The 57,671-nt window shown below is 55.3% G+C and carries 47 protein-coding genes and 3 tRNA genes (1 of these 50 cut by a window edge); 28 read left to right on the top strand and 22 right to left on the bottom strand.

Annotated features, from left to right (window positions below; genetic code table 11):
- A protein-coding gene (locus tag QLQ17_RS11920) for a hypothetical protein (protein ID WP_283209799.1) crosses the window boundary here: on the bottom strand, positions 1-549 show its 5' portion. The gene continues 348 nt to the left of window position 1, outside the view; the window shows 549 of its 897 coding nt (coding positions 1-549); its start codon is at positions 547-549; its stop codon lies off the left edge, out of view.
- Positions 550-736: 187 nt separating this feature from the next.
- On the opposite strand from QLQ17_RS11920, the gene QLQ17_RS11925 reads away from it, so the two are divergent.
- From QLQ17_RS11925 to QLQ17_RS11945, 5 genes are read left to right on the top strand one after another with little or no spacing between them, the layout of a single operon-like run.
- Positions 737-2,116, top strand: coding sequence for a 2Fe-2S iron-sulfur cluster-binding protein (locus QLQ17_RS11925; RefSeq protein ID WP_283209800.1), 1,380 nt, complete (start codon positions 737-739; stop codon positions 2,114-2,116).
- A 39-nt stretch (positions 2,117-2,155) separates the two neighbouring features.
- On the top strand, positions 2,156-3,856 hold the full coding sequence (locus QLQ17_RS11930) for a multiheme c-type cytochrome (protein WP_283209801.1): 1,701 nt from the start codon (positions 2,156-2,158) through the stop codon (positions 3,854-3,856).
- Positions 3,849-5,534 (top strand): cyclic nucleotide-binding domain-containing protein, encoded by a 1,686-nt coding sequence (locus tag QLQ17_RS11935; protein WP_283209802.1) that lies wholly within the window; start codon positions 3,849-3,851, stop codon positions 5,532-5,534. The genes QLQ17_RS11930 and QLQ17_RS11935 overlap by 8 nt, the downstream gene beginning before the upstream one ends.
- A gap of 3 nt (positions 5,535-5,537) precedes the next feature.
- Positions 5,538-6,347 (top strand): hypothetical protein, encoded by an 810-nt coding sequence (locus QLQ17_RS11940; RefSeq protein WP_283209803.1) that lies wholly within the window; start codon positions 5,538-5,540, stop codon positions 6,345-6,347.
- A 17-nt stretch (positions 6,348-6,364) separates the two neighbouring features.
- Positions 6,365-8,149: a cytochrome c3 family protein gene (locus tag QLQ17_RS11945; RefSeq protein WP_283209804.1), complete on the top strand. Its 1,785-nt coding sequence runs from the start codon at positions 6,365-6,367 to the stop codon at positions 8,147-8,149.
- Position 8,150: 1 nt separating this feature from the next.
- On the opposite strand, the gene QLQ17_RS11950 is transcribed toward QLQ17_RS11945, so the two are convergent.
- Entirely contained in the window at positions 8,151-8,981 is an 831-nt protein-coding gene (locus tag QLQ17_RS11950) for a hypothetical protein (protein ID WP_283209805.1), read from the bottom strand.
- Between the two features lie 131 nt (positions 8,982-9,112).
- Here QLQ17_RS11950 and QLQ17_RS11955 point away from each other — a divergent pair, with 131 nt between their 5' ends.
- Entirely contained in the window at positions 9,113-9,982 is an 870-nt protein-coding gene (locus tag QLQ17_RS11955) for an OmpA family protein (protein ID WP_283209806.1), read from the top strand.
- 24 nt (positions 9,983-10,006) lie between these two features.
- Here the strand turns inward: QLQ17_RS11955 and QLQ17_RS11960 are convergent, their stop codons facing one another.
- Positions 10,007-12,181: an adenylate/guanylate cyclase domain-containing protein gene (locus tag QLQ17_RS11960; protein ID WP_283209807.1), complete on the bottom strand. Its 2,175-nt coding sequence runs from the start codon at positions 12,179-12,181 to the stop codon at positions 10,007-10,009.
- 33 nt (positions 12,182-12,214) lie between these two features.
- A complete protein-coding gene (locus QLQ17_RS11965; protein WP_283209808.1) occupies positions 12,215-12,952 on the bottom strand; it encodes a hypothetical protein in 738 nt (245 codons plus the stop codon).
- Positions 12,953-13,044: 92 nt separating this feature from the next.
- Here QLQ17_RS11965 and QLQ17_RS11970 point away from each other — a divergent pair, with 92 nt between their 5' ends.
- From QLQ17_RS11970 to QLQ17_RS11980, 3 genes are read left to right on the top strand one after another with little or no spacing between them, the layout of a single operon-like run.
- A complete protein-coding gene (locus QLQ17_RS11970) occupies positions 13,045-13,398 on the top strand; it encodes a DUF3307 domain-containing protein (RefSeq protein ID WP_283209809.1) in 354 nt (117 codons plus the stop codon).
- A 34-nt stretch (positions 13,399-13,432) separates the two neighbouring features.
- Positions 13,433-14,878 carry a hypothetical protein gene (locus tag QLQ17_RS11975; protein WP_283209810.1) on the top strand — a complete coding sequence of 482 codons (1,446 nt, stop codon included), beginning with the start codon at positions 13,433-13,435 and terminating at the stop codon, positions 14,876-14,878.
- A gap of 60 nt (positions 14,879-14,938) precedes the next feature.
- On the top strand, positions 14,939-16,069 hold the full coding sequence (locus QLQ17_RS11980) for a hypothetical protein (protein WP_283209811.1): 1,131 nt from the start codon (positions 14,939-14,941) through the stop codon (positions 16,067-16,069).
- 82 nt (positions 16,070-16,151) lie between these two features.
- Here the strand turns inward: QLQ17_RS11980 and QLQ17_RS11985 are convergent, their stop codons facing one another.
- Complete coding sequence (locus tag QLQ17_RS11985; protein ID WP_283209812.1) at positions 16,152-16,646, bottom strand: outer membrane beta-barrel protein; 495 nt, start codon at positions 16,644-16,646, stop codon at positions 16,152-16,154.
- A gap of 144 nt (positions 16,647-16,790) precedes the next feature.
- A complete protein-coding gene (locus tag QLQ17_RS11990; protein ID WP_283209813.1) occupies positions 16,791-17,291 on the bottom strand; it encodes a hypothetical protein in 501 nt (166 codons plus the stop codon).
- A gap of 284 nt (positions 17,292-17,575) precedes the next feature.
- Here QLQ17_RS11990 and QLQ17_RS11995 point away from each other — a divergent pair, with 284 nt between their 5' ends.
- Complete coding sequence (locus QLQ17_RS11995) at positions 17,576-20,335, top strand: caspase family protein (RefSeq protein ID WP_283209814.1); 2,760 nt, start codon at positions 17,576-17,578, stop codon at positions 20,333-20,335.
- A gap of 103 nt (positions 20,336-20,438) precedes the next feature.
- On the opposite strand, the gene QLQ17_RS12000 is transcribed toward QLQ17_RS11995, so the two are convergent.
- From QLQ17_RS12000 to QLQ17_RS12010, 3 genes are all read right to left on the bottom strand, one after another.
- Complete coding sequence (locus QLQ17_RS12000) at positions 20,439-21,944, bottom strand: hypothetical protein (RefSeq protein WP_283209815.1); 1,506 nt, start codon at positions 21,942-21,944, stop codon at positions 20,439-20,441.
- Between the two features lie 17 nt (positions 21,945-21,961).
- A complete protein-coding gene (locus QLQ17_RS12005; RefSeq protein ID WP_283209816.1) occupies positions 21,962-23,674 on the bottom strand; it encodes a multiheme c-type cytochrome in 1,713 nt (570 codons plus the stop codon).
- A 246-nt stretch (positions 23,675-23,920) separates the two neighbouring features.
- On the bottom strand, positions 23,921-25,780 hold the full coding sequence (locus QLQ17_RS12010) for a caspase family protein (protein WP_283209817.1): 1,860 nt from the start codon (positions 25,778-25,780) through the stop codon (positions 23,921-23,923).
- A gap of 212 nt (positions 25,781-25,992) precedes the next feature.
- Between QLQ17_RS12010 and QLQ17_RS12015 the strand changes: the two genes are divergently transcribed.
- Both QLQ17_RS12015 and QLQ17_RS12020 read left to right on the top strand, forming a co-directional pair.
- The gene (locus QLQ17_RS12015; RefSeq protein WP_283209818.1) at positions 25,993-27,093 is read left to right on the top strand and encodes a sensor domain-containing diguanylate cyclase; all 1,101 of its coding nucleotides are present in this window, start codon (positions 25,993-25,995) and stop codon (positions 27,091-27,093) included.
- 121 nt (positions 27,094-27,214) lie between these two features.
- Positions 27,215-27,427, top strand: coding sequence for a hypothetical protein (locus QLQ17_RS12020; protein WP_283209819.1), 213 nt, complete (start codon positions 27,215-27,217; stop codon positions 27,425-27,427).
- On the opposite strand, the gene QLQ17_RS12025 is transcribed toward QLQ17_RS12020, so the two are convergent.
- A complete protein-coding gene (locus QLQ17_RS12025) occupies positions 27,424-27,636 on the bottom strand; it encodes a penicillin-binding protein (protein WP_283209820.1) in 213 nt (70 codons plus the stop codon). The genes QLQ17_RS12020 and QLQ17_RS12025 overlap by 4 nt on opposite strands.
- Before the next feature lie 228 nt (positions 27,637-27,864).
- Here QLQ17_RS12025 and QLQ17_RS12030 point away from each other — a divergent pair, with 228 nt between their 5' ends.
- Entirely contained in the window at positions 27,865-28,704 is an 840-nt protein-coding gene (locus QLQ17_RS12030; RefSeq protein WP_283209821.1) for a DNA glycosylase family protein, read from the top strand.
- A gap of 10 nt (positions 28,705-28,714) precedes the next feature.
- Here the strand turns inward: QLQ17_RS12030 and fdhF are convergent, their stop codons facing one another.
- Positions 28,715-31,573 (bottom strand): formate dehydrogenase subunit alpha, encoded by a 2,859-nt coding sequence (fdhF, locus tag QLQ17_RS12035; RefSeq protein ID WP_283209822.1) that lies wholly within the window; start codon positions 31,571-31,573, stop codon positions 28,715-28,717.
- A gap of 27 nt (positions 31,574-31,600) precedes the next feature.
- Positions 31,601-33,316, bottom strand: a complete 1,716-nt coding sequence (locus tag QLQ17_RS12040; RefSeq protein WP_283209823.1) for an NADH-ubiquinone oxidoreductase-F iron-sulfur binding region domain-containing protein — start codon at positions 33,314-33,316, stop codon at positions 31,601-31,603.
- Positions 33,317-33,356: 40 nt separating this feature from the next.
- Between QLQ17_RS12040 and QLQ17_RS12045 the strand changes: the two genes are divergently transcribed.
- The 4 genes from QLQ17_RS12045 to folD all read left to right on the top strand — a co-directional run bounded on the left by QLQ17_RS12045 (position 33,357) and on the right by folD (position 36,800).
- Positions 33,357-33,485 (top strand): hypothetical protein, encoded by a 129-nt coding sequence (locus QLQ17_RS12045; protein WP_283209824.1) that lies wholly within the window; start codon positions 33,357-33,359, stop codon positions 33,483-33,485.
- A 183-nt stretch (positions 33,486-33,668) separates the two neighbouring features.
- Positions 33,669-34,877 (top strand): glycine cleavage T C-terminal barrel domain-containing protein, encoded by a 1,209-nt coding sequence (locus tag QLQ17_RS12050; protein ID WP_283209825.1) that lies wholly within the window; start codon positions 33,669-33,671, stop codon positions 34,875-34,877.
- A 49-nt stretch (positions 34,878-34,926) separates the two neighbouring features.
- Positions 34,927-35,883 carry a hypothetical protein gene (locus QLQ17_RS12055; protein ID WP_283209826.1) on the top strand — a complete coding sequence of 319 codons (957 nt, stop codon included), beginning with the start codon at positions 34,927-34,929 and terminating at the stop codon, positions 35,881-35,883.
- 17 nt (positions 35,884-35,900) lie between these two features.
- Entirely contained in the window at positions 35,901-36,800 is a 900-nt protein-coding gene (gene folD / locus QLQ17_RS12060; protein ID WP_283209827.1) for a bifunctional methylenetetrahydrofolate dehydrogenase/methenyltetrahydrofolate cyclohydrolase FolD, read from the top strand.
- 29 nt (positions 36,801-36,829) lie between these two features.
- Here the strand turns inward: folD and QLQ17_RS12065 are convergent, their stop codons facing one another.
- On the bottom strand, positions 36,830-37,324 hold the full coding sequence (locus QLQ17_RS12065; protein WP_283209828.1) for an Lrp/AsnC family transcriptional regulator: 495 nt from the start codon (positions 37,322-37,324) through the stop codon (positions 36,830-36,832).
- A gap of 78 nt (positions 37,325-37,402) precedes the next feature.
- On the bottom strand, positions 37,403-37,801 hold the full coding sequence (locus tag QLQ17_RS12070) for a gamma-glutamylcyclotransferase family protein (protein ID WP_283209829.1): 399 nt from the start codon (positions 37,799-37,801) through the stop codon (positions 37,403-37,405).
- Positions 37,802-37,934: 133 nt separating this feature from the next.
- On the opposite strand from QLQ17_RS12070, the gene QLQ17_RS12075 reads away from it, so the two are divergent.
- From QLQ17_RS12075 to QLQ17_RS12090, 4 genes are all read left to right on the top strand, one after another.
- Complete coding sequence (locus QLQ17_RS12075) at positions 37,935-38,981, top strand: Gfo/Idh/MocA family protein (RefSeq protein WP_283209830.1); 1,047 nt, start codon at positions 37,935-37,937, stop codon at positions 38,979-38,981.
- Positions 38,978-39,796, top strand: coding sequence for an SDR family NAD(P)-dependent oxidoreductase (locus tag QLQ17_RS12080; RefSeq protein WP_283209831.1), 819 nt, complete (start codon positions 38,978-38,980; stop codon positions 39,794-39,796). Before QLQ17_RS12075 ends, QLQ17_RS12080 begins: the two co-directional genes overlap by 4 nt.
- Before the next feature lie 230 nt (positions 39,797-40,026).
- Positions 40,027-40,674: a DUF642 domain-containing protein gene (locus QLQ17_RS12085; protein WP_283209832.1), complete on the top strand. Its 648-nt coding sequence runs from the start codon at positions 40,027-40,029 to the stop codon at positions 40,672-40,674.
- 191 nt (positions 40,675-40,865) lie between these two features.
- On the top strand, positions 40,866-41,585 hold the full coding sequence (locus tag QLQ17_RS12090; RefSeq protein ID WP_283209833.1) for a DUF2799 domain-containing protein: 720 nt from the start codon (positions 40,866-40,868) through the stop codon (positions 41,583-41,585).
- Here QLQ17_RS12090 and QLQ17_RS12095 read toward each other — a convergent pair.
- Positions 41,559-41,891, bottom strand: coding sequence for a class I SAM-dependent methyltransferase (locus QLQ17_RS12095; protein ID WP_283209834.1), 333 nt, complete (start codon positions 41,889-41,891; stop codon positions 41,559-41,561). The genes QLQ17_RS12090 and QLQ17_RS12095 overlap by 27 nt on opposite strands.
- A gap of 397 nt (positions 41,892-42,288) precedes the next feature.
- Here QLQ17_RS12095 and dcm point away from each other — a divergent pair, with 397 nt between their 5' ends.
- The 6 genes from dcm to QLQ17_RS12125 all read left to right on the top strand — a co-directional run bounded on the left by dcm (position 42,289) and on the right by QLQ17_RS12125 (position 50,923).
- On the top strand, positions 42,289-43,644 hold the full coding sequence (gene dcm / locus QLQ17_RS12100) for a DNA (cytosine-5-)-methyltransferase (RefSeq protein ID WP_283209835.1): 1,356 nt from the start codon (positions 42,289-42,291) through the stop codon (positions 43,642-43,644).
- 3 nt (positions 43,645-43,647) lie between these two features.
- Positions 43,648-44,130 carry a very short patch repair endonuclease gene (locus tag QLQ17_RS12105; protein WP_283209836.1) on the top strand — a complete coding sequence of 161 codons (483 nt, stop codon included), beginning with the start codon at positions 43,648-43,650 and terminating at the stop codon, positions 44,128-44,130.
- Between the two features lie 194 nt (positions 44,131-44,324).
- Positions 44,325-45,734 (top strand): MvaI/BcnI family restriction endonuclease, encoded by a 1,410-nt coding sequence (locus QLQ17_RS12110; RefSeq protein ID WP_283209837.1) that lies wholly within the window; start codon positions 44,325-44,327, stop codon positions 45,732-45,734.
- 13 nt (positions 45,735-45,747) lie between these two features.
- The gene (locus QLQ17_RS12115) at positions 45,748-46,818 is read left to right on the top strand and encodes a hypothetical protein (protein WP_283209838.1); all 1,071 of its coding nucleotides are present in this window, start codon (positions 45,748-45,750) and stop codon (positions 46,816-46,818) included.
- 408 nt (positions 46,819-47,226) lie between these two features.
- Positions 47,227-49,014 carry an ATP-dependent nuclease gene (locus QLQ17_RS12120; protein WP_283209839.1) on the top strand — a complete coding sequence of 596 codons (1,788 nt, stop codon included), beginning with the start codon at positions 47,227-47,229 and terminating at the stop codon, positions 49,012-49,014.
- Positions 49,015-49,045: 31 nt separating this feature from the next.
- On the top strand, positions 49,046-50,923 hold the full coding sequence (locus QLQ17_RS12125; protein WP_283209840.1) for a DUF262 domain-containing protein: 1,878 nt from the start codon (positions 49,046-49,048) through the stop codon (positions 50,921-50,923).
- 330 nt (positions 50,924-51,253) lie between these two features.
- Here QLQ17_RS12125 and QLQ17_RS12130 read toward each other — a convergent pair whose 3' ends face one another.
- The 5 genes from QLQ17_RS12130 to QLQ17_RS12150 all read right to left on the bottom strand — a co-directional run bounded on the left by QLQ17_RS12130 (position 51,254) and on the right by QLQ17_RS12150 (position 55,767).
- Positions 51,254-52,513, bottom strand: coding sequence for a TRAP transporter large permease (locus tag QLQ17_RS12130; protein WP_283209841.1), 1,260 nt, complete (start codon positions 52,511-52,513; stop codon positions 51,254-51,256).
- A complete protein-coding gene (locus tag QLQ17_RS12135; RefSeq protein ID WP_283209842.1) occupies positions 52,510-53,055 on the bottom strand; it encodes a TRAP transporter small permease in 546 nt (181 codons plus the stop codon). Before QLQ17_RS12135 ends, QLQ17_RS12130 begins: the two co-directional genes overlap by 4 nt.
- A gap of 15 nt (positions 53,056-53,070) precedes the next feature.
- Positions 53,071-54,054 carry a TRAP transporter substrate-binding protein gene (locus tag QLQ17_RS12140; RefSeq protein WP_283209843.1) on the bottom strand — a complete coding sequence of 328 codons (984 nt, stop codon included), beginning with the start codon at positions 54,052-54,054 and terminating at the stop codon, positions 53,071-53,073.
- A gap of 150 nt (positions 54,055-54,204) precedes the next feature.
- Positions 54,205-54,281: transfer RNA gene (locus tag QLQ17_RS12145), tRNA-Met, on the bottom strand.
- Between the two features lie 118 nt (positions 54,282-54,399).
- Positions 54,400-55,767: an acetyl-CoA C-acetyltransferase gene (locus QLQ17_RS12150; RefSeq protein WP_283209844.1), complete on the bottom strand. Its 1,368-nt coding sequence runs from the start codon at positions 55,765-55,767 to the stop codon at positions 54,400-54,402.
- Positions 55,768-55,931: 164 nt separating this feature from the next.
- Here QLQ17_RS12150 and QLQ17_RS12155 point away from each other — a divergent pair, with 164 nt between their 5' ends.
- Complete coding sequence (locus QLQ17_RS12155) at positions 55,932-57,338, top strand: 3-oxoacyl-ACP reductase (RefSeq protein WP_283209845.1); 1,407 nt, start codon at positions 55,932-55,934, stop codon at positions 57,336-57,338.
- A gap of 104 nt (positions 57,339-57,442) precedes the next feature.
- Here QLQ17_RS12155 and QLQ17_RS12160 read toward each other — a convergent pair.
- Together QLQ17_RS12160 and QLQ17_RS12165 are read right to left on the bottom strand one after the other, a co-directional pair.
- Positions 57,443-57,518, bottom strand: a tRNA-Val gene (locus QLQ17_RS12160).
- Between the two features lie 23 nt (positions 57,519-57,541).
- Positions 57,542-57,618 (bottom strand) — tRNA-Asp (locus QLQ17_RS12165).
- Positions 57,619-57,671: the final 53 nt, after the last annotated feature.

Consider the following 57,671-nt stretch of genomic DNA (forward strand, 5'->3'; position numbering starts at 1 on the left):
TGTACCGGCCGGGATATCACGGGAAACAAGACCTGTCGCATCGCTCCAGGACTGGATATCGTCCGTCGCACACTCACCAGCACCGCCCTGGCCGCAGGTCGGAATACGCGCTTTGATCACACGGATCGACTGCTTCACCGTCTCAACGGTGCGCTGCCCGCTCAGCGTCAGCCGATCTACAACAGTGGGAACCGGTTGGCGCTCCAGGCACACCATCTTCCACAACCTGACCCAGAGTTCCCCCTGCGCCTTGAGCCATACCGGCGGGCGGGGACGCCCGAAACGCTTGCGGGAAAATTCCTCGATGAGATTACTGGCCAGCGAAACCAGAAAGGTTTTCACCTGGGACTGCCCACGGTATTGGCGACAACGCTGCCAATTCTCCTCGCTGAGTTCTTCCAGCACGTAATTGGTGGCCTCTTCAGCAAGCACGTCCTGACCGAATCGGCGGCGGGCCATTTTTTCGACATAGCCCGTAAACGTCGGATCAAGCACTCTTTCCGCCCAGTATTCCCCACTGTCTGGCTTCCTTTCCTGCTCGCTTGTCAAATCAAACTCCTGATTTTCCCTTGAGATTGAGTCGCGCCCAAACCCTGTCACGACCCCGGATTCCGGTTCGGAAATCTGTTTCTAAATTTCGTGGAGGATTTGTAATGCCGTTAGACATGGATACACTGTTAGCAATAAGTAATGCAAGAATTGCGGAAGTACTGTCATCCTAAAAAAGAGAACCACTATGGACTTGGTTCGGATAAATCTCATCATTGTCGTGGCCTTGCATGCCGGGCTGGCTGTTCTGGCGACAACGGTTCCAATGCTGGCTCAGTGGTTAAACACCACGGGCATTGCTGTTTCAGGCATTCTCTGGAGCGGAGTCTTAGCCCTTTCATGGTGGCGTTCGGCTAACAGAAGCAACGCAGAAGCCACCACGGAGCCCAAACGCGCACCAACCCGTAAAACGCCGCCCCCAGCTGCATCACCTGCCACAGAAGCGCCCGACTGGAAGCAACGCCTGGCGCAAGTGGCGGATGAAGTCGCCAACGACAGCGAACTGGAGAAATGGTCCGGTTGGCGTGAATTTGTCATTGCCAAGAAGCGAATCGACAGCGAAGACGGCAGCATCTGCTCTTTTTACCTCGAGCCTTATGACAAAAAGCCCCTTCCAAAGCAGAAACCAGGTCAGTTTCTTACTTTTAAACTGACCAACGTGGATGGCGCAAAAACCATCACGCGCTGCTACTCGCTCTCTGACGCCTACAATCAGGATTATTACCGCGTCTCTATCAAGAAGCTGCCGCCACCACCAAAGCAGCCAGACCTGCCACCAGGTATCTCGTCAAACTATTTCCATAAGAACCTTCACGAAGGCGACATACTGCAACTGAAAGCGCCCGCCGGGCATTTTTATCTGAATGAAGACAGCCCCCGGGGCGTATTGCTGATTGCCGGTGGCATTGGCGTGACGCCGATGGTGTCTATGGTTCGACAACTGGCGGCCAAGGGCAGTGATCGAGAAGTCCATTTTTTCTACGGTGTCGCCAACATCGACCAGCTTGCGCTGCTGGACGACATAAGAAGCGCCGTGGACGCTCTGCCGAATGCCACCCTGCACGTGTGTGTCAGCCAGCACGACGGAAGACCGCTTGAAGGCCTGAATATTCATGAAACCCGGGTGTCCGTCGATTTATTTAAGGAACTTTTACCGTCCAATAACTTTGAGTATTACCTGTGTGGCCCGGGACCTTTCATGGAGTCCATTGTTTCAGGGCTTGAAGACTGGGGTGTTCCTGAAAAGGACATCCACTTTGAAGCATTCGGGCCCGCCAGTATCAAAAAAGCCAAAGTAAATACGGGCACCTTCAAGATCAATTATAAAGAGAGCGATGAGACCCATACCTGGGATGGCAGCAAAGATTCTTTGCTTGAATTCACCGAAGAGCAGCAAATCGACCTGTCGAGCGGGTGCAGAATGGGCAACTGTGGCGCCTGCATGACCCGTCTGCTTTCGGGCGAAGTGTCCTACCCTAATGGGGAACCCGGCTGTGAAAGCCTGGAAAAAGGTTACTGCCTGCCTTGTGTGGCTGTACCCGCTTCGGATGTCACCCTGGAGGCATAGGGTCCGGGGTCAGAAAAAATATTATTGGGATGAGAGGCTATGACGATCGCAAAAGGATTTCTGCTGTTCTGTTTCCTGGCACTTTTCACCGGCGGCGCAGCCCACGGCAACGAGTGGAACCCGGAAGACGTCATGGGTTACAAAGAGTGCGCAAAGTGCCACAAGCCTCAAATCCGGAAATGGCAGGAAACCGCTCACCACGAGACGTTCCGCGAATTTCATCGCCAGGATAAAGCCAAGCAGATCGCAGAAACCATGGGCGTAGACCGCGTCCGCGATACCGACGCCATCTGCGCAGATTGCCACTACACCGTGGGGATGGACCGGGGCCGGGAGAGGGTGATTTCCGGCATTAGCTGCGAAAGCTGCCACGGACCCGCCACAGACTGGATAGCGATTCACCAGCCCGAGGGCAATGGCGTCAAACGGGAGTACGAAGCCCCTCACGACCGTCAGGAACGTCACGCCAAGGTCCGCGCAGCCGGTATGATCATCCCCAGCGACACCTACGGCTTCGCCAACAACTGCATGGGCTGCCACCTGACCCCCAACGAGAAACTGGTCAACACCGCAGAGCACCCTGCAGGCAGCAGCTTTGATCTCATGGAAAGGCTGGAAAAGGTCCGCCATGGTCCAGAGCCCGATGCCAACGAAAAGAACATGATCAAAGTGATCGGCTACGCCGTCGAGCTGGAACACAGCCTCCGAGGCCTGGCCCAGTCCAAAGAGGCGGGTCGCTACCGCGATAAAATGCAGGAGCGGCTCTATGTCGCGCTGGCAAACCTCAACGGGCTGGCAAAATTGACCGGCGCCGCCCCGCTTAAAGGTTTGTTGTCTGAAATTCCGAAGGCCTATAACCCGACGGACTCGGCCTCACTGCTGAAAACGGCAGACCAGATCCAGAAAAAAGCCCAGAAGTGGTCCGATGATAAGATCGGTGACCAATTCACCAATGCAGTCAATCACAAACACATCGCCAGCGCCCCGGTTCCCTCGGCACCGTCAAGTCAGCCGAAAGCGCCTGAGCCTCAACCAGCGCCAGAGCCCGCCCCTAAACCGGCAGAGCCTGAACCCGCGCCGCAGCCTGCACCCCAGCCAGAGCCCGAACCTGCTCCGCAGCAGCCCGAGCCAGCAGCATCTCCGGCGGTCCAGCCTGACCCAGCGCCGACGCCTGCACCGACGGTGCCAGCAACTCCAAAGGTTGAACCCAAGCCGGCGCCCTCCAAGCCTCAGCCCCTGGTCAGCGAATTCGGCGTCTATACCCCGCAATCACGCCAGCTATGTGATACCGATAATCCCTGGTTGCTGGGCAAAGTGCCCGCGTCACAGACACGACTGGCTTCGGAGAGCTGCTTCGGTGTGGACATTCAGGCACGGCCCGGCGCCAACGTATATCTGATTTCTCAGAGCAGCGGTGCCGCGCCCTTGATGCTGTTACCGGATCCCTGTAACGCCTTCGGTGGGCCAATTGCGAAGGGACGCTATCATGTTCCAAACGCGTCAGGACAACCCACAGCGCTCAGGCTTGATCCGGGCGCCGGAGAAGAGTCTTTCCACCTGGTCGTGATCGACAACGCGGATGCCAACGAAGCATTCCAGAGCATTACATCGGCACTTCCAGACGCCTGTGGCAATTATCCCAGCCAGCAATTAACGCAATCGCTGGAGGACAGCCTGCGGGCGTTCGAAGGGAATCACTCTGACGTTGATTGGTCCGTCATCAGGTTCAGTCATGACTGAGGACAATACCCCGACTCAGATCAAGCGCCCGAAAAAATGGGATCATGCGTTCTCTGCCGAGATGGCGCCGGATCAGGTGGCCTCTCTGCTCGAGAGAGAGCCTTTCGTTTCGATGGTTCCACCGTCGGGTGATTCCGGCACAGACGCCAAGGCAGAGAAAGTACGCGGCAAGATTCAGGACATTCTTCTGAACGAATCTCGCCTGCTGAACTTTGAAAAGGACGAAGTGATCGTTCGCCAGGGCGACTACGGGGCCACGGCCTATTTTATTGTTTCGGGTAATGTCAGTGTTCTGTTCAATGTCGACAAATCCGCGCTGGGTCGCGGCCAGGCGCCCCAGAAAAGCTTATGGGCGCATGTAAAACGAGTACTGAGCAACCCGTCGACACCCGAAGCAAGAGACCCTGAGCAATACGACCCCGCCGGCGCGACCGAAGAACGCCTGCAGCAAGGCGTCTTCCTTCAGGACGTTCCCAGGGTGATTGCCGCCCAAAAGTATGATCCGGACGAAATGGGCCCGGGAGAAATCTTTGGCGAAATCGGTGCGTTGTCGCGATCCATTCGAAGCGCGACGATTATCGCAACCTGTAAAACCCAGTTACTTGAAATCAAATGGCAGGGCTTGCGGGATTTGCTTCAGGTCAGCAAACCCTTCCGGGAATCGGTGGATCGGGTTTATCGCGAACGTAGCCTTCGAAGCCACTTGCTCTCCCTGGACCTGTTCCAGAAACTTCCCGAATCCGCCTTGCAGGCCCTGGTGGATGGCGCCGAATTTGTATCGGTCGGCAAGCGGGATTGGAACACCAACGCCGGCGATACGACTCCCATCGTCAATGAGGGGGACTACGCGTCTGCCCTTCTGATCCTGCGGTCCGGTTTTGCCAAAAAAACCAAGGCCTACGGCCACTCGGAATACACCATCAGTTATCTCTCCAAAGGGGACGTATTCGGGCTCGACGAGATGCTGGGGGCCTATCAGGGGGCCAATACCGGCAACAGCTACCAGAACGGCATCGCCGCGCTTGGCTACACCGATATGATCTCCCTGCCCGGCTCACTGTGTGACAAACACCTGTTTCCACACCTGGAAGCCGAAGCATTGGGTGTGCACATAAACAAGCCCACCTCCGGTGACCCACTGGAAGACACCAAGAAAAACCAATTGATGGATTTTTTCGTCGACGAGCGCTTTATCAATGGCACCGAGACGATGTTGATCAACCTGGACCGCTGCACCGGTTGCGACGACTGCGTGCGAGCCTGCGCCACCAACCACGACAACAACCCGCGCTTTATCCGCCACGGCAAGCAGTTCGAGAACATCATGGTGGCCAACGCCTGTATGCACTGTGCTGACCCGGTGTGCATGATCGGTTGTCCGACCGGCGCTATTCACCGCAGCGAGAATGGTGAAGTGGTGATCAACGATACCACCTGCATCGGGTGCCAGACCTGCGCCAACAGCTGCCCCTACGACAATATCCGCATGGTGGAAATCCGGGATCAGAAAGGGCATTACATCCTGGACGAGCAGATGCGCCCCATCAACAAAGCCACCAAGTGTGACCTCTGCTACGACAACCCGGTATCGCCAGCTTGCCAGAATGCCTGCCCACACGACGCACTCCGGCGAGTAAACCTGGCGGATGAAGAGGCCATCAAGGACTGGTTGAAATAATTCATGACCCGGACAGTGAAACGCACATTAAAACTGCTTTTGACGGCTGCCGGTCTGGTGGTGGTGTACTTTTTGTTCGACCGGTTAACCCACACGGGGTTTCAGTTTCACTACGCCCTCGGGTGGCTGTTATTTGCCTGCCTGCTATTCCTCGTTTGCTTTAACTGGCGCAAAAAGCTCAACTTCCTGCCGATCGGCAAAGCCGCTGTCTGGGCACAGATTCACTATTACCTGGGCTTGTTCGCCCTGGGCCTGTTGCTGCTCCATATTGATACCGTCTGGCCGAACGGATGGTTCGAGCGCTTACTGTTTGTCTCATTGATGATTTCGTTGTTCAGCGGTGTCATCGGGCTGCTGGCGAGCAGGATCTACCCACCGGTACTGGTAAAACGAGGGCCACAGGTCATCTATGAGCGAATCCCCCGTTATCGAAGGGAAGTCAGGCAACAGGTTGAAAACCTGCTGACCGATACCGTGCGGGAAACCAAGCGCACGTCTCTGGCGGACTTCTACGAAGCCAAACTCGAGCCCTTTTTACTCAGCCAACAGAACTTTCTTCACCATGCCATTGACTCTCCCCGCCCCGCCCACTTCTGGCGCAGGGAGTTTCAGGCCATCCGGAATTACCTGAGCGAGGGAGAGCAGGAAGCGCTGGATCAGATCGAACAATTAGTTCAGCGCAAGATCAACCTGGATCTCAACGCCGCTCTGTACCAGATCATGCGCTACTGGCTGTTAATCCACATTCCATTCAGCTATCTGACGCTGGTACTGGCCATGACCCATGGCATTCAAATTGAGCAATACAGTTAAAGGTTGGGGCCGATAGCATGAGGCATGAAGACGATTTTGGTTTCCGCAACAGCCAATACGAACGTCCCAACCAGAAATGGGTGTGCGGAAGACAAGCGGATGGCCAGGGATGCAACATAGGCCCTGACGGAAAAGGGCAATGCCAGGCGCTGTCTGAATGCGAACCCTTCAAGGAAGGCGATCGCTGGCACTGTAACCGACCCTTCACATCCGGAGGGAAATGCGAACAGGGGCCGCTGGCAAACGGCCAATGCTGCCTCAGCCGTCCGCCCTGCAAGCCCAAACTGAGCAAGCGCGTGATAAGAGGTCGAATCGTCATGTCGGCCAGCGTTCTGGGGCTACTGATCTTCGCGTCACTGTTCCTGATGGGTAGCGACAACGTCTTCTTTTCACCCGGGCAGCTGACCTCTTCCCACGCCAATATCGATTCCTGTCAGGACTGCCACGGGGAAGCGACAGTTTTCAGCAGCGGTCATTCCAATGAGCTGACACAGCAATGCGCCGACTGTCACGAATTCTCTGAAGCGCCTCTGCAGGCGCACAATATGCGCTTTACCGACACCCTGGATGAAACGGTTTCACTTCAGTCGCAGCACCAATGCCAGACCTGTCACCAGGAACACGAAGGCGAAGCTGCCCTCAATATGACGACCGCCGGCAAAAGCTGTGCAAGCTGTCATACCGACGTACTTGAATTCCCGGGCAGCCATCCCGGGCTTGGTGACGTAGCCGCCCGGCCAGTCAGTGAACGCGCACTGGCCTTCAACCATTCGACCCACGCAAACAAATATTTCCCGGATCAGAATCAATCCGAGTTCGAATGCGCCCAGTGCCACAAGCCAGAAGCGCAAGCCATGGGTAATGATTTTGCGGTGCAGCCATTCGACCAGAGCTGCGGCGACTGTCACCAGAGCGATGTTACCGGGGAATTCTTTGATGGTGGCCTGGTGCTCTGGTCTGTGCCCGCCATCGACGAGGCAAGGCTGGGCGCTGGCCAGGAGCTACCAGAAGCCGTCTACGACGAGCAGGCTTTTGTGAGCCCGGCCCAGGCCTGGCTGTTGAACAAATTGGGCGACCCGCCGGAAAACCTGAAGGCCATGGTCAACTTCGACCTCGATCCGCTCGACACCAGTGAGTTCACTGCGATCCAGAATCAGCAGGTGGAATACTTTGTGAGGGAAAGCCGGCAATTGTTGAACGCGCTTCAGGCACCGAACAGCCGTCCGCAGGCCACAGACCCGGCGGTAGAAGCGATGCTGGCGCAGTTGAATCCGAAGCAGATGCAAACGGCCGACGCCTACTGGTTTGACGATCAACCGCTTCCGGACGACGCGCCCTACTACAGCCAGCTGAACGAAGGCGGTACCTACCTCCGTGGATTCACGCTGCGCTATCGTCCCTCGGGCCATTCAGACCCGCTGTTCAAAGCCCTGATCGAAGACCTGGTGACCGGCGAAAAGAACGCGGTAAATGAGCTGCTATTGAAAGATCTGCTGTCCGAGGAGATGGCGGGACAGTGCGGGCGCTGCCACCAGGTGAATCGGGATATGGCCGATAACAGCAATATCTGGCAACCCGCCTCACATCAAAAGCCGCTGACCAGGTTCGAGCATCGCCCACACATGCAGCCCCTGTCGGATCAGCAATGCGTTGATTGCCACCAGGCCGAACTGGATGATGCCGAACATGATTTCCAGCAGATAGAAGTTCAGGAGTGCGGAACCTGTCATCAGCCAGAAAAGGTGGGCAATGACTGCCTGCAATGCCACCAGTACCACGCCCACCCAAAGACGGAAAGCTGAATTACAACTTCGCCTGAACTTCCTCGACGGAGACGCCTTCCAGCTGCGCAAGTGCATCGAGTTGCTCCTGCACCTGCGCATTGCTGAGGGAAGCACTCTGGCCACAGAGATTAGCCACGCCGCCAGCGAGACTGTTCATTTGCTCCTTGGGCTCTTTGGCCGCCACAAGGATGAATCGAGTTTGGGCGGGCTCAGCACCGACCTGGAAAACCCCCGGCTGGGAATCAACGCCTCGTGGAAGACGCTGAACCTTTTCCGGCTCAAATTGAGCACTGTTAAAACCGAAAGGTCGACAGTTTTCAGCCAGCATAGATCGAGGATCACTGCTGTCACCCAATTTGAGCAAAAGCACCGTGGCCTGACTGGATAGCTTGAAGCGCAAACCATAACAGCCCGGCGAACCGGAGGATTCAGAGATTGACTGCTCGCCTTCCATCCAGGGCGACTGGCCATTGCAGAGGGAGTCATTGGCAGGGACCAGAACCGACAGATCACTGATCAACGAAACGTCAGCCTGTTCTTCTGACGCTGCGGCGCCATCGACTTCCCCGGCTTGCTGTGGATCTTCATCGGCGGACGCGACCTCTTCATCCGAGGTTTCTGTCTCTGGCTCGCTGACAGAAACAGACTCGTCCAAAGGCTCGGAACCTTCATCTTCGCTGGCTGAGGAGACCGGTTCGGTAGAGGAATCCCCTTGATCGGCGACCTGGGGCGCTGAGTCGGCTCCATCCTGCTGGAACACCTGACTGAGCAGAACACTGGTAATCAGCGATAGCACAATCAGGGCAACAGGAATAAGATAATTAGAAGATTTGGCCTGTTTATTGGACACAGCATTGATCCCTTAACTGTCTTGAATTCGGTTCCATTCTCTGCTTTTGTCCATCTTATAATGCCAAGCGCCTTTTTGCATTGTTGTCGCCAGGCATTTAGGCAGAGCCGAATATGAAATGACATTTGGGGATGAAAGCCATGATCAAGGAAATCATTAAAATCGGTGTTCTGTGCACTGTCGCATTCACAAGTGTGTCTGTCGCAGCCAAAGACTGCACCGAGGCACAAAACTACTTTAATGAGGGCATGGAAGCTGGCAAAGCCGGAAACTGGGCGGAAGCCAAATCACTGCTTCAATCGTCCATCGATGTGTGCGAACGATTCGATAACTGGTATCTGCTGGGTCAGGCCAACTTCTATTCCGAGTCCTATCAGGAAGCAGAAAGTGCTTACATAGAAGCCCGCAAATACGCCAAGCATGACGACCAGATTGCATTGGCGATCGCTCGCTATGCCGAGGCGCGCAATGCCATGGGCTACCACACTGAAGCCGTCAACCTGCTGCACGATGCCCGCGCACTTCATAACGACGCGCCACAGTGGATTGCCAAACTGGCACTGGATATCGATTCAGAGCTCGCCAATCAGCCGGTTTCCGGCGAATCCGTGACCCGTGCGCTGACAACCTTGCCCCCGAAGAGTTTCCACAAGTACCAGCCCAAGTACTCGCTTCGTCTGAATTTTGAGTACGACAGCGAAAAACTGGTCAACCCGGAAGCGTTTGATCCGAAAGTGATTGTGGAAGCACTTAAAAACAAAGAATTGGAAGACAAAGTATTCACGCTGATGGGGCACTCCGACGTTCGCGGCGACGAGAACTACAATGAAACCCTGTCAGAGCGACGTGCCCGCGCCATCCGTCAGGCCATCGTAGACGCAGCCCCGGATCTGGCGCCTCGCATCAAGACGCTGGGCAAGGGTGAGACAGCACCTCTGTACGAGGGCAACTCTGAGAAAGAGCACTTGCTCAACCGCCGCGTCGAAATCGCAGTGGAATAAGAACGGGGCTCTGGTACTGGCCGCTTACTTCTCGTCCAGATACCAGACGCCCTCTTCTGGCCGGAGCAGCCCCCGCTCCAGCCAGCTCTGGATTGTTTCCACATCAGCCTCGTAGCCCATCCCCGGCTCGGGGCTGACCCACTCTCCGGACTGCTCAATGGCCGCCAACCAGGCTTCCCATTTGGCCACCCTTTCAGGATTGAAGCGCTCGTCCTGACGCTCGCCCAAAGCATAGATGGTTTCCGCCTCCGAACGACCCTTTACCTTGACGCAAGCCAGTCGCCGTGTAGCAATATCCAGCTTTGCGGCCGCATTGATAAACTGATGGCTGGCAATGATGTCGCTGGAAAACTTGCGGGTCAGCCCCTCCAGACGGGAGCTCAGGTTCAATGGGTCACCCAGTATGCCGAACTTCTTGATGCCCTTTTCCGGTCCGATGTTGCCCATGGTCAGGTCGCCAAAGGCCAGGCCAATGCCAGCGCGCATACCGCTTTTTATATGAGCCTGAACCTGTTCATCCTCCAGTGCATACTCCCGGTCCCCCATGGACTGGAAGTACTCCTTCTGTAGACGGTTGAGCACCAGGGCCGCTCGCAAGGCGTTATAGCGGGCATCAGCATCGTACTTTTCAGGCCAGTAGAAGCAGACTTCATCGCCGGTGTAGCCCTCCAGCCAGGCTTCACAGTCACTTTGCACCTGCTGGGTTACCGCATCCAGATAGCGATTGATTTCCCGAAACACAATCTCGGGGTTCTGAACCAGGCTGGTGAAGCGGGTATAGCCTGCAATATCACTGATCAATACCGCGCAGGCGGTCTTCTGGCTGAAAGACATGTTGCTGACACCTTCACGCAGCACCACGTCTCGAACCTTTGATGGCAGATAGCCAGATACAATCCGCGCCTCTCGCATACTCCGATTTCGCTGAAATACCACGACCAGCCCCACCAGCAAAGCGGCAGCTAACGTTGGCCCCACGATCGGGAGCAACAAGGCAGGGAACGAGAAATACCCGATGGCGAACAACACACCCGCAATCAAAGGCGGCACCAGGAAGGCCAGCCGGATGGAGAAGCGGTAAAGCACCAGAAGCGCCAACAGAAGGCCAATCAGGTAGACACCCATAGCCGCCCAGTCCTGGAGCAGTCTGGGATGATCCTGATAGAGACGGGTCTCAATGGCGTCCGCAAGAAACTGGGGCCCAGCCGTTAACTTTGCGTCGCCATTGAACGCGGTGGTCATGGGCGTGTTATGGAAATCAATGGGCTCAAGCGGTGACGACGCCTGAAGAATAAAGACTTTGCCCTCAATCCGTGACCGCTGTGATGGGGATAACCCTGTATCACACTGGGCCAATGTGCTCAGAGGAATCAACGAACGGTCATCGCCTGTCAGAAAACTAAAATCAGCCACAAACGGGCCCTGCCGCACGCGGCTGCAGGCAACCTTGCCCTGTCCGGACACTTCACATGGCTCCGAGGCCTGGGTCAGCGCTTCCTCCTCGCTCTGGCGCCCCACATCCGGATCAATGGCGGCGACCAGCCGGTTGATCGCGTGATCGGGATCGTGGCTCAACCACCGGGATACACCGTCTCGCAAACCGGGGTCATCGGGCACGACCAGTTCATCCCTGCCCACGTGATCGGCGGCGCGATCCGCGGAAACCGAACGCCCGAATAACGCCCAGTATCTTGGGGGATCTGTATCTATGTGAGGGGGCGCGTAATAAAAGCGTTCAAATGCCTCGCTGTCCATGGATAACGGCCCGCGGCGGCCTGCGCGGCTGCTCATCAGGCCGCAGGTTCCGGAATTGGCTGTGCAGCGGGGCTGCGACCACCTGACGCGGCCAGAGGACTCGATACACTCGGCAAAGGGCAAACGGCTGTCGACGGTCAGCGGCACCCGGGCGTCCAGGAAAACCCCACTGGCGCCGGCAGCAACCAGCGTTTCGGTGGCGCGGGAGAACAGAGGAAGCATCTGGGTGCGGCCGACTTGAAGGGGAACACCGTCGTCTACCGCCACAACCCCGGCGTGCTGCCAGGCCAGCCGGGGTTTTGCGACCGATATGGCATCGTGTAAAGGCCTGTCCAGACGGTAGCCAAGGGTAAAATGCCAGACCAGCGCGGCAACCACGCTGGTCAAGAAAAGAATCAGCAACGGTCGGGGGCTGATCCAGTCAAACCTGTTATCGTTATCCATTCGATTACTGGTCCTGTTCCCGAACGACCGCTCTTAGAGATTAAATGTCTGCTCCCAATACTGCATTGCAAAGCGATGCTCATTGAAACGAAAGTCTTTCAGATTTTCTGTCAGGCATTGGGACAATGCTTCCGGGTGGTCATGCTCGCTTCTCAATTCGAGTTGCTCAATCTCGCCGGATTGGCTGATCAGCCAGGATAGCTCAACCGCAGTTTCCGATTCCTGGAGATTGGAACGGCAATCAGCGACTTTCGGCTTCATCTGTTTCACGCCGAAAGCAATGTCTTCCTTGTAGTTGAACGGGAACATGCCAGACGCTTCGCGGGTCGACACCGAGGTGGTTGCAGTGGGCGTTGCGCCATCATTCATCGCAACCGCGACGCTGGTGGAACAGAACATTTGGGGGGCGCCATCCCCTTCACAGCGATACAGATTGCCATCCCAGGCACAGGTCGTATCCGCAGCAGCATGCCCAATATCTGCTTTTTCTGGTGCAACCGTCAGACGAACCGGCTGCTCACCGTTGTTGTCACACACCAGCTCCTGCCCTCCAGCGTCAGGGCGTGAATACACAATCCTGCCCCAGGGCGACAGTTCCACGACCTGTTTACCCGGTGATGCTTCAGCGCAGCCTTCAACTTGATAGCCCTCGCTCTGCTGTGCCATCAATTCCCAGCCCGTATCGCAGCTGTCAGCGGCGTGAGCCGACGCGACACCAAACAGGCTGAACGCGAATATTGCTACTATGCTGAAAAGGCGTTTGGTTTCCATAGACAACCCCGGTAGTCAGTTTTGAAATGGCGATTCAAAAGTCGGCGATAGACCGTCTAAACTATAAACAAAAGACGGACAAAGGTTAGAACATGGACTGGATATTGGCTCATTTCATCGGAGATTATCTGCTACAAAACGATTGGATGGCAAAGGGAAAAAAGAACAATCCGGGCATCTGTCTGGTCCACGTCGTGTGTTACATGTTGCCCTTTCTGTTTACCGCGTTCGCCTGGTGGCAGCTCCTGCTGATTGCCGTTCAACACTTCTGGCAGGATAGATCAAACTTCGTTGCCTGGTATATGAAAACCATGGGCAAGACCGATTTCATGAAGGCGCCGTTCACCCCCTGGTCCTACATACTCATGGACAACCTGTTTCACATTGTCTTTATTGCCCTGGTCGCCGCCCTGCCAGGTTGGTGGTTGGCCGTGATCCAAGCCTGATTTCATTCGATCTTTCGTTCAGGGAACCCATAACATGCAATGGAACCATCTCAACCGAATTCTGGCCGCGTCTCTTCTGGTCTTCAGCGCACAGGTCGCCGCCGACTGCGACTACCTTGATGCAACACCGCAACCTGACTGGGTGACCCAGCCTAAGGCGCCCGAGGGGTTCTATACCGGCATCGGTTCGGTTCGCATCGAGGACGATGATTTTGCAGGCAGCGTCCCGATCGCGAAACAGCAGGCCATTTCAGATCTTGCCGCGTCTATCAAGGTCAGAGTCCAAAATCAGTTAACCATTACCGAAGCGATGAACAGCAGCGGGGAAAGTACCCGCGACATGGAATCACTCTCCACCCTCACCGTTGATAACACGCTCGAATTTGTTGAAGTGGACGAAATCTGGCTGGACCGGGAGGAGTGCATTCTCTGGGCTCGCGTGAAAGTAACGGAAGAGTCTGTGACCAAGCAGAAAGAAGCCACCTACGCCCAGCAGCTCTACACCGAATTTGATACAGCCCTGGACAACACGGACAATCCAAATCTTTCCTTTTCCGACCGCCAGGACTCGCTGAATACAGCCACAGACCTGCTAAAGCAAATCGCTTTCGACGCATTGCCAAAGGTTCAGGCCAGCACCGCACAGTCCCAGCTTCAGGCGGCTCAGGACCGCATGAATCAACTTGCGCAGACGTTCAGTGAAGGCAAAGCGCTGCTTGAAAACCTGCGCCAGGCCAAGCTCAACTACAACAACGCAAAAAGTTCGGATGCCCGTGCAGAAGCGGCCATGAATGCCAAGCAGATCGGCATGCGCATACAGCAAATCGCCCCCATCAATCAGCAACTAGGCCTTGCGGAGCAAGCACTGTTCGAACTTGCCGACATTGACCTGGCAAGCAACAACAATTGCGCCGCCCTCACCCGCCTGCAGACCATTACCAATAGCAGCCAGAACGATGCTTATCGGTCGCAGGCAGAGGAGCAGCTGTCATCGCTTGAATGCTCGGCGGAAGGACGCAGACAGGCGGCCGTCAGGAATACCATCGAAGCCCAGAATATCCGGCTGTGGTGTGGCAGCCAGACCGGTGGACAACTGCAATACTGGGCCAAAGCCTGCGACAAGATGCGGGAGTGGGTAAACGAATTCGGCGGCGTTGTGGTGTCCAGCAAGAAAGTCACGCCAGAGCAGCTTGATAGCCTGGACAGCTTCGAAGGTAAGGACGGAGCGCTCGACTTTATCGTCTACGCTGGCGGCGAAGTTCAGTCACGGGATAACCCGTCCAACCCCAACGGCAAAGACTATCGTTTTTCCGGCGATGTGACCCAGAGCGCCCACAACCCGAACACAACATTGATGATTGATCGCTTCAATGGCATGACAGGCTGGAACCCGGTTGGCGAAGCCTTTGCTCTGGACCTGCTGGCGATCAACCTGGTGAAACGGTTTGAAGTGAAACTTGGCGGTGCTCTGACGCCCTAGCCCAAGTCGCGATGTTTCGATCATTGAAAGGAAGCCTCTGGAATGTATAGAACTGACAAGATGAACAGAACGTTTAAAGGACTCAGCGCTGCGCTGCTGTTCACCATTACCTCACTGCTCAGCGCCAATGCCCTGGCTGCCAACTTTGAAAAAGTTGCCGTCATGGTGTTTCCGCAAAACGAGGCCGCCGAGCGCTTTGCCAATAACGCGCAGAGCCATCTCGAAATGATCCTATTGGACAATGGCATTACCGTGCTGGACAAGGACGAAGCGGAGGCCCTGAAGAACGGCTGGACCCAACTCGAAGACCCGGGTGCACTGATCACCGCAGAAGACTTTGTCGAAAATGCAGACAAATATGCCATCGACGGCATACTCAGGATCTACCTCAACCTGGATGTGCTGCCATCCATCGCCAACAGCTACAGCGCCACAGCCCAGGCAGACATCCGGTTTGTGGATGAGCAGGCCAACGTCGAAGCGGCCGTTACCAACCCCATGGGAACACGAGGCAACCCGCCATCCGACGGTTTATCCCCGAGTTCCGCCAGTATCAACGCAATTTACCGGGCACTGGAAGAAGCGGCACAAGCCGTCAACCTGGACGTATTTGGCAAAACACAGCCGCGAGCGTTCAAATACAAACTCACCGAAACCACTGACACGCCAAAGATGGCCATGAAAGCGCTAAACCGCCCAACCGACAAGCATGAGGGCAAGGTAGAGCTGTTTGATTCAACCTGGAAATGGGAAGACGCCTCCTGCGCCAGCGAGTCCCCCAATGGAAACATGATCGCCGTGGCGGGCTATGTCACTGAAACCGGCAGTGGCATGAGCCGCAGCTGGTACTCAAGGCTGCACATCTATGATGTCGTCAACGAAGAAACCCCTTACGTATTCGACGCCTGGCCAAAAGGCACAAAACCCAAGCGTTTGGGTGGCACCTCGCAGTTCCTGGATTGTGGCTTCATGGGCAGCTGGCGTTTTGCCGTTGCGATGAGCGGCAACTATGTCTTCCTGTGGGATACCGAGCGCGGTATCGAAATGTCCAAGCACCCGCATAACTTCGAATTCGATCGAGGCGATGAGCCAAGGCTTAAAATGGGCGGCGGCGACAAAGAGACGTATTTGAGTGTCGAGGATGAGGACGGCGAAGAAGCACGTTACTACAAGGTCGAAGTGGCTGAGTGATCCGTTGAATGGCGGGATTCTGGAAAACCCAAGGCCCATGTGCGGCATTCGCGCATGGGCCTCGGAAATGTAGTGGCGGGTCTCAGAATTTGACGCTAAGACCAACAGCCAGCGTAGAGATAGTGATATCGAAGTCGGAATCCACTGCCTCCAGGCGACGATATTCACCGAAAACAGACGTTGTTTCAGAAATGAAGGTTTTCACACCTCCCTTTAACTGAAGGAAATCGGTGTCGTCCTGATCACCGAATGACAGAGCGTAAGAACCGCCGACGTAGGGAATCAATTCCGAACGCGGTGAGAACAGATAGTCAGCACCGAACGTAAACTGGCCTGAGGTAAAACCTTCACTCTCAAACATGCTAATGCCAAGAATGCCCTGCAGATTGTCAGTTAACATCTGACCACCGGTAAACAGCAGAAAGGTGGTTTCGGAATCGGAGAAGTCTGTTTCCGTTTCCTGGATAGACAGTGAACCTGAAATTTCTGTATCACCCTTCAAAAGCTCGGCGTTTGCATTCATCGCGCCCAAAAGAGCAACACTCGCTAGCCCAATCGTAATCTTTCGTGAAAACATACATCTTCCTCTATTTTTTCTCTCTCGTCTGTCCCTGAAATGAGTATCCCTGGCGTCCTTGCACGAATGGCGCATCCGTTTGAATGCGTCTGGGGATCGGGTTCAAACGTCTGGTTCTTCAGCCAATGCTGCGAAACCCAACGTTCAGAATTCTGCAAACTCCGAGTACAGTTCCTGCTCTTCCTGCTGGCTCAGTTTCAGCTGTGTGCCCTTGGCGATCGACCGGAAGGTACTCTTCATTTGCGTCTGATTCAGTACCATCATGGCGCACAGGTTATCCTTGCCATCCAGCTCCACCACTTCTATCCGCTCGGGCTGGGTGTTGGACAGCACCTGATCCGTCACCAATTCCGCTGACTGTGAAAAGTGCTGGCTGCTTCCGGTGGCCGTTTTTTCACTGTAGAGCTTGTCGACGGCATTCACTCGGGTCTCCAGCTTCTGGGCCAGATCACGGCGCGCCAGGGCCGTCGCCATATTCCGGGACATGGCCATATCGTTGGCCATTGGGGCACAGCCCGTCGCTGCCAGACCGGCGCTGCTTTTCGGGTTCATGACCCAATCCGGAATGGAAGAGCTGGAGGGGCTGGAGGCGCAGGCGGTTAAGCCCAGGATAGAAATCATCGTCAACGGCAGAATAACTTTCATGTTGCTTGGCTCCTTGTACACAGATCCTTCAAAACTTTGTACATCAGGTCTCGTTATTCTTTATAGATGGACAACGCAAACATTTGAAACCGTTTATATCTGCAATTCGGTCAGACTTTCTCACCGATCACACCGCATCCATGCCTGACTGTCTGCGCCTATATGACAATCTTCCGGTCATGAGTTATTACTGTTTGTAGGTTCTCAACTGTCCGTCCAATGTAATCAACGGGACAGGTCAGCCGTCTGATCTGGATTACAAAGTGTTAAGGGAAGAATAGCACATGCTTGAACTATTAAAACGCACCGTCCTGATCGCCATCGTGTTTCTGGCAGCGGGTGCTCAGGCACAAGGCCAGATGGCGTTGAAGTACCATGGTGACAACCATCTGGGGGCTATTCACGACATTGCTGTCGACCTTGAGCGCGCTTTCATCTACAGCGCCGGGAACGATGGCGTTATCAAGCAGTGGTCACTGGACACGGGCAGTCAACTGACCAATCTGTATCCGCCAGACATCAGTGGCAAGGGTGGCCGGCTCAATGCCATTGCGGTTCGGCCACAGGACGGCCTGGTGGCCGCTGGGGGCAATCTTCGTAACAAACGGGGTGACGCTCTTGTTTTCCTGCTTTCCAGCCGGCAGAAGTTGCTGGGCGCGCCCCTGACAACCAGCGATACCGTTACCCGACTGGCAATCTCCGAACAGTCTCCGGATCAGCTTGTCGCGGGAACCACCACCGGACTGGAAATCATCAACCTGGGCAACCGGAAAACGATCAAACGAATCGATCTGGGGGCTCAGGTTACCAGCATCCTGGCCCTTGAATCCGGCCAATGGGCCGTTGCAGACAGCAGCGGCGTTATCCAGCTCTTCAACAAGAACTGGTCTCCGGTACAAAAGGCAAAACTGCCCTTTGGCAACGGCATTGCCAGTGTGGCGGCCGATCCCACGGGGCAATATCTGGCACTCAGTGCCATCGGTAAGCCGGATATACGCATCATCAATGCCCGCACCCTGGACGATGCATTCTCCATCAAGCTCGACAAGATCAACCATGGGGATCTGGCGCAGCTGTCCTGGACCGATGACGGCACTTTGCTCGCCTCTGGCAGCTTTGGGCCAGGCAACAGCATCGGGTTGGTCAAATGGTCCGGCGATCAGCTTGGCAAGCGGCAACTGGGCACTCTGGACCGGAGACGAACCAGCCGCTTGATTGCCCTGCCCGATGGCGATGTGCTGTTCGCCACCCATCGCCCGTCCATCGGCCGCATTGGCCCTCAAGGGCAGAGCCGCTATTTGAGCCATTCCCGTCTCACTGACGCTCCCTACAGCCGCATTGAGCTGGATCGCAATGCGGATCTCGCGCTCAACCTTTACGGCGACGACGGGTCGATACAGATCAATCTGGACAGAATGGCGTTACAGGCCAGTCGCAATCTGACCGAACCAGGTGCCCGTGAAACGCTGCCACGGGTGGTAAACCAGACCTTTTCACTGAAGGGCGCCTCGTTTTCACTGGCAGACGGAGAGCGGCTGAGAGCCCTCACATCCGGGCCAGACAAAGCGTTTGTTTCCAGTGATTTCGGCCTGCGCGGGGTTTCCTCGGGGGGCCAGCAACTCTTCTCAAGGCCGACCCAGGCAACCGCGTGGGACCTGGCTTACGACCGCTCAAGGGACTATCTGTTCACCCTGGAAGCGGACGGCGTGGTACGCCTTTATAACGCCAGCAATGGCAAGCACCTGCTCGATCTGATCGTTAACCGCAAAAACCAACAGTGGGTCGCCTACACACCCAGCGGCTATTTCTTCAGCTCAGGCGCGCCGCGCCAGATGCTGGCCTGGGTGGAAACTCAGAGCAAAGACAAGCTTGCCGCGGCCTTCGACATTACGCTGTTTCAGCAGCAGTACTACGATTCGAACCTGATGCAGAAACTGGGCAAGCAAGCGCCTGAAGTACAAAAGCAAAAAGACTCGGTGCCCTCCAAGCTGCCACCGCAGGTAGAGATCGTTTCCCACGACGCCACCGCGCTTTTCTCTGAACCCGAAGTTGAGCTGACCTATCGCCTGACTTCGAAAACAGCGGTCAGCGACGTAAAGATTCTGGTCGATGGCCGCCCACTGCCTGACACCAGGGGGCTATCGCGCAGCAAAGACACCAAACGTGAAATCGAGCGCACGGTAAAAGTTACTTTGCCCAGCAAAGACAGCGTCCTTAGCGTGGTTGCGATAGCCGACGGCCTGAGCTCCTCCCCGGCGACGGTCAAGTTCGTGTGGACCGGCGTACAGGAGCAGAACGTCATCAAGCCCCGGCTGTACATGCTGGCCGTGGGTGTGTCTGACTACGACAACGACGAATACGACCTCGCTTACGCCGCCAAAGACGCCAAGGACCTGGCCAACACCATCCGCAAACAGGAAGGCCAGCTGTATCGCAGTGTTGAGATCAAGGAACTAGCCAATGCCTCCAGAGACGAAGTTTTGGCCGGGCTGGAGTGGCTGAACAAAGAAGTTACCGCCAGAGACGTCGCGATGATCTTCATTGCCGGACACGGCATTAACGACAACACAGGCGACTACTATTTTGTGCCCTCAAACGGTGATATCGAAAGCCTGACCCGAACCAGCGTCTCCTACTACGAGATCCGTAAAACCCTGAGCAACCTACCGGGCAAAACCGTTCTTTTTGCCGATACCTGCTTCTCCGGCAATATTCTGGGTGGCATGCAGCGCCGTTCGATTGGTGACGTCAACCGCGTCGTCATGGACCTGACCGGTGCCGACAATGGCGTGGTGGTGTTTGCCTCTTCCTCTGGCCGGCAGTATTCGCTGGAAAACCCGTCCTGGGGCAACGGCGCATTTACCAAGGCGCTGATTGAGGGCCTGAATGGCAAAGCGGACTTCTTCTCCAAGGGCGTGATTACCGTGAACACTCTGGACGCCTACATTGCGGAACGGGTCAAAGGCCTGACCGGCAATCAGCAGACACCCACCACCAGCAAGCCCGACACCGTGAGCGACTTCCCGCTGGCGATACTGCAATAACAGAAGGCCCACTCGGCAGCCCCAAAAAAAAGCGCCCATCCAAGTGGGCGCTTTTTTATTTCGGCTTCAGGGCCAATGCCCGATGCCGTTCTGATCGCACAATCTAGAATTTACGCTTCAGTTCAATCTTCGCGCTGACAATGTTTCTGTCCTGCGTGCTGTCCTGATCGTTTTCCAGCGTGGCGCCGGTCACGTCAAACCGGGCCAGCCAGGCGCGGCTCAGGTTGCGCTGGTAACGCACACCCACGCCATACTGATTGCCCTGGTTGATCGTATCGGTGGCGTCTGAATCCTGACGGATCGATGCGCCCACTTCCACGACCAGCTGCTGGCTCAGATCAAACAGATAGGAAACGCCAATGGCACCGCCGTAAACGTCGTTGGCGTTGGCATTGAGAGACTGAAAACCCGTCAGCGCATCGCCCTCGAACACAATACCGGTGTTTTTCAGAATGCCACCAGCACCGGCACCGCGTGCCAGCGACTGCGGGTTGTCCACGCCAACAAAGAAGTTGAAGTAGGGAACCAGCGTGGACGGCAATTCGGTGATCAGGGAGTTCTCCAGCAGCAACACGGCGCCTGTAGCGGAGTCGTTGGCTTCTTCATCCTGTCCGAAGTTACCGATCACCCGAATGCTATTGGACAACCAGCCGAAATAACGCTTGGTAAACGCCACAGTCACGTTGTGGTAGTCGTGGACGTCCTGATTGCTCTGGTCATCCACGAAGCCGTAGCCGATTTCCCAGTAGCCCTGATTGGCTTCAAGGAAGGCAGTCGTACCGAAGACGGCGGTATCGTCTTTATCAACGACACCGTTCAACGCATTTACATCGTCGAAGCCGGCAAAGAAGGTCACGTCGTAGTTCGAGATATTCAACGCCTTGCTGTTCTGCGCGGGAATGGTGACTGCCAGCCCGGTGAACGCATCGTCTACCCAGATGCCGTTCTGGAAAAACAGGGGCATCAGACCAAACGCGAACGGCAAGTCCCAGGACTGGTATTCCCCCGTCGCGCCCGTCACCAGGTAACCGAGGTCACCCTCGAAAAACAGAGAATCGAACCGGAAGTCGCTCTCGAACTCCTCTTCGTCCTTTGTTTCATCGTCATCGTTGCGCACGATTCGCGTAAAACGGTTGCGTTCTTCCAAGGGCGTCAGCTTAGCGTGAATACGCTCGGTGCCGGTCAGGCGCCAGTCGAGTTCCAGGTTCAGCGTAGTCGCAAGGCGCTGCTCGCTTTCAACGTCGTTGTCATTATAAGCAGCGGCCGTGCGCCAGTCCCCATAGATGGCGAACTCGTGGTTGACCGGGTTTTTCTTGCCCAACCAGTATGAGGATTCATTGATCATCCCCACCCCGTAGATGGGATTACCCAGCTCTAACAGCGCTCGCGGATTTTCATTCTCGGATTTGTCACCGTAGATTTTCAGCTGCGCTTCGTAGGAATAGTTCTGCTCCGGGTAGACCGGACCAGAACGGAACACGTCACTGGAGTGCTCAACTGTCTTGGCCTTGTCATCCATGTCGACGCCTTCCGCAGACACCGCCACGCCCGAATAGCTGGCCAGAAGCAAGGTTGCCGCCAGCACGTTCGTTTGCTTGTAAATAGTCATCAAACCGGCTCCCTGGCTCATTTCACTTCAAATTCAACGGTGTAGGGATGAATGTCGATCATGTTCTCATTCATCGCCTGCTCCATTTCGGAAGTCGCGCCGACAAAGCGCATGAAATAAATCGGCTCTGCCCTGCTTCGCGTACGAACGGCCAATTTGTAGGTACCCGGCTTGGTCATCAGGTCACCCGGTACAGAATAACTCGCTTTCTTGTTGCCCAGCGGAGGAATACTGCGGCTTTCCATCCGTACCAGCGGCGGATGGTTCATGACCGTTACCGGTTGAGCGGGCGGTCTCAGGAACGGCAACTGGTCGATATCAAAGTTCACCGGCAGATACATCTCACGGTCGGTGCCCTTCACATTCGTGGTCAGGAACTTGGTCTGCAGATTGAACAGCTGGTCATCGTGTTCAATCTTGCCAGCACGCACATCCAGCGAATGCAGATCCGCCATGTCGCCATTGCTGTCGACGTAGCCAGACTCCCAGATGTTGTTGCCGTCCGGATCGATCAATGCAACGTTCACCCAGATTTCCGGCTGGGCACCCAGGGAGCCAGACGGCACGTTGTGGCCAGAGTTGGTGTTGTACATCACGTAGTGGAAATCGAGATCGTCACCCACGCTGGGGTCGTCGTCGAAGAAAGGCCCATCCATGTGGGTACCGTTTTCCATGACCTGCTTGCGGGTCTTGTCGCGATAGGCCAGCTTTCTCTGGTTGTCTTCGATGATCCAGCGTGCATCTTCACGGTCGATCGGGTCCGCCCAGACGTCGGGGAACTCGTAATCATCCGGCACTTCGTCCTCGAATTCCGGGGTACCCCAACCGGCACGGTAGTCAAAGGCCAGCCATTCTTTGATGGTCCAGCGTTTGGCGTCCGGGTGATGGGGGAATATTCCCGGGTGGGCGATGGAGTAGCCGGGGCCATAGAACGAATGGTTTTTATGATCCCGCTCTTCCCCAACCGGCCCGGTAATCAGCTCGGCTGCATGCGCACGCTCGTAGCCGGAAGGAACGCCCGGCACCCTGCCCATGTGGCACTGCTGGCAGGAAACGCCCTGTTCATGGGCGGGGGACGCGCGATACTGGTCCCAGACCACCTCAAGCTTGATGCCGAGGTTTACCGCCACCTGGTGGCAGGAGACACAGAATTCGGATTTTTCCAACTGTTCAAACTCGATGGCGTCCTGATGAATTTTCATCCCCATGGTGTTCGGGTCACTGGACGTGGTCACCGAGTGTTTGCCTGGGTTAGCCAGGATTTCCTGCAAAGGCTCTGACTTGTTAGCTCCGTAAACCGGCTCTGTGATGCCGCCCGGTACCATGCGGCGGGAACCATTCACCTTGCCGTATTCCACGTTCACCCGGTGGCAGCTGACGCAGGTCACACCCTCGCGGGAAACCGGGTTACGATCCCAGGCGTCTGTGGCGCGAGACTCACCGATGGTGGTACCAACGCCCTGGTGACAGCGTACGCAGAAGTTGCCGATGGTGGGTGCAAGGGAGTTAATCGCCTGCTCGAACTTGTGGAACATGGGAGAAAGGCCGGCGTAGGCATGGGCCGAGGCGCTCCACTCGTCGTAAATTCTCTGGTGACATCCCGCACATTGATCAGCGCTGGGGTACATGGTTTCAGAGAAAACCTCGGCGTGAGGATCCTCTTCCTGCGCCGATACGGCGCCTGCCCCGAATGTCAAAACCGCCAGCAACAGAGCCCCGAGCACTGTCATGCTCCAATTCTCGTTTCTGACAGAAGACACGCGGCGGCGGGAACTACTGGGGCGATCGACCTTCTTCCCTAAGCAAAACATGATTTCTTCCCTCTCACACATCTCATCTTTATCTTCTGAGCATTGCGCCCAAAGTCGTATGATTAATTCTTGTTAACCTATAGTACAGAAAAACCGCTTTTGCCTAGCGAACCGGCAAGTCGATTTAAAAAAATTGGCCTGGTTCTGCCGCACACTTGCCGGGTTTCAGGGCTGGCGAGCCGTCAACAGAGTCAGGTCAGTCACGCCTTTTGACATGGTCGACCCGGCCAGCAACTCCCGCAGCCGGGTGCCCATTGAGCTGTCATAAGCGAACTGGGCATTTCCCACCAGGGATTGATAGGTCTCGTGCGGGTCGTTCAACACCACAAAATGCACCACATCGCGGCCGTAGGGCTCGGTAACCTGCATCAGGTCGGTGAACGAAATCTTTGACTGACTGGCAACGCGCTTGGCCTCAGCGTCAGTGAAGGGGTATATCACGTTGACCGTGCCATCCGACGTGTAATTCAGAATCATCAGATACCCGCCGTCAGGCAAGCGGACATCAAGCCCGATGAGTTCGCCAGCCACCGCAGCACTGCCACGGGCCAGATCGCTGAACCCGGCCTCGATGCCCATGCCACGGGCACTGTCGCGGGTTTCTGACAAAAGTTTTTGCAGCCACCGTTCGTAAACAATCTGCTGCTCAATCGCCCCGGCATCCACCTGGCTCAGGCTCCTGACCAGCTCGCCGCCGCGGTCGACCACGTGAAGACCGCCACTGGCGCCTGTTTGCGCGTTGCCTGCCATAAAGCCAACGTCGTACCTGTCGGAAACGAACTGCACGCCGGACAGGCCCGCCAGATCGCTCTCGTCGATGTTCAATGCCGGATCAACGTAAACCTTGAACCCGGATGCCTGTGGCGCGGGTTTTTCAACGGCAGGCTCGGGCGCGGCAGCCGAAGACGCCTGAGTTGGCGCCTCAGTTGGCGCTGGAGTGGGTTCAGGTTGCGCCACTGCAACCTGCTGTGTGGTCGTGTCTTCAGCTGATTGCGGCGCGGGTTCCTGTTGCGCTGGTTCTTCCTGCGCGGGTTGTGCGGGGTTATCAAACAAGAACACGCTGCGCTGAGCCAGGCGATCGTCATCCTGCTTGACGGCAGGAAGCCCCTGGGGCGTGTGATTGAATCCCCGGCGCTGCATCAGCGATTGCAGCGATTGACGCAGCTCGGCGTAATTGACGCTGCCGTCTTTGTTCACATCCGCCGCTTCCGGCGAACTCATAAACCTGAGCAGCGTGTCCGTGAAAGCACCGTGAGGGTTATTATCGAAGGTGTCGTACTCTTCGATCATGCGCTCTGGAATGTCCTGAGCTTTCTCATGCTCGCCGGACGCCCCCAGATAAAAGACATTTTTATAGGGATAGACAACCTCGTCCCCGCCCTCGTCTTCCCAGGTGGTTTCTTCAGAGGTATCCAGATCCGCTCCGAAGCTGCGGGGCACCAGCTGGTTCAGGCTGAGATGGCGGGTGGGCAAAGGCTCTTTGCGAAACGCGCCACGAACCGTATTCCCCGAATAGCAGGCATCAATCGCTACAAACAGGTGCCGGCCGTTGGAATCAAACTGTTCGAAGCGGGGCCGCAGATCGTCACGGCCCACCACCAGCTTCTCCACCAGCTCCTGGCGGCTGGTTACCCCGGCAATATCATAGGGAATAAAGGCGCCACTGGTGGTGGGCAACGGTGCGCGGATCTCGTAATCCTGGGCGCTGGTGCCGTGACCACTGAAGTAAATGAAGACGTTATCGCCCGGCTCTGTGCGGGCGTACAAAGCGTCTATCGAGGAGAGAATCCGGTTCTTGGAGGCCTCTTCATCAAGCAACACCTGGACTTCGGATTCGGCGAAATTCCATTTATCCATCAAGACGGTTTTTAAAGCAGCCACATCGTATTTAGGGCCTTCCAGTGGCTGAGCCGGATAATCCCCCACGCCAATCAGCAAGGCATGGTTTTTTGCCGCTGCAACCGATGTGAACCCCATCGCCAATCCGACAAAAAACAGAGTTCTGTACTTTTTTAGAGTGTCCATCTTCAAAATATCCATCGAATGCCATCCCTTGTATTGCAGCAGATATTGCGGCTGATAACGCATCAGAGCCCCGCCCTGTCTGATCCCGTTCGCCCGTCTACTATCAACTGTCTAATAAGGGTATAGATGGACAAAGAACCGAATTCAATCAACATCCGGTATCCACGCGTTCAATGCGACCACTTGCGATTTCCCCACGTTCAGGTTATCAAGTGGCGACAACAGACAATTACGACGGTGTCACGGAACACAACCATCTTATGCCACTTTCGCCAGAAGGCTCACTCGACCTGCAGGATCTGATTGAGCACGCCCGCCGCAATGAAAAGATTGCCCGGACGCTTTTCGAGATTGAAGTCGAGGTCATGAACCTCAGCGATAGCGCCAGTTTTCTGGACCGGCTGACCGCCCTGGTGCGCACCCGATATGCCCTCGACGAGGTTTGGCTGGTGTTGACCGAGATCGACACCAACAACCAGCTGTGCGCAGCGTTGGCAGAACAGGGCGCACTGACGACACCCCTGAAAGTCCCCGCCGTCGATTTCATAAGGCACATCGGCGATACACGCCTGCCAGTTTTGCTGGACCAGCCCAAGCGCTATCGCCAGTTGATTCCCCCGGAAATCCGGCAAACGATAGGTTCGATGGCGATTCTGCCACTGATCATGGAAGACCGGATTGTCGGCGGCCTGTGCCTGGGAACCCAGGATGCAAGCCGCTACCAGCCAGACATGGAATCGTTTTTTCTGGAACAACTGGGGGTGAAAGTGTCGATCGGGCTGACCAGCGTCTGGGCCCGTGAACAACTGCGGGAACTGGCCACGCGAGACCCTTTGACCGGGCTACGCAACCGCCGTGACCTGGACGACGCCATCGGCCAGGGGCTGAGCCGCTCCCGCCGCTACGGCCAGTTGCTATCGCTGCTGTTCATCGACCTGGACGACTTCAAGAAAGTAAACGACACCTACGGCCACGATTGCGGCGACGCTTACCTGTGCTTCATTGCCAACGAATGCCAATGGCTGTTGCGGGAGGATGATTCGGTTTACCGATTCGCCGGGGACGAATTTGTTGTGCTGCTGCCAAACCAGAACCTGGAGTCTGCCCGCCTGATCGGCCAACGCCTGACCGAACACTTTCAACAGACCGAATTCCACTGGCAAAACCACCAGTTTAAGGCACGATTCAGTTGGGGCGCCGCCAGCTCGGAAGAGCCCGGTTTGAATGCACCTTCCAGCTTGCTTCGCATGGCGGATCAACGGCTCTACGAGCAGAAACGAATGCAGAAGGCACAAGCCCAAAGCAACATCTGATACAAGGTTACACAACGCAGCACAGGTAAACCGAAATTTACCAATTTCCTTATTGCCTGCCGGCCTTACAGCCCCTATTATTCGCGCTTTAGAGGCAATCTACCCGGCACAGGCTCATCCCATGGAACACACCAGCAAAATCTCCCCAGCCGTGCCGGAAATCAAACCGGTTAAATTCGATTCCGTCGAAATCGCCGGCCTGATTGTGCCCCTGCTTTTTGCCATTCTCACCATCGTTCTGGTGGCCATGAACCCGAATCCATCCGGTACGGCAGCCGCAGCCAAAGACGCCAAAGCGCCCCAGGAAAGACTCGAGCGAATCCAGCAGCGCTAATAGCAGGAATTCGGCTCTGAATCCGGGTTAATATCGCCGCTGACCTCTTCGGGATCGATGCCATGGCTGGTCAGCACTTCCCGAACAAAATTCACCTGGGCCAGCACCCGGTCGGCATCGTCGCCGTACTCGAACCGATTCACTTCCATTGGGTGCGGCATAAACGTGTAGGCGATTTTCAGAGCTTGAAGGGTATCTTCGTCGGCCATTCATCGGTCTCCTGTTTGCAAACGTTAAAAACGAGCCTGTTAGCGAGTTCCTCGCTCTCATCTGGTTGAGCAAAGAGTACGACTCGTACGGGAACACAAGATTTGCATCCTACCAGTTTAACGAAAGCCTGTTTCAGGGCCATGCAAGGATGGCCCTGTTTCGGTGACGTGGACGATATGATTTGATGGCGGCAGCACCATTCGTTTTCCCATGGAGCAGCACGAAGTATGACCACCACTTTCCCCTTGCATCTACAGCAACCGTTCAATCTGCGCATGACCGTGGAGAGCCACGGCTGGTGCCAGCTTGCGCCCTGGTGCTGGGATGGAAAGCATCTTGAACGGACGGTGAGGCTTGGCCCTGGCGCGGAGTGGGTGCAGGTGCAACAACCGGTCGCAGAACAGCTGTTGATCGAAACATCCTCATCCGACACCGCCGCTGTTGAAGAACGCGTGTCCCGCTGGCTGCATCTTGACTGGGACCCGTCAGAGTTTCTCTCGCTTTGCGATCATAACGACACCGACATTGCCCGCTTTATCCGTTCCGGAGGCGGGCGATTCCTGCGCGGCGACACCTTTTACGAGGATCTCATTAAAACCGTTTGCACCATCAATACCACCTGGAAACAGACCAGATCCATGGTCGCCTCACTGGTGAATCTGGCTGAGGGCCTGTTCCCTGAACCAGAGCAACTCCAGGCTATTGGCCCGACCAGGATGGCCGAGGAATGCAAGCTGGGTTTCAGAGCCAAAACCGTGGATACGGTGACCCATCAATTGCTGCAAGACGACGTCATCCACATCGATGGTTCTGCCCGCGAAGGCATCGTTGACTACGAGTATTTGAAATCGCTGAAGGGTATCGGGCCCTATGCCGCCGCGCACACCATGATGCTTCTCAGAGATTTTCAGACCCTGCCGGTCGACTCGGAAGTCAGTGCGTACCTGCGTCAGCAAAGCCTCGATCCCAAAGACGCCCAGAATGCCTTTCAGCATTGGGGCGAGTATCGGTTTCTCGGCTATAAACTCAAACGAATCGTCGACCAGGAAAACTGGATCGGCGATTGATGCGTCAGAGTTAAGCCGGGCTCAACTGACACGCGGCGTACTTGAATTCCGGAATCTTCCCAAACGGGTCCAGCGCCGGGTTGGTGAGCACATTGGCGGCTGCCTCCACAAACGCGAAGGGTATGAACACCATCCCTTCGGGCATGGCCTGGTCGACCCTGGCTGTCAGAGTAATGCTGCCTCGCCGGGTAGCAACCTGGATGGCATTGCCCGGCGCAACACCCAGGCGATCCAGTTCCGCCGGCGCCAGATAGGCCGCCGCTTCCGGTTCGCGCTCATCCAGCACCCGGCTTCGACGGGTCATGGCGCCGGTGTGCCAGTGCTCCAGCAACCGCCCGGTGGTCAGAACAATGGGATAGGCCTCGTCCACCGGCTCGTCGGGCGGCAGCGGCCGTGTGGGCGACAGTTTGGCCCGGCCCCCGGCGCGTGGAAACGCATCGGAGAAGACAACGTCCTGCCCCGGCGCATCGTCCGCAGGACAGGGATAAGTCACAGAGCCTTCACGTTCCAGGCGCGACCAGGAGATATGGTCGAGCGAGTGCATGCCCTGCTTCATTTCGGCAAACACCTGCTCTGGGCCGGCATAGTTCCAGCCCAACCCGAAACGCCGGGCCATTTCCTGAATAATCCACCAATCGGCCTTTGCCTCCCCCGGTGGCGACAGCGCGGCACGGCCCATTTGCACCTGACGGTTGGTGTTGGTGACGGTACCTGATTTTTCCGACCAGGCGGCAGCGGGCAGGATGACATCGGCAAACTGGGCGGTCTCCGTCACGAACAGGTCCTGCACCACCAGGTGCTCAAGGGACGCAAGCGCTTCCCGGGCGTGGGTCAGGTCCGGGTCGGACATCGCCGGATTTTCGCCGAGAATGTACATGCCCTTGATGGTACCCGCCTTGATAGCGTCCATGATTTCGACAACCGTGAGTCCCGGTTCAGGATCAAGTTTGGTTTGCCAGAGTTCTTCGAAAGCGGCGCGCAGCTGGGTATCCCCGACCGGTTGGTAATCCGGCAGTACCATGGGAATCATGCCCGCATCGGAGGCGCCCTGGACGTTGTTCTGGCCGCGCAGCGGATGCAATCCTGTGCCGGGCCGCCCCGTGTGTCCACAGGTCAGTGCCAGGGAGATGAGGCAGCGGGCGTTGTCGGTGCCATGCACATGCTGGGAAATGCCCATGCCCCAGAAAATCATGGCCTTGTCAGCCTGCGCGTAAGCACGAGCCACTTCGCGAATCGCCTCGGGTTCCACACCGCAGAGCGGGCTCATTTCCTCTGGCGACATTTCCGCAACGCTGGCCGCCAGTGCCTCGAAGCCCTCGGTATGGGCATCAATGTAAGCCCGGTCAAAGAGTGCCTCATCAATGATCACATGAAGCATGGCGTTGAACAGCGCCACGTCGCCTCCCGGCGAAAAACGCAGGCTGCGCCAGGCATAGGCATCCAGTGACTGCCCCCTGGGGTCGATAATGATCAGTTTGGTGCCGTTGCGTGCCGCCTGCTTGAAGTAGGTAGCGGCCACCGGGTGATTGACCGCCGGGTTGCAGCCGGTAAGGATCACCACATCCGCCTGAAGTGCCTGCATGAACGAGGCCGTCACGGCGCCCGAGCCCAGGCATTCCATCAACGCCGCCACCGAGCTGGCATGGCAAAGCCGGGTGCAGTGATCCACGTGGTTGGAGCCGAAGCCGGTGCGCACCAGCTTCTGGAACAGCCAGGCCTCTTCATTGGAACATTTGGCACTGCCAAAGCCCGCAAGCGCACTTGGCCCGTGCTGCTCTTTAAGCTGGGTCAGCCCGGTTGCTGCAAGTTCCAGTGCCTCTTCCCAGCTTGCTTCGCGGAAGTGAGTCAGCGGCTTGGCCGGATCAAAATCCGGGTCCATACCTTTGGGCACGCCTTCCCGTCGGATCAGAGGCCGCGTAAGCCTTGCCGGGTGTGCGGGATAATCAAAACCAAAGCGGCCTTTCACACAGAGCCGGCCCTGGTTTGAGGGCCCGTCCTTCCCTTCCACAAACAGGATACGGCCCTGTGTTTCCCCGTTCTGGGACGGCTCGTCCTTCACGTGATAGGTCAGCTGGCAACCAACGCCGCAGTAGGGGCAGACGGAGTCCACCTTGCGGTCGGCCACGGCGGAATCGCCCCGGCCCTCAGCATCCATCAGCGTCGCGGGCATCAGGGCCCCTGTCGGGCAGGCCTGAACGCATTCACCGCAGGCCACGCAGGTGCTGTCTCCCATGGGATCATCGAAATCAAAAACCACCTTGGATGCGGCCCCGCGATGCGCCAGCCCGATTACGTCATTGCCCTGCACCTCGATGCAGGCGCGCTCGCACAATCCGCACGTAATGCAGGCGTCCAGATTCACGTTCATGGCCGAGTGGGTTTGATCGTGGCCCTCGGCATGGGCCAGTTGATCCGATCGCGGAGTGACGTGGTGGACCGTGGGTTCGTCACGGTCTGAACGAGCAGGTAAACGTTGGCGCACGGTACTGGCATCAATGGTCAGCTGATCGGCCGTATCCCATAGATGGCTGGAGCGGTCGGGGCTGTTATCCCTGTCAGGTTGATCGGCCAGCAGCAATTCCAGCACCGCTTTCCGGGCTTTCTGGGCACGGCCGGATGCGGCGCTTCGCACCACCATGCCGGGGGCAGCTTCGCGAATACAGCTTGCGGCGAGCACACGCTCACCTTCCACTTCCACCATGCAGGCGCGGCAATTGCCGTCGGAACTATAACCCGGGGCGTCTTTGAAACAGAGGTGCGGGATGGTCTCGCCAGCGCGCTTGGCCACCTGCCACAGGGTTTCCCCAGCGAAGGCCTGAACCTCAACGTCGTCCAGCGTCAGGGTGAAGCTTTCGGTCGATTTGCTCATGGCTGTTCTCGTTTCGCTCATGGCTGTCTAACCCTTCGCAATCAGGTTGCTGTTGGCGAGTTCGCTGCGGAAGTCTCGCAGCAGGCTCAACACCGGATTCGGTGCCGCCTGGCCAAGGCCGCAAATAGAGGCATCCGCCATCACACTGGCCAACTGCTGGAGCGTTTCCTCATCCCAGCGGTCGCGCTCCAGCAGGGTGAGCATTTTCTCGGTACCCACACGGCAAGGCGTGCACTGCCCGCACGACTCGTCGGCGAAGAAAGCCAACAGGTTAGACGCCGCTGCCGCCAGATCGTCCTGGTCAGACAGAACGATGATCGCAGCGGAGCCGATGAAGCAGCCGTGTTCCTGCAGCGTGTCGAAATCCAGCGGAATGTCTGCTTTGCTGGCCGGCAATATGCCGCCGGAGGCCCCACCGGGCAGATAGGCCAGCAGGCGATGCCCTTCCGCCATGCCGCCGCAGTATTCGTCGATCAGTTCATTGAGCGTGATGCCTGCCGGTGCAACGTGCACCCCCGGATTAGCAATCCGCCCAGAAACCGAAAAGCTCCGAAGCCCCTTTCGACCATGCCGCCCCTGGCCGGCAAACCAGTCCGCGCCCCGGGCGTGGATCAGCGGAATCCAGTAAACCGTCTCGACATTGTTGACCAGGGTGGGACGGTCAAACAGACCTTTCTGGGCAACAAACGGCGGGCGATGCCGGGGCTTGCCCGGCTTGCCCTCCAGGGATTCGATCAGCGCCGATTCCTCGCCGCAGATGTAAGCGCCGGCGCCCCGGCGCAGGATGACGAAGCCCGGCTCGACAATGGCGGCTTCTTCCAGCTCCGCAATGGCCTGTTTCAGCACATGGTGCAGGCCGGGGTATTCGTCCCGCAGGTAAATGTACAGCGCCTTAGCCTCGACAGCCCAGGCGCTGACCAGCGCCCCTTCCAGGAAAACGTGGGGCTCACGTTCCAGGTAATAACGGTCCTTGAAGGTGCCGGGCTCACCCTCATCCGCATTAATGACCGCATAGCGTGGGCCGGGTTCGGCCCTGACCGCCTGCCATTTGCGAAAAGTCGGAAATCCGGCGCCACCCAGTCCCCGAAGGCCGGCCTGCTCCAGTTCCCCGGCAAGTGATTCAACGCTCACACGGCCTTCACGGCAGTCAGTGAGCAACCCGTAACCATTCACCGAGCGGTAATCCGCCAGGCCCTGCCATCGGATTGATTCCGGCTCAGTCTGCCCACTCAGGACAACCGCGTTCACCTTGTCCGAATCGGCATGACAAACATGGTGATGGCCAACCTCCACCACCGGCGCTGTGTCGCAACGGCCCATGCAGGGTGCACGCAGGACCCTCACCTGCTCAGGGTCAGCGCCGTCAACCAGCGCCTGGCGCAGGGCCTCTGCCCCGGCCAACTGGCAGGACAGCGAGTCACACACGCGCAGCGTTGTCTCAGGCGGTGGCGCCTGCTCGTCGTGGATTACGTCAAAATGGGCATAGAAGGTGACCGTTTCATAAACGGTGGCCATCGGCACATTCATGAATGCCGAGAGTGCACGAAGATGGCCCATGGACAGCCAACCATAGGTATCCTGCAAGACATGCAGGTGCTCTATCAGACGATCGCGGTGGCGCAAGACCGGTTCAATACGTTCGTCACCGATCAAATCCCGAAGCTCTGCCAGAATGACGGGGTCGGTTTGACGGCCACGCAGTGAAGCGCGACGGCGTTTGCCGCTTATTTCGTCTGTAGTCATTGTTATTATCCAGGCCTGAAGTACACACGAGACAGCCATCATGGCTGGCCTGATTAGCTACAAATCATTGAAGCACATCCTGTCAGTTTGTCGCCAGATGATTCTGAATTGTCGGGCAAGCCCTGGAGCCCGCTATCGTGCCAAAACCGGCGTTGGACAGGCGCTGTAAATGCATGAGCCATAGCGCCTTAGACCAAACAGACTAAACACCGAAAAAAACTAGTCCAGTCATCATATTTACAGCCTCTGTTTAGATCTCTCTTGATCCAGATTTCTCATATCCTGTACCCAGGTCAGGCACTTCTTTCGCGCCGTTTCCCGGCGTGAACGCACAACATGGGAGGAGCAAGGTATGGCCGCACAAGAACAAAAAGAGTTTGGTTTTGGAACACAGATTCGCAAGTCGACCTACTTCGATGCCACCGTGCGTTGGGGAGCCAAAGGGTTCTCGGTGTACAACCATATGTACATCCCCCGCGATTTCGGTGACCCCGAGCAGAACTTCTGGAACCTGGTTAACACGGCCATTCTTTGCGATGTAGCCGTTGAGCGCCAGGTCGAGATCACCGGTCCCGACGCCGCAGAATTCGCCCAGTTACTGACGCCACGCGACCTTTCAAAATGCGCGGTCGGTCAGTGCAAATACGTGCTGATTACCAACGCCGAGGGTGGAATTCTGAACGACCCAATCATGTTGCGCCTGGAAGAAAATCGCTTCTGGATTTCCCTGGCAGACAGCGACATTTTGCTGTGGGCACAGGGCGTGGCTATCAACTCCGGCCTGGATGTTCAGATCTTCGAACCGGACGTGTCGCCGCTTCAACTCCAGGGCCCGGAGTCCTGCCGAATCATGGAGGCACTGGTTGGCGACAGCATCAATGATCTGCGTTATTTCTGGCTGCGCGAATACGACATCGACGGTATTCCGGTCATTGTTTCCCGCACCGGCTGGTCAAGCGAACTTGGCTACGAACTGTATCTATTGGATGACTCCAAAGGTGAAGAGCTGTGGGAAAAGATCATGGCCGCCGGAGCACCGTTCGGACTCAAGCCGGGCCACACCTCGACCATTCGCCGGATTGAGGGCGGCATGCTGTCTTACCGCGCCGATATGGATATCACAACCAACCCCTATGAGTTGGGTATGGACCGCCTGGTGGACCTGGATATCGAGGCCAACTTCATCGGCAAGGCAGCACTCAAACGCATCCGGGACCAGGGCGTGTCTCGCAAGCAAGTGGGGGTTGTGATCGATGGCCCTGCGCTGGCAGGCCCCAACGTCAAGTTCTGGGCGCTGGAGGCAAACGGCAAACCGGCTGGCAAGGTGACCTCTGCGGTTTATTCCCCGCGGCTCAGACAGAACATTGGCCTGGCCATGGTTGGCGTGGACTTCGCGGAAACCGGCACCCGTTTCGACATCGAGACGCCTTACGGAAGAACCACGGCCACCGTTGTCGACAAGCCGTTCTATGATCCGAAGAAGCAAATCGCTGTGGCTATATCTCCAAAACAGGCAGTGAACGAACCAATGCCACCGGCGAGGCTTCTTGCCCAGGCTTGAGTCGCCCGTGTAGCCAACCCATCATTCACTTATCGGCAGGATCGATTTTATGGGGCTGCGATCATTTCTTCACAAACCCGACTCCGATAACCCGGAGCATCAAAACTCTGGGTTGCTGGAAGACTTCCTGAGCGGCTATTCGATTGAAGTGATGCCGCGAACCGCAGCCAAAGTGGAGCGTTTCCGCGACATTCTGCCTGCTGGCACCCGCGTCTACATTGCTCATATCGACGGCACCTCAATCGACGACATGGTTCGCACCGCGCGACGGGTGGCTGAGGAAGGCTTCCCGGTTATGCCCCACTTCCCTGCTCGCCTGATCAGGAACAAGGCCGAACTGGCCGAGTGGATCACCCGGTACCAGGGCGAGGCAGGCGTGGATCAGGGCTTGCTGCTGGGCGGTGGCATGAATTCGCCGATTGGTGAATTCGCCGATTCCATGCAATTGGTCGAAACGGGGCTTTTCGACAGCTTCAAGCACCTGAACTTTGCAGGCCATCCTGAAAGCAACCGCGATATCGATCCCGATGGCTCCGACCGGATGGTGATGCAATCCCTGAGGTGGAAGCAGGCGTTCTCAGAGCGAACCGATGCCCGGGTGGCGCTGACTACCCAGTTCTGCTTTTCTTCGGCGCCAGTAATCGCGTGGGCCGACCGGCTGGCGGCCGAAGGTATTGATCTGCCCCTGCACATCGGGGTGGCAGGGCCGGCAAAGCTCCACACCCTGATTAAATACTCCCTGTCTTGCGGTATAGGTCCCAGCATGCGGGTACTGCAACGCAGGGCGAAGGACATAACCAGGCTGATGCTTCCCCATGAACCCACCGAATTTCTGCACGAGTTGGCGGCTCACAAACAGCGCCACCCGGACTTCGGGATCGAGCAGGTGCATTTCTTCCCGCTAGGTGGGGTTGGCGTGACCACCCAATGGGTCATTGAAAACGCAAAAGCCGCTGGTCGGCCGGTCTCCGCTGACGAAGGTTACCCATTACTACAGGGTGCATGAACAAAGATGAGGCTCCCATGAGTCCACAAATCATTGACGGCAAGGCATTCGCAGCCACGGTGCGTGAGCAGGTCAAAGACTATACCCATGGCCTGAAGCAACAACATGGGATCACTCCAGGCCTGGCGGTCGTTTTGGTTGGCGATGATCCAGCGTCTCAGGTGTATGTCCGCTCCAAGGGAAAGCACACCGTCGAAGCAGGCATGAACTCCTACGAGCACCTGTTGTCGGCAGACACCTCCGAAGCCGAGCTGTTGGCGCTAATCCATCAACTCAATGCCGACCCGGCGGTACATGGCATCCTGGTTCAGCTTCCCTTGCCGCCCCACCTCAACGAAGCGTTGGTGATCAATGCGATTGACCCATCCAAGGACGTAGACGGCTTTCATATCTCTAATGTCGGGCTGCTTGCGACCGGGCAGAAGGCTATGGTGCCCTGCACTCCGTTGGGGTGCCTTATGATGATTCGGGAGTATTGCGGCATTTTGACGGGGTTGAACGCCGTTGTGGCAGGCCGTTCACACATTGTTGGCAAACCAATGGCACAACTGTTACTGGCAGAAAACTGCACGGTCACTGTGGTTCATTCGCAGACGCGCAACCTTCCGGACATCTTGCGCAGTGCGGATATCGTCGTAGCTGCCGTAGGGAAACCGCTATTTGTTCAGGCCGACTGGATCAAGCCAGGCGCAACGGTGATCGACGTGGGTATCAATCGCGTCGAACAGGAAGACGGGACAACACGCTTGGTCGGCGATGTGGACTTTGAATCAGTGAAAGAGGTTGCGGGGGCAATCACACCAGTGCCGGGTGGCGTCGGCCCGATGACCATAGCCTGCCTGTTGGCCAATACGGTCACTGCCTGTTGTCGTTTGAACGCGCTTCCGGAACCGGGATTCCTGAATCCAATTACCTGACGATCCGAATACAAACCATCAAGCCGTTGTCAGGGCTGTTTTTTCATTGCCATCAGCTTCGACACGCTAATAGGCTTCGATTTCACACTTCGCGTAATGAAGTAAACATAGTAGCGATCGATATTCAGTTCCTGATTGAGCAGTTCGTCTATCAGGCCCTGAAATTTTTGAAGACTGGTGGTGACCACTTTCATGACATAATCAGCCCCGCCACCGACCGCGCTGCATTCAACGATTTCATCGATACCCTGAATATAATATTCGAATCGTTGAAATTCGGCCCGGTTATGAGTCTTGAGCCAAATCGCGACCCACACTTCTGTCAGATCAACGATTTTGTCGATGGCGATCACGCCCCGATAACCCGTGATGTAACCGCCGCTTTTAAGCCTTTCAAGTCGAATCAAACAGGGAGTGGGCGACAAATTCACCAGCTCTGAAAGCCGTGTTTTACTGACTTGTCCGTGCTGCTGAACCGCGCTCAAAATGCGGATATCCACGGCATCCAACATGAAATTTTTCATATTTTTATAAGCTCAGCTGCAGCTGGTGTCGCTGAAATCGAGCCTAGTAATCCCAAACCCAACGGTCAAGCACGGGCTTTAAAGCCCTCCAATCTGGCGAGGCCAGCCACCACTAATAATTTCGTCAAGCCCGGACACATCGGGGTTGTACAGGTAAATCCAGGCGGCCCCAAACGACGTTTCAAGCTCGCGACGGTCATAAAGACCCAACGCCGGCGCCTGCGCGTTGTAGTCTTCCAGTTCATCCAGTCGGTCGAAGGTCTCGGCATTGACGTCATAGACCTCCACATCGACCCCGTCGCTGGAGCGCAGCTTCGCACCCGGATAAGGCCCGATGTCGTACAGGGTAATCTGATTCAACTGGCAGTGGCCGACGTAAAGGGCACCGGCCAGAATCTGATGATTGGACTGGCCTTTTTTCAGGGTGCCGTAGACCGCTACGCGCCGAAGGTTGGCTTTTACCTTATTCGTCCCCAACAACTCACCACAATTACGCTGAACAGAGTTTATGAACGTAGAGTTCACGGTTAGTGTAACAGCACCAACCGTCGCTGCGTCGTTTACCAGCAAGCATTCACACCAGATACGAAAACTGGATGGGAGACTGACCATGGAAAATCGCAAAGTCCGCTGGGGAATCCTCGGTACCGCCGAAATTGCCACCAAAGTTGTCGCCGGAATGCACGACGCAGCCAACGCCGACGTGGTCGCAATCGCCAGCCGCTCTCTCGACCGCGCTCAAGCCTGGGCAGACGAGCACACCGTGCCGCAGGCTTTCGGCTCCTACGATGAGCTACTGGCCGATGACAGCATCGACGCAGTCTATCTGCCCGTGCCCACTGCGTTGCGCAATGAGTGGATTAAAAAAGCGGCCCAGGCCGGCAAACACGTATACGCCGAGAAGCCATTTGCAGACGGCGTGGAAGACGCCATTGAGGTGTGCCGACAGAACGGGGTCCAGTTCATGGACGGCACCATGTGGCTGCACAGCAACCGCACCCAGGCACTGGAAAAACACGTGGCGGACGGCGACATCGGCGACGTAAAACGAGTCACCAGCGCCTTCACCTTCAAAGCCCCGGACAAGGAATGGTACGAGGGCGGCAACGGCCGCACCGATAAGAACCGCGAGCCCATGGGCTGTTTCGGCGACCAGGGCTGGTACCCGATCGGCGCGATTATGTGGAGCTTCGGTTACGAACTGCCGGAAAAAGTACAAATGACCCACGTCTCCAAAAACTCCGTGGACACCATCGTCGCCTGTGGCGGCACCCTATGGTTCTCCGGCGGCCGCATGGCCACCTTCGACGCGGGCGTTGAACTGGCCCACCGCTCCCAGTTTGAAACCGTCGGCGACGCCGGCCTGATACGCGTTGATGACCTGGTGGGCGGCCAGGGCCGCACCGGCAACTTCGCCGCCTACGGTGAGAAGTTCACCGGCAGCACCCACTACGTTGTGGGCGACGTCGAAGGCAAAGACACCCAATACGAAGTCGAAGCCTGCGACCACGTGGTGAAGCTGGTTGAGCGGTTCTCAAATAATGTGCTGGTGGGCAAGCTGGAAGACGAGTGGCCAAAGCGAAGCATTGCATGCCACCGCGTGATGTCGGCGCTGTTTGAATCGGCAGAATCTGGCGGGACCGCTGTCTCTCTATGAACAAACTAGCCCTGATCACCGGTGCCAGCACCGGAATCGGCTACGAGGCCTGCGCCCTCTTTGCCCGGCGAGGCTATCGGGTGATTGCTCTATGTCGCGAGCCGAATGGCGCCACGCCCGCCGATCTGGAGCTGGCGCTGGATCTCGAGTCCTTTGAGCAAATCGAAGGGCTTGCGATGGCGCTGGACACCGAAATCGCAAATGCCGAGCGAGTCGTTCTGGTGAACAATTCCGGTTACGGCCAGTTCGGTGCGGTTCGGGACCTGTCTGAATCCATGTGGCAGAAGCAATTCAGTACGCATGTGTTCGGGCCGATCAAGCTGGCCTCTGTCTGCCTGGAACTGTGTGAACAGCACAATGTCCCCTTGCGGGTCATCGCCGTTAGCTCCGTGTTGGCCATCGTGCCACAGAAAATGAAAGGCGCGTACTGCGCTGCCAAGTCAGCAATGAACGCCGCTCACGACAGCTTCTGGTTTGATGAACGTGGCAGTAACAGCCTGGAGAGTGTGTCGCTGGTTTTGCCGGGGCCGGTGAAGACAAAGTTCAGAGAACATGCCCTGGCGGCTTTGAAGCCTGTGATCAGTGAAGTCGGCTCCGCGCGGCAATCGAAGTACGAATCTGTTGAAGCCGCTCTAGCACCCGGCGCCAAAGTTAAGCCGTTTACGGCCAGTGCGTTAGACGTTGCCGGAAAGATTTATCAGGCTGCGGAGGCGACACGCCCGAGACCGCGATATCTGGTTACACCACAGACGTACGTCGCTGCGTTTATCACTCGTTTTCTGCCGGTTTCTATTCAGCGAAGACTATTGAAATAGGACTCAGCGACCGTTCGCAGCCTCTGTGCAAAATCTCACGGTCGCATCAGAATCATCGCCCTGCCGCTCCTCGCGATCCGTCGGATTAATTTACACAACAGCAAGTAACGCCAATTCCTATAGGGCTCAAGGTCTCTTAACCATCCGAAATATTTGAGTTTTCCGATTTATGGCGCGGATTGTGTTGTGAAACCTGAAATCAGTAATATTCAATCTTTTAGGAGTACAAAATGAAGGCATTGGGAGCGGTATTGGCAGCAGGACTGCTGTCGGCCGGGGCAGCGCAAGCTAACCTGATCGTGAATGGAGATTTCGAGGCACCGGAACTGAGCGGCTCTCAATGGGCAGTCTACGGTGATATTCCCGGCTGGAACACCACCGACGGCTCCGGCATTGAAATCCAGCGCAATACGGTCGTTAACGCGCAATCCGGCAACCAATATGTGGAGCTGGACTCGCACTACGCAACCGATACCAACAGCACCATGTCCCAAGCGATCAGTACATTGAGCGGGCAAACCTACACCCTGTCTTTCTGGTACCAGCCCCGCACGAATGGTGGCAGCAACGACAACGGCATCAATGTATTCTGGGATGCGTTCGGCGGTGACATGCTGAGCTTTACCGCAAGCAACGAGGTTCTGAACCTGGAGAACTACACCCGCAGCCAGTCCAATGGCTGGACTAATTTCACACTGGACATGGTGGCCTCCTCAAGCTCCATGGCGCTCTCATTCCAGGCCGACGGTGCCGACAACTCCCTGGGCGGTTTTGTTGACAACGTCTCGTTGGTAGCCAAGGTTCCGGAGCCGGGTTCACTGGCACTTCTCGGACTGGGGCTTGCTGCGCTGGGTTTTCGGGCGCGCAAAGCTGGCTGATCCACGTATTTGAATCAGGGCCCCTCGGCAAGAGGTGGCTCCTGCTTGCAAAGGGGACGTCTGTCCCCTTTTTGCTGCTCCCCGTTTGTACCGTATTGTTGCCCTCCCACCGCTGTCGTGGCAATTCAGCGTGCTACTATTGCACTCTTATAGCACTCTGAAATTGATCCAAGCTCTGGAAACGACACTCTATGTTTAACCGCAAAATGTCCTGGTTCGCGATTGCCACTGTGTTTCTCATACTAGCCGGCTGCGCAACCATGAACGAGCAGGAATGTCGCGTTGCCGACTGGCACGCCATCGGTTATCAACACGGCGCAAGCGGCCAGGGCACACAAAGCTTTAGCGAATACCAGTCAGATTGCGCGGATCACAACATCCGAGCGGATTTCCAGGCGTTCAAAGAAGGACACGAGTCCGGGTTGTCTGACTTCTGCGTGTTTGAGCGCGGTAAAAACCTGGGGCTGCAAGGCGCCAGCTATAACGCCAACTGCACAGCCTCACGCTACCCCGATTTCAAAAAAGGCTACGACATGGGGATTGAGGGATTCTGCACCTACGAGAACGGCCTAAGAACCGGCGAAGCAGGCGGCAAGCTCAGCCCTGCATGCTCAGAATTCCCTCGTTTTGCAGAAGGCTACCAGGACGGCTATGCCCGGTATGAGGTGGTCGAAGCCATTGACCGTGTTGAAGACCAGCTAAGAGCCACCGAGCAAAAGATCGACGAAGAACAGCAGTTTATTGAAGATTCAGAGGCGCTCATCGTCCGTGATGGCACCACATCAAAACAGCGCGCCGATGCGCTTGAGGACATTAACTACCATCGGGAAGAAATGTCCCGCCTGAGACGCGAGCTACTGATCCTGGAGGATGAGCGTAGCGAGCTAATCCACACTCTGGAGACGCTTTAGCGCCAGAACATCAGCGCTCGCAGTTTCCGGATCGTACCTAAATCGGGCAATTGGTCGTCTATCCAGTGGATGCTCTGATGCCCTGCCCCAGCTCCCGCAAGCCAGCCGCGGGGCCTCTACCGCGACAACATCCCAGCCCCGCGCTGCAAGAGCACTTGAATCCCGACCGCTGCCTGCGCCGACATCCAGAGCAAGACCTGATTTATCGCGAAGTAAGGAGAGCCAGTCTTGGTGAACCTGTTCGCAGGTAAGCGACTGGTACTGGTCATAAAAGCCTTTAGCTTTCATGCAGTAGACGTCAGTCACGAATATATATTCCACCTAGGGATAAAGGGATCAGCTCAAAACGACCCTGAGCTCGCGCTTATCCTATCAACGAAACCGTACTTCACTGAAACTCTGCCATGAATCCACCCCTTAGGATATTCATCAACGAACGCGGCGTTAAGTTTCCGAGCTACCCACGAACAGTAGACACTTCCAAAAAAAGATTGGACTTACCTCAGCGCCGTGTGGGTGAGCTGTAGAGCTAACCGAGAATTCAAAACGATCTGTACCCGGCCCCAAGCCAAGCCACTGTATATATTTACAGATTTTTTGAGGTATTCTTTATTGAAAACCTAGTGCAAGGGATTGGAAGCAACTACAATGGAGTTAACAAGTGAGTTTTCGTCACACATTTGACCCAGAAAGGGAGTGCGTCGTGAAAGACGAAGAGGGCCTCAAGCTTATCAATGAACTGCTCGAAATCTACGATCAGGGTTTCATTGCCAAAACTCTGAATGACCTAGGGTTCGACTCTTGGTGCAGAGAGAGTATCAACCGCTGGGTGAAAGGAAAAGCTGACAGAAAACTTAGTCATGGCGAATTTGAGCACCTCAAATCCCTATTACCGAAAGCCTTTCAAGAGCAGGGCCATGGATTCCGGTTCATAGACCTATTCGCTGGCATTGGTGGAATACGACGCGGGTTTGACGAGATTGGTGGAAAATGCGTTTTTACCAGTGAATGGAACAAATACGCTGTAAGAACCTATAAGGCTAATCATTACAACGATTCGGAACACATTTTCAACAAAGACATCCGTGAGGCCACGCTTTCAGACAGAGAAGATGTTTCTGAAGAAGAGGCCTACGCTCACATTGACAGCATCATTCCAGATCACGATGTCTTACTCGCTGGGTTTCCCTGCCAGCCCTTCTCTATTGCCGGTGTCTCGAAGAAGAATTCGTTAGGACGTGCTCACGGATTTGAGTGTAATACTCAGGGAACCCTTTTCTTTGATGTTGCCAGAATTATCCAAGCAAAACGTCCTGCAGCTTTCCTGCTAGAGAATGTGAAAAACCTGAAAAGTCACGACAAGGGTAAAACTTTCAAGATTATCCTGGAAGCGCTGGATGAGCTTGGATATGAGGTCTCAGATGTTAATTATGAAGGCACACAGGATCCGAAAATTATCGATGCGAAACATTTCGTTCCACAGCACCGTGAGCGAATTGTGCTGGTAGGTTTCCGTCGGGATCTTGATGTACATAACGGATTCACTCTAAAAGACATACGAAAGCACTTTCCGGAAAAGGTAACAACATTCGGCGAGATCCTAGAGCCGGAAGAGGAAGTTGATGACCGGTATATTCTGACTCCAAAGCTCTGGCAGTACCTGTACGACTATGCCGCAAAACATAAAGCTAAAGGAAACGGGTTTGGGTTCGGGCTCACTGGACGCAATGATGTGGCCCGAACACTATCCGCACGTTACTACAAAGACGGCTCAGAAATACTTGTGGACCGAGGGTGGGATATGGACGCCGGTTTTGAGGATATGATCAATCAAGGAAACCGGCCACGACGCCTGACACCCAAGGAGTGCGCAAGACTGATGGGCTTTGACGAACCGGGCGAGTCAAATTTCAAAGTGCCGGTATCGGACACCCAGGCTTACAAGCAATTCGGAAACTCCGTAGCCGTTCCGGTTTTCCGAGCTGTCGCAAAGTTGATGCGCCCCCGCATTCTCGAGGCGATCAAAAAGCATGAACAAAGAAAATCCAAAGCAGCATAATTCATGGCAGACGTTCACGACAAAGAAACCAGAAGCCGCAACATGGCGGCTATCAAAGGAAAAGGAACCAAACCGGAAATCTGGTTACAAGCCCGCCTGTCCGAGCGCGGATTCGACTTCCAGACAAACCTAAGGGACCTTCCCGGATCCCCGGATATCGTGCTTGACGAATACAAAGCAGTTGTTTTCTTCCACAGCTGCTTTTGGCACGCGCATGGATGCAGTCTATCCAATCTACCTGAGAACAACCGTGACACATGGGAAAAAAAATTCAGCGCGACGAAAGAACGAGATTCAAGAAATAAAGGGCTTCTTAAGGAGCTAGACTGGCGGGTGTTAGAGGTTTGGGAATGCTCTCTTCGCGGAACTGACAAGCTCAATCCAGACAGCCTTATTGACCTTATTTCAGAATGGATCCAAACCTCAACATCCTCCACTCGCGAAATTACTGGGACAGCGCCAAACGAAAGCTCCAAAACCAAGTAACCACTTGCCTTCGGACTCTGTAACTCCCTACCTTCGATCTCTAACGCCCTTAGACAGTAGCGCTCAAAGAAGATAGTTTGCATATTTTTATTATCTTGGAGTACTTTCTTACACTGTTCTCAACAGATTGAATTAACAGCACTTGTGGCTTAATAACAATCTATAAAATCACGACTCATTTCTAGGGTTTTGGGATGCCAAAAAAGATCGGGACCTACGATACAGAAACAGCCAAACACGCAGGTCTTCAAAAAATACTCGATATACTCTCGGACCTTGGTGCAGAAAAAGTCTACGTTAAACACCTCGCCCCTAACGACAACAGCAAGAATCAACCATATTTTGCTTACCATCTAACAGAGATTCCCTTCATTCCAACGGGGGAAACTGTTGCTTCGGAAACCACATCCAACAAATCGAAAGCAACCCAAGACAATAAACGCGCGATTAAGTACCAAGCCTCGATGAAATTGAACTGGTTTGATGCTGAGGGCCGCACCTATCCAGCTCCCAACGCGAAGCTAATTTATTATCCTCAATATCCAGAAGTTCGATTTTCTGGATTTTTGAAGGGTTCCAAAGTGCAAGCCAGTAAGTGGATGGATCCAAAAAAAGAAGGGCGTGCAGTAAACCGTTGGCTGATTCTCGGCGTTTCCCCGGACGAAACAATCCACGCTTATCTCGTTACACCTGATTGCGCCCTTGCCACAGAATTATCTGAAACCCAGTTCTTTGAGGCAAGTACAGTATTCGGGGAGATAAACGCCAGCAAGAAGGTCGTCAAATCCACCCGGGGCGCACTGATTGCCAAGCTACTTGAAATCCATCAAATGGGTTGGATACCAGGACAAAAACTGGGCCCGGCAGGCGAAAAAGAACCTTATACCGCATTGAACGCTGGCGGCTATACACTCGAAGCGGAGCTTGGCGTAAGTCCCAATGGTATTGCTGAGCCTGATTTTCTTGGATGGGAAGTCAAACAGTTTGGTGTGACAGGCTTCCCGGCTAGGGGCACCAAACCTACGACTCTCCTCACACCTGAACCTAATGGCGGTTTCTATGTAGACCAAGGCGCCCAAGAGTTTGTGAGGAAGTATGGGTACGCGGACAAATCAGGTAAGTCTGATCGTCTAAACTTTGGCGGCAAGCATCTGGTCAATCAGGCCTGCGGTGCAACCAGCCTTACAATGAGGATCACCGGATTTGATAGCGAGAACTCCACCATTACAGATGCAAAAGGTGGGATAGCGTTGCTCGATGATAATGATGTCGTCACGGCAAGCTGGAGCTTTGCGAAACTCATGGACCACTGGAAGCGAAAACACGCCCAAGCAGTTTATGTTCCAAGCATGCGACAGCCTGTAACAGGTGGTGGCAATGAATACCTCTATGGCAAGAACATTGAACTTGGCACCGGAACAGACTTCGAAATGTTGCTCACAGCGTTCGCTTCAGGTCACGTTTATTACGATCCAGGCATTAAGCTCGAAGGTGCATCTTCAGGAAAACCAAAGTTAAAGAAACGTAGCCAATTCCGAGTAAGCCACAAGGAGCTTTACAGCCTTTACCGAGCGTATGAACTGATTGATATTACGGAGGCCTAGCAAGGAAGCTTTAATGTTTGATTTATCCGCATCAACCGTAAACAAAATGCTAGATTATGTCGACTTCCCAAAGACGCTTAACGTCAGCAAACGTCGGGATGCTTACGTCACTGAATGGTATTTCGAGACTTCGATTCTGCCGGAAATTACCGAAGGCCAGACATCAACCGGATGGTGTTACGTTAGTCAGAATCGCACCAGAAACTGGTTCAAAGTCACTAACAACACAGGTCCAGCGGATCCTCAACGAAACACAGACCGACTAATCATCACAGCCTTAAAAGAAAAAGATCCCGCTCAGCGTTTCTTCTCTATTTTCGAGGACAGGGGCTCTGTTCGTCTGAGAGAGATCGTTCACAATCAGGACGGATGGAGGCAGGTCCGGCCAGCTGATACTGCGAACATCTGTAATACCCAGTTGATCAACGAAACGGCAACCACGCTCTCCGAAAAACCAAGGCATAAATTGCCGTTCGCTCATATCTGGCTTAACCACGTGCCTTCCAGCTACAAAACAAACCTTCTTATACAACGACTCTTAATGAACTTTGGCCTGAAGAAGAAATTCCCTCTTGATGTTGACGCTATAGAGATCAACGACGGCCAATTGGTCTTCCATGAGTTTAAGCGGAAAACGAAATGCGCCGATGGCTGTTTTATTGTTGGCGACATAAAAATCACTAGGCGAATGCTCAAGAACATACTCGACAGATGCAATGCTGCGGGACTGCCCTATGGAGATAAGCTCTTCGATTTTGTCAAAAGCAACTTAAAGTACCAAAGAGACACAAATGCTCAATGCTACGGGCTCGATAAAGGTCATCTATCGAACTACGAGTTCTGCCATAAACACGAAATCACCTTCAGACACACCATCTGGGACTCCTCTAACTATCCAAATAAGCCAAACATCAGCGATCTATTTAACGAGGACCAAGAGCCGCAAAAGGCCGTCAATCTGATTTCCTCACAGATCACTCCCGACAGCTTCATGGGCTTTATCTTCACCTATGGCGATAACTCTGGAACGATTACATCCGATCTACGCATTCAGGCCACATTGAGAGCAGAATGTTTTGAATAAATTCTCCTAATGGGCGTATGGGCGGGTTTCCTTGCCACTAACCAGCTGTTTGATTCTGGTATCAGCCAAAAGAACATGGACAAGGGGTAGAACCGTAAGCAAGCCAGCGAGGTTAAGGCAAAAACGGTGTCTGTGCGGCCGGCACGTAGGCATCTGGCGGCCCCAACTCTTCTTGGCTTAACGTTCCATTTCCTCAAAATGCATGACCTGGCAGGCTTTGTGGATGAACGCTTTTAAGAGGCAAAAGGACCTTTTCCCAAAGCTCGCTGGCCACTTTGATAAATACAATGGCATCTAACCTCCCTTCTCCATGCACCAACTAAACTAGCTGGATAACTCATTAAAACTGCAGCGAAAATTTTAAAGTGGCAGAACTTGGTATATGCTCGTGTCATGTAGGCGACCCACATGGAAGAGAGGAAAAGTTCACTGATGCCGACCCCCTACGTATCCAGTCTCAGAATAAAAAACTTCAGATCGTGCTCGAATGTCGAAGCCCTTCTCTCGCGATTCACTCCGTTGGTGGGTTACAACAATGCTGGGAAATCCAATATTCTGACGTCACTCTCATGGCTTTTGCGAGGCAAACTCCTCAGCGAGCCTGACTTTTTCGACTCGGAAGAGGAGATCTCTGTCGAGGGAATGATTGAGGGCATTACAGAGGAGACCTTACTCCGACTCCACGACAACCACCGCCTGCGTATTCAAGAGCGCCTCATTGGCGAAACCCTAAGGATTCGTCGACGTCAGCCAGCAGATGCCGAGAAAAAATCCGATGTGAGATTTGAGGTTTATAATCCTCAAACTGATAATTTTGGGCCGCCACCGAATGGTCTTGAGGCAGGTATCAGTAGGCTGTTTCCTGAACCGATCAGGATTGGGGCAATGGAAAATGCTGCAGAAGATGCGACCAAAGCCAAGACATCAAGCACCATTGGAAAACTGCTAAACGAGTTGAGCCAAGGAGTCCAGGCAGCGCACCAACTTGAAATTGGGGAACACTTGGAGGCCGTGCGGGGGTTTGTCGATTCCTCTGGCGCAAACCGCTTTGGCGCACTGTCGGAAATCGACGGAGCAATAAACGAGAAAATTAGCAACTTCTTTCCGGGTGTGGAAATCAAACTCCACTTCCCGGTACCGGACTTCACGGAGCTATTTTCAAAGGGCACAGTAAAGGTTTTCGAGGATGGGCACACGCCCCGAGATTTCGAAAATTTTGGACACGGTGCCCAAAGATCGATCCAGATGGCACTCATCCAGTACCTCGCAGAAGTAAAGCAAACTGCGAACGTGCCGACGACGACGCTTCTGCTGATTGATGAGCCCGAACTGTATCTTCACCCCTTTGCGATTGAACAGATCCGAACAGCACTGCTGACCCTTTCTAAGCATGGGTATCAAGTAGTCTTCTCGACGCACTCTCCTCAGATGGTTACGGCACAGCACGCTCACCATACTCTGCTGGTCAGGAAAGAGGAGCGTCAAACACAAATTCGGAAGCGCTTGGAAGAAGCAATTCAGGATATTGAACCACGAGCAGATCATCAAATAACTCACTTATTCTCTCTAACCCAGTCTCACGCTTTTCTTTTCGCTGACAAGGTGGTCTTGACAGAGGGAAAGACAGAAAAGCTTTTGTTGCCGGCCCTGTATCAGTCCATGACCGGTAGGACTCTTGCTCAGGACCAAATAGCTCTAATCCCGGTGGGCGGAGTCGATAGTCTCGCCAAGTGCATCCGCATTCTTGACCACATGGACATTCCCACCATAGCTATTGCGGACCTCGATTATGGTTTCAGGGGTGCAATCGATTCCGGCATGGTGGGCAATGAGAACCCGGCCCTGGTCAATCTCCGCACGCTTCTCCAAAACCTCGCGAACCAAAATCAGATGGCATTAGATCAAAATGGCCTGCCATCCAAACGCAATAGCCCTGTATCGCCATCTAAGGCCTTCGAAATGCTTGCTGAACATGAAGAGGCACGACCGCCCATTGAGTCACTTCACCAACAGCTTAAAAACAACAAAGTTTGGCTATGGCGAAAAGGAGCTATCGAACCTCACCTTGGGTTGGAGGGAAAAGGTCCCGCTCACTGGGCCAGCTTCAGTGGCAGACTTTCCAGAGATGGTTTCGAAGCAGTGTGTGCAGATCACCATAGTATTCGAGAGCTGTTCGACTGGATAAGGGAACAGTAATGAGAAATCTTAGTCGTATAAGGAGTGCCTTATGGACGCAGATGATCACCCGATAGAGACCATCTTTGCCGACACCCGCCGGTTCATGATCCCTCTATACCAGCGAAAGTACCAGTGGGGGGACAAAAGACTGGGCCCTTTTTGGGAGGACATCGAGGCTAAGGCAACCGAGGTCCTTGAAGGCGAAAGCAGATTCCAGCATTACATGGGAGCTCTCATATTGGCGCCAGTTGGCGAAGGGGCCCAAATCGGTGTCACGCCAAAAGTCCAAGTGGTGGATGGACAACAGCGGCTGACAACATTTCAGCTTTTCCTTGCTGCAGTTCGGGAAGTAGCCAGAAAGTTTCAATGTGATGACATCGTTAAACATACTGAAGACTACTTATTCAACCAACTCAAGAGCAAAGACAAAGATCCGCTTACAAGATTCAAGCTAACCCCCACCCCTTCCGACAGACAAATATTTCACGACATACTCGATAACAATTACAGCGACGTCAGAGCAAAATACCAGCACTTCTATTGGGGTTCGAAAGTCCCCAAAAACACAGACGCAAGGGCTCTACGGGCCTTCCACATTTTTTATGAAAAGGTGAGCACTTTTGCTGAGTTCGGGACGACTGACAGTGATGATGTCACCGGCTCAATGCTTGAGTCTGGAAACATCCCCTCAACCGATGTAGAAGAACGTCTAGAAGCACTTCTGAAAGCTGTTCTTAACCGAATGAAACTTGTAGTCATCACCCTCGGTGAGGACGACGATGCACAAGTTATTTTTGAAACTCTCAACTCTAAGGGCGAACCATTGCTAGCAATGGATTTAGTCCGAAATAATATTTTTCATCGAGCCGAACGGGAGGGGGCATCTGCAGATAACCTCTATCACGAGTTGTGGGATCCGTTCGACAACGACTGGTGGAGAGAGCCAGCTCCTAACGCTCGTCCTAAAAGGCCGCGTATCGATCATTTCCTGGCTCACGTGCTAGCTGCCGAAACCGGAGAAAATATATCATTGCGCGAACTTTACGCAGAGTATCGCGCCTTCGCGGTGCCAAAAGGAAAACCCCGCTTTGATGTGGTTGAACAGGAGCTCAGACTGCTTGAACGGTATTCACCAGTCTATGAGACTTTGGAGGGGCGTAAAAAGTTGGATCACGATTTACACTGGTTGGGAAGAAAACTTGCAACTTGGCAGGTCACTACCGCTTACCCCATAGCAATGCAAGTTGCAGCTTCAGGGCTACCAGGGGAGGAGCGAAAGAAAATCTTTGAACTGATCTATTCATACATTGTTAGACGGGCCCTATCAGGGCTCACTGCAAAAAACCTGAACAGGGTCTTCCAGTCCATTGCCGCGCACTTAGTGAGAAACGGAACCTCACTGGAAATGTTCAAAGGTTTTTTTGGCGATAAAACAGGGGATAGCACCCGTTTCCCAAGCGACAGAGAATTTAAGAAAGGAATCCTCACACAGCCTGCTTATCAGATTGCTCCCGGCTCGCGAATTAAAGATGTTCTATGGGAGCTCGAAATGTCATCGAGGACAAACTTCGCTGAGCAGATCGAAATGCCGTCCGGCCTTCAGGTGGAGCACGTCATGCCCGTTCAATGGGGGCAACAATGGCCTTTCGCGGAGGGAGAATTCTTAAGCACATATTCGGATGACCCCAGAGCTACATCACGGAATCGCATTATCCACAGTCTAGGCAATCTGACGCTTCTTACCGGCGGACTAAATAGCTCCTCTAGCAACTGCAACTTTGGTGAGAAGAAAGCCAAGTATGGTCAGCATACAACTCTTTTTCTAAACCGTTATTTCTCGGATCATGAAAATTGGGACGAAGATGCTATTGAAAGGCGGGGAAACTATCTTGCAGAAAAAGCAACAGAGATATGGAAAGGGCTATAAATTTGAGCCCTACAGGATGTTATCTAACGAACTAAATCGAATAGCTTCTGGCCGCATGGAACAGGATACGTTTCATGTCTTCTAGGCGGTCTCTGTCACTGTGCGCTAGGGTTTCGTTGGCCTTCCTGCTTTCCGCAACATATCGGCACAGGCCCGGCAGCTGATCAGTCCCATCCATTCCTCTTCGCAAAATCTCAGCTCGGCAATCTGCCAAAGCCCGGTGCTCCTAATGAGGGTAGCCGGCCGAAGTTGTTCATTGACTTCCAGGGACGAGGTCAGGAAGAGGTAGGCAAAGAATTAATCCTGAGCACGCTAAGGTTCGGAAAGTTATTACAACAACGCCAACACCAGCCCCTCTTCCCAACTGATCAACACCAACGTGAGAATGGTGGCCAGAAGAAACGGCAGCAAAGCCCGGAAAATAGCCATCGGCGATGCGCCCGTCATGGCGGAAGAAATATACAGGCCCGCGCCAACCGGTGGCGTAAGCAGGCCAAGTACCAGGGTCAGGCACACCACCACGCCGAACTGATAAGCACTGATGCCGAACTGGGCTTCCGCGATGGGCATAAGGATTGGCACCACCAGTATCAATGCGGCAATACCATCGATCACCATGCCCACCAGCAGCAGGATGCCGACCACCAGCATCAGAAACATGAAAGGATCTGTGGTTTGTGCGGCGATCCAGGAGGCCGCGCTTTGGGGAATTTTTTCGAAGATGATCACCCAGCCGAATACGCCGGCGGCGGCGATCAGCATGATGACCATGCCGGAATTGAAGGCGGTCCGTTTCAGAACACCGAACAGGTTTTTGTATTTGAGGTCTTTATAAACGTATTTGCCAATCACCAGCGCACCCAGTGAGGCCAACGCAGCGGATTCGGTGGGCGTGGCCAATCCGGTAAGGATACCGCCGATGATGATCAGCGGGATAAGCGCTGCCGGAATGCCCATTAGGAAATACTGCTTGGCCTGTTGGCGCGTTGGCCATTTGCCCTTCGGATACTGGTATCTGAGGCCGAGCAGGCTGATGGCGATAAAAAACAGGAAGGACATGACCAGCCCAGGAATGATGCCAGCGATGAACATGTCCGCAATCGGCACCTGGGCCAGAACGCCAAACAGCACGAACAGCATGGACGGCGGGATAATGGGCGAGAGTAATCCGCCGGCGGCCGTTATGGCGGCGGCGTAGGGCTTTTCGTAACCGTCCTTCTCCATGGCAGGCACCATGGCGCGGGACATCATGGCGATCTGTGACGCCGCAGAGCCCATAATGGCCGCCATCATCATGTTGGCCACCAGGTTGATGTACGCCATGCCGCCGCGAAACCCGCCTACCAGGATGCGCGCCAGGTTCACCAGCCGGCTGGTAAGGCCACCTTCATTCATCAATTCCCCGGCCAGCATGAACAGGGGTATCGCCAGCAGCCCATAGCTCTGGATGGCGCCGAATAGTTGCTGCAGGTAGGAATCCAGCAGCACGGTATTACCCGAATCGTAGATATACCAGAGCGCCGTCAACGCCAGTACCAGTGAGATCGGCACCGCCAGAAACAACAGAACGGCGAAGACAACCGCAGTCATGTCATACCCTCACTCTGTTCCGGGGCGGTCTCGGAATTAAGAAGGTTGGCCAAGCCGTGAATGGTCAACGTGATCGACAGAATGGGCAGCACCATCCACACCCAGAACTTCTTGATACCCAGGGTGCTGGTGTTTTCCGCGTACATGAAGTTGAAGGTTTCCGCCTGGAAGCTTTGCAGGTCGAACCCCACCTGATACAGCGTGACCGGGTCGTACCAGCGCCAGCTTAACCAGGCCAGAATGCCGCCAAACAGCAGCACCATCAGGTCGCTGATTTTCGCCAGTACGGTTCGGGTTCCCCCTTTCACATACTCGGTCAGCAGATTGACGGCAACGCTTTCCCGCCGCTTGAGCAACACGGATGTCGCGAAGAAGGTCATCCAGATCATGCAGTAGATCGCCAGTTCATCCACCCAGTAGATGGCGTAACCGGCAGACCGGGTGACGATGTTGAGCAGGATCAGCAGGGTCACCGCACCGGCAAGCGATGCGGCGATGACAGCTTCAATGCGTGCGACAAAATCCGATACAGCTTTCAGCATGGTGCGTCGCCCGGATTATTGGGCTTTGATGTCCTCGGCGACGTTGCGCAGAACACCAAGCGACGGGGCTTTCTCAGCCCAGATGTCTTCCCAAGCGGAAATGGCGTCGGCAAATTCACTGCGGTTTGCTTTCTTAACGGTGATATCCAGCTCTCTGAGCTGTTGCTCCTGGTCTTTCTCCTGGGCAACGAACTTGTCCATGACGGCATTCAGGTGGGCTTTCATGGTTTCCTGGATGAGCTGTCTGTCCTCGTCGCTCAGGTCACGCCAGACCTTGCCAGACACCACGCCCACCATGGGGAACATCATGTGGTTGGAGATCAGCAGGTGGTCGGCACGCTCGTAAAACTTGAGCACCAGGATGGAGTCGAAATCCATGTCGATGGCGTCGACCTGGCCGTTCGCCAGTGCGTCATACACCGCAGGCAGTGGCAGCGGTGTCGGTGCGGCGCCAATGGCGTTGTAGAAATCCCGGATGGGCTCGAACGGGGTAATGCGCAGCTTCTTACCTTCCAGATCGGCAGGGCCGGAAACTTCATCGCGGCTCAGCACCTGGCGCATTCCGGCCATGGCATAGCCCACACCCACCAGGCCAACGTTGGCCGGCAGTTTGTCCAGGAGCTTGTTCGCCTCATCAGAGCGCAACAATTCCGCGGCCTGGTCAATGTTGTCGACCAGATAAGGCGCGTATAGGGCGCCGAAATCGGGCACCCGGTTGGACACTTCCGCAATGGTCAGAAACGCCATATCCAGCGCGCCGGTCTGAAGCTGCTGAACCATCTGGGCCTCGTTACCCAGCTGCCTGGCCGGGAAAACGGTGACCGAGTGCTCTCCGCCGGACTTCTCATTAAGCTCTTCTCCAAACTCGTTGGCTGCCTTGGTCCAGATGTGGGGCGGTGGCGTGATCAGGCCGAGGCGAAAATCACGGGCCTCAACGGCGGCACTGGACATAACGGCAAGGGATGCAAACGCGGCAAGCAGGCGCTTCATTGAACTCATCGGAGGCTCCATTTGTGTTTTTTTTAGTGATCAATCGATGGCTTCGAAAACTCAATCCCGAACCATACCCTAGAACGGCGCAGTTTTGGATATTTCCAATATCGCAACAAAAAAGGCAGACCAGTTTTTAACTGATCTGCCTTTTCTAATTGGTAGCGGGGGCTGGATTCGAACCAACGACCTCCGGGTTATGAGCCCGACGAGCTACCAGACTGCTCTACCCCGCATCAAACTGGTTGTTGCCGGGTTGCCCCGATCAACGTGCCACGCATGGTAAGGATCGGGGTGGGCTGTGTCAAAGACCTTTTCGGAAAATTTCCGATTTTTCTGAAACTTACCGTTCCGCTATCGTTCAACGATGGCGGTCACACCCTGCCCTCCGGCGGCGCAGATGGAAATTAGACCGCGACCACTGCCATTTTGTTCCAGGATTTTTGCGATCGTGGCCAGAATGCGTCCGCCGGTGGCCGCAAACGGGTGGCCGGTGGCCAGGCTGCTGCCTTTGATGTTCATTTTGCTGCGGTCGATGCTGCCCAGTGGTTTGTCCAGGCCGAGCTTGTCTTTACAGAACGCCGGATCTTCCCAGGCTTTGAGGGTAGACAGAACCTGTGCGGCAAAAGCCTCGTGGATTTCGTAGAAATCGAAATCCTGCAGGGTCAGGCCAGCCTTTTCCAGCATCCGGGGCACGGCGTAGGCCGGGGCCATCAGCAGGCCTTCTTTTTTGTCGACAAAGTCTACAGCGGCTACTTCGCTGAAGGTCAGGTAGGCCTTCACTTCCATGTTGTTGGCTTTGGCCCACTCTTCGCTGGCCAGCAGTACGCAGGAGGCACCGTCGGTCAGCGCGGTGCTGTTGGCGGCGGTCATGGTGCCGTTTTCGCGGTCGAAGACCGGCTTGAGCGTGGCGAGTTTTTCCAGCGTGGTGTCCGGGCGCAGGATGTTGTCTTTGGTCAGTCCCGCCAGTGGGGTCATCAGGTCGTCAAAGAAGCCTTCGTCGTAGGCGGCCGCCAGTTTCTGATGGCTTTCATAGGCGAGCTGGTCTTGCTCATCCCGCGGTATGCTCCAGTCTTTGGCCGTGATCTGGCAGTGTCCACCCATGGACAAGCCGGTTCTGGGCTCGCCGTTTTCTGGAATGGACGGGGCCAGATGCTTGGGGCGGAAGCGAGAGATGGCTTTCAGTCTCTCGCCCGCAGTCTTCGCACGGTTCAGGTCCAGCAGGATTTCCCGCAGGCCTTCGCTAACGCCAATCGGCGCATCGGAGGTGGTGTCGGTGCCGCCAGCGATACCCACATCAATCTGCCCAAGCGCGATTTTGTTCGCCACCAGAATGGCGGCTTCCAGACCGGTGCCACAGGCTTGCTGAATGTCATAGGCCGGGGTTTCGGGTGCCAGGCCGCTGCTGAGAACCGATTCGCGGGTCAGGTTGAAATCCCGCGAGTGCTTGATCACCGCGCCGGCCACGACTTCGCCCAGGCGCTGGCCCTGCAGGCCAAAACGATCCACCAGGCCACGCAGGCTGGTGGTCAGCAGCTCCTGGTTGCTTACCTTGCTGTAGGCGGTGTTGGAGCGGGCAAACGGCACCCGGTTGCCACCAAGGATGGCCACACGGCGAACGCCCTGGCTGCCAGCCGACGTCTTTTTCGCGGTGCTGCTAGACTTGGTGGTCTTCTTTGCCGCTGTGGTTTTCTTTTGAGTGGTTTTCGGAGCCTGTGCCATGATGTCGTCCTACCTGTCGAATGATTACGTTGGTGTGCAGTCTAGCGCTAACCCGGTCTGGCTCATTGGCATTGTTGACATCTGCCCTGTGGCGTTGAGTCAATTCAAAGCCGGATCAATTCTTTACTCTATAGCCCTTATTCTTGTCGCAGAAGGAAAACGCTATGTCTGATCTTTATCTCAGATTCGTCAATACACCGGTTGGCAAAACCGCCGCTCAGTCGCTGGGTCTGCCAGCGCCGGTGCCGCTGAAACGCTGGAAGCGCAGCGACCAGCCATTTGTTGAGGGTAACGTGCTGGTTGGCGCTGCTGACGGCGCCAAGGCCATCGCCAACCTGGGCCAAACACTCAGCGCAAGCCCTGCGAAGCTGTTCCATGCCAGTGATATTGCCACTCTGACGGATTCCGCCAAGGCAGGCAACAAGGCCAAGCCACTGTCTTTGGGCGGCGAGATCGAAGAGCGCTTTTCTGCCCTGGTGTTCGACGCCACCGGTATGAAAGACACCACAGACCTTCGCGCCGTTTACGACTTCTTCCACCCCACCATTCGTAAACTGGCTGCTCAGGGCCGTGTCCTGGTGATTGGCCAGGAGCCGTCCAGCTGCCGCTCACCGGCCAAAGCAGCGGCGCATCAGGCGCTGGAAGGCTTTGTTCGTAGCGTTGCCAAGGAAATCGGCAAGAAAGGCGCCACCGCCAACCTCTTGTGGCTGGCCCCGAGCGCTGAAAAGGCATTGGACTCCAGTGTTCGCTTCTTCCTGTCATCCCGTTCGGCCTACGTCTCTGGCCAGGTGGCCAGAATCGGTAAGACCGCTGACGCACCGGCTACCAGCCCGGCCGCCCCGCTGACCGGCAAAGTGGCCCTGGTCACCGGCGCCTCACGCGGGATCGGCGCGTCCATTGCGGAAACGCTGGCTCGGGACGGCGCCACCGTGATTGGCCTGGATATTCCACCAGCCATGGACGAACTGCAAAAAGTCACCGACGCAATCGGCGGCAAAGCCCTGAGCTGCGATATCACCAGCGACACGGCACCTGCCGAGATTGCTGACTTCATCCAGAAGCATTTCGATGGTGTGGACCTGGTGATTCACAACGCAGGTATCACCCGCGATAAAACCCTGGGCAACATGCCCGAGCATTTCTGGGACATGACCATTGCCGTGAACCTGACGGCGGAAGAACACATTGACGAGGAGTTGATGAAGCGCGAGCTGCTGAAGGAAAACGGCCGCATCGTGTGCATTTCCTCCATCAGTGGCATCGCCGGTAACTTTGGCCAGACCAACTACTCCACCGCCAAGAGCGGCGTGATTGGGTATGTGGAAGCCATGGCCAAGCAGGTGAAGAACGGCGTCACGATTAACGCGGTGGCACCGGGCTTTATCGAAACCCAGATGACGGCGGCTATGCCGATCACCATTCGCGAAGCCGGGCGCCGGATGAACAGCCTGTCGCAAGGTGGTTTGCCGGTAGACGTGGCCGAGACCATTGCCTGGTATTGCCACCCTGCCTCAAACGGCGTGAACGGCAACGTGGTTCGCGTGTGTGGCCAGTCGCTGATTGGTAAGTAAGCATTGGGGGCTGGGCGTGCGCTGGCGTTGCAAAACGTTGGCGCATGCCAGATAACCTGCTGAACAAGCGCAGGAAACCACAGACATCAGGTACGGGAAAAAAATGGTGGGTGGTACTGGGATCGAACCAGTGACCCTCGCCTTGTAAGGGCGATGCTCTCCCAGCTGAGCTAACCACCCGGGAATAATCGAAGAGATAAAAATGGCGGAGCGGACGGGACTCGAACCCGCGACCCCCGGCGTGACAGGCCGGTATTCTAACCAGCTGAACTACCGCTCCGCGTGGGCCGTCACGTCAACGCATTCAGGGGTGTGAATGCTCTGTGACAACGA

Origin of the sequence: Marinobacter sp. CHS3-4, assembly GCF_030053415.1 — a bacterium.
GTDB lineage: Bacteria > Pseudomonadota > Gammaproteobacteria > Pseudomonadales > Oleiphilaceae > Marinobacter.

What these genes read in the sequence shown, in the direction of transcription:
- QLQ17_RS12050 (WP_283209825.1), top strand. Translation starts at nt 33,669, where the DNA reads ATGGCCGCACAAGAACAAAAAGAGTTTGGTTTTGGAACACAGATTCGC.
- QLQ17_RS11925 (WP_283209800.1), top strand. Translation starts at nt 737, where the DNA reads ATGGACTTGGTTCGGATAAATCTCATCATTGTCGTGGCCTTGCATGCC.
- QLQ17_RS11930 (WP_283209801.1), top strand. Translation starts at nt 2,156, where the DNA reads ATGACGATCGCAAAAGGATTTCTGCTGTTCTGTTTCCTGGCACTTTTC.
- QLQ17_RS12105 (WP_283209836.1), top strand. Translation starts at nt 43,648, where the DNA reads ATGGCAGACGTTCACGACAAAGAAACCAGAAGCCGCAACATGGCGGCT.
- QLQ17_RS12150 (WP_283209844.1), bottom strand. Translation starts at nt 55,767, where the DNA reads ATGGCACAGGCTCCGAAAACCACTCAAAAGAAAACCACAGCGGCAAAG.
- QLQ17_RS11955 (WP_283209806.1), top strand. Translation starts at nt 9,113, where the DNA reads ATGAAAGCCATGATCAAGGAAATCATTAAAATCGGTGTTCTGTGCACT.
- QLQ17_RS12075 (WP_283209830.1), top strand. Translation starts at nt 37,935, where the DNA reads ATGGAAAATCGCAAAGTCCGCTGGGGAATCCTCGGTACCGCCGAAATT.
- QLQ17_RS12135 (WP_283209842.1), bottom strand. Translation starts at nt 53,055, where the DNA reads ATGCTGAAAGCTGTATCGGATTTTGTCGCACGCATTGAAGCTGTCATC.
- QLQ17_RS12085 (WP_283209832.1), top strand. Translation starts at nt 40,027, where the DNA reads ATGAAGGCATTGGGAGCGGTATTGGCAGCAGGACTGCTGTCGGCCGGG.
- QLQ17_RS12110 (WP_283209837.1), top strand. Translation starts at nt 44,325, where the DNA reads ATGCCAAAAAAGATCGGGACCTACGATACAGAAACAGCCAAACACGCA.
- folD (WP_283209827.1), top strand. Translation starts at nt 35,901, where the DNA reads ATGAGTCCACAAATCATTGACGGCAAGGCATTCGCAGCCACGGTGCGT.
- QLQ17_RS12115 (WP_283209838.1), top strand. Translation starts at nt 45,748, where the DNA reads ATGTTTGATTTATCCGCATCAACCGTAAACAAAATGCTAGATTATGTC.
- QLQ17_RS12045 (WP_283209824.1), top strand. Translation starts at nt 33,357, where the DNA reads ATGGCTGGCCTGATTAGCTACAAATCATTGAAGCACATCCTGTCAGTT.
- QLQ17_RS12090 (WP_283209833.1), top strand. Translation starts at nt 40,866, where the DNA reads ATGTTTAACCGCAAAATGTCCTGGTTCGCGATTGCCACTGTGTTTCTC.
- QLQ17_RS12155 (WP_283209845.1), top strand. Translation starts at nt 55,932, where the DNA reads ATGTCTGATCTTTATCTCAGATTCGTCAATACACCGGTTGGCAAAACC.
- QLQ17_RS11935 (WP_283209802.1), top strand. Translation starts at nt 3,849, where the DNA reads ATGACTGAGGACAATACCCCGACTCAGATCAAGCGCCCGAAAAAATGG.
- QLQ17_RS12120 (WP_283209839.1), top strand. Translation starts at nt 47,227, where the DNA reads ATGGAAGAGAGGAAAAGTTCACTGATGCCGACCCCCTACGTATCCAGT.
- QLQ17_RS12065 (WP_283209828.1), bottom strand. Translation starts at nt 37,324, where the DNA reads ATGAAAAATTTCATGTTGGATGCCGTGGATATCCGCATTTTGAGCGCG.
- QLQ17_RS11990 (WP_283209813.1), bottom strand. Translation starts at nt 17,291, where the DNA reads ATGAAAGTTATTCTGCCGTTGACGATGATTTCTATCCTGGGCTTAACC.
- QLQ17_RS11970 (WP_283209809.1), top strand. Translation starts at nt 13,045, where the DNA reads ATGGACTGGATATTGGCTCATTTCATCGGAGATTATCTGCTACAAAAC.
- QLQ17_RS12140 (WP_283209843.1), bottom strand. Translation starts at nt 54,054, where the DNA reads ATGAGTTCAATGAAGCGCCTGCTTGCCGCGTTTGCATCCCTTGCCGTT.
- QLQ17_RS12000 (WP_283209815.1), bottom strand. Translation starts at nt 21,944, where the DNA reads ATGACTATTTACAAGCAAACGAACGTGCTGGCGGCAACCTTGCTTCTG.
- QLQ17_RS11985 (WP_283209812.1), bottom strand. Translation starts at nt 16,646, where the DNA reads ATGTTTTCACGAAAGATTACGATTGGGCTAGCGAGTGTTGCTCTTTTG.
- QLQ17_RS12010 (WP_283209817.1), bottom strand. Translation starts at nt 25,780, where the DNA reads ATGGACACTCTAAAAAAGTACAGAACTCTGTTTTTTGTCGGATTGGCG.
- QLQ17_RS11980 (WP_283209811.1), top strand. Translation starts at nt 14,939, where the DNA reads ATGAACAGAACGTTTAAAGGACTCAGCGCTGCGCTGCTGTTCACCATT.
- QLQ17_RS12040 (WP_283209823.1), bottom strand. Translation starts at nt 33,316, where the DNA reads ATGACTACAGACGAAATAAGCGGCAAACGCCGTCGCGCTTCACTGCGT.
- QLQ17_RS12130 (WP_283209841.1), bottom strand. Translation starts at nt 52,513, where the DNA reads ATGACTGCGGTTGTCTTCGCCGTTCTGTTGTTTCTGGCGGTGCCGATC.
- QLQ17_RS12080 (WP_283209831.1), top strand. Translation starts at nt 38,978, where the DNA reads ATGAACAAACTAGCCCTGATCACCGGTGCCAGCACCGGAATCGGCTAC.
- QLQ17_RS12020 (WP_283209819.1), top strand. Translation starts at nt 27,215, where the DNA reads ATGGAACACACCAGCAAAATCTCCCCAGCCGTGCCGGAAATCAAACCG.
- QLQ17_RS12055 (WP_283209826.1), top strand. Translation starts at nt 34,927, where the DNA reads ATGGGGCTGCGATCATTTCTTCACAAACCCGACTCCGATAACCCGGAG.
- QLQ17_RS12030 (WP_283209821.1), top strand. Translation starts at nt 27,865, where the DNA reads ATGACCACCACTTTCCCCTTGCATCTACAGCAACCGTTCAATCTGCGC.
- QLQ17_RS12025 (WP_283209820.1), bottom strand. Translation starts at nt 27,636, where the DNA reads ATGGCCGACGAAGATACCCTTCAAGCTCTGAAAATCGCCTACACGTTT.
- QLQ17_RS12005 (WP_283209816.1), bottom strand. Translation starts at nt 23,674, where the DNA reads ATGACAGTGCTCGGGGCTCTGTTGCTGGCGGTTTTGACATTCGGGGCA.
- QLQ17_RS11995 (WP_283209814.1), top strand. Translation starts at nt 17,576, where the DNA reads ATGCTTGAACTATTAAAACGCACCGTCCTGATCGCCATCGTGTTTCTG.
- QLQ17_RS11940 (WP_283209803.1), top strand. Translation starts at nt 5,538, where the DNA reads ATGACCCGGACAGTGAAACGCACATTAAAACTGCTTTTGACGGCTGCC.
- QLQ17_RS11975 (WP_283209810.1), top strand. Translation starts at nt 13,433, where the DNA reads ATGCAATGGAACCATCTCAACCGAATTCTGGCCGCGTCTCTTCTGGTC.
- QLQ17_RS12125 (WP_283209840.1), top strand. Translation starts at nt 49,046, where the DNA reads ATGGACGCAGATGATCACCCGATAGAGACCATCTTTGCCGACACCCGC.
- QLQ17_RS11945 (WP_283209804.1), top strand. Translation starts at nt 6,365, where the DNA reads ATGAGGCATGAAGACGATTTTGGTTTCCGCAACAGCCAATACGAACGT.
- QLQ17_RS11965 (WP_283209808.1), bottom strand. Translation starts at nt 12,952, where the DNA reads ATGGAAACCAAACGCCTTTTCAGCATAGTAGCAATATTCGCGTTCAGC.
- QLQ17_RS11960 (WP_283209807.1), bottom strand. Translation starts at nt 12,181, where the DNA reads ATGGATAACGATAACAGGTTTGACTGGATCAGCCCCCGACCGTTGCTG.
- fdhF (WP_283209822.1), bottom strand. Translation starts at nt 31,573, where the DNA reads ATGAGCAAATCGACCGAAAGCTTCACCCTGACGCTGGACGACGTTGAG.